Annotated in this window: 49 protein-coding genes (2 of these 49 only partly in view); 26 read left to right on the forward strand and 23 right to left on the reverse strand. The window is 70.2% G+C overall.

Annotated features, from left to right (window positions below; all coding sequences use genetic code 11):
• The 3 genes in view from zwf to tkt are tightly spaced (at most 19 nt apart) and all read right to left on the reverse strand, a layout consistent with a single transcriptional unit that may run on beyond the window.
• Positions 1-410, reverse strand: partial view of a glucose-6-phosphate dehydrogenase gene (gene zwf, locus ACFZDJ_RS24790; protein ID WP_391061528.1) — the 5' portion only. 1,306 nt of this gene lie to the left of the window's left edge; the window shows 410 of its 1,716 coding nt (coding positions 1-410); it begins with the start codon at positions 408-410; its stop codon lies beyond the left edge, outside the window.
• Positions 407-1,552 carry a transaldolase gene (tal, locus tag ACFZDJ_RS24795; RefSeq protein ID WP_391061531.1) on the reverse strand — a complete coding sequence of 382 codons (1,146 nt, stop codon included), beginning with the start codon at positions 1,550-1,552 and terminating at the stop codon, positions 407-409. The genes zwf and tal overlap by 4 nt, the downstream gene beginning before the upstream one ends.
• 19 nt (positions 1,553-1,571) lie before the next feature.
• A complete protein-coding gene (tkt, locus tag ACFZDJ_RS24800; RefSeq protein ID WP_390929408.1) occupies positions 1,572-3,647 on the reverse strand; it encodes a transketolase in 2,076 nt (691 codons plus the stop codon).
• Between the two features lie 146 nt (positions 3,648-3,793).
• Between tkt and ACFZDJ_RS24805 the strand changes: the two genes are divergently transcribed.
• Positions 3,794-4,705, forward strand: a complete 912-nt coding sequence (locus ACFZDJ_RS24805) for an AraC family transcriptional regulator (RefSeq protein ID WP_384914117.1) — start codon at positions 3,794-3,796, stop codon at positions 4,703-4,705.
• 124 nt (positions 4,706-4,829) lie between these two features.
• Here the strand turns inward: ACFZDJ_RS24805 and ACFZDJ_RS24810 are convergent, their stop codons facing one another.
• The 4 genes from ACFZDJ_RS24810 to ACFZDJ_RS24825 form a co-directional block, all read right to left on the reverse strand.
• On the reverse strand, positions 4,830-6,215 hold the full coding sequence (locus ACFZDJ_RS24810) for a glycoside hydrolase family 16 protein (RefSeq protein WP_168497913.1): 1,386 nt from the start codon (positions 6,213-6,215) through the stop codon (positions 4,830-4,832).
• A 169-nt stretch (positions 6,216-6,384) separates the two neighbouring features.
• Positions 6,385-7,680: an Ig-like domain-containing protein gene (locus ACFZDJ_RS24815; RefSeq protein ID WP_391061717.1), complete on the reverse strand. Its 1,296-nt coding sequence runs from the start codon at positions 7,678-7,680 to the stop codon at positions 6,385-6,387.
• Positions 7,681-8,026: 346 nt separating this feature from the next.
• Positions 8,027-8,794 carry an IclR family transcriptional regulator C-terminal domain-containing protein gene (locus ACFZDJ_RS24820; RefSeq protein WP_390929403.1) on the reverse strand — a complete coding sequence of 256 codons (768 nt, stop codon included), beginning with the start codon at positions 8,792-8,794 and terminating at the stop codon, positions 8,027-8,029.
• A complete protein-coding gene (locus ACFZDJ_RS24825; protein ID WP_390929401.1) occupies positions 8,791-9,219 on the reverse strand; it encodes a MarR family transcriptional regulator in 429 nt (142 codons plus the stop codon). Before ACFZDJ_RS24825 ends, ACFZDJ_RS24820 begins: the two co-directional genes overlap by 4 nt.
• 292 nt (positions 9,220-9,511) lie before the next feature.
• On the opposite strand from ACFZDJ_RS24825, the gene ACFZDJ_RS24830 reads away from it, so the two are divergent.
• The 4 genes from ACFZDJ_RS24830 to ACFZDJ_RS24845 are packed head-to-tail and all read left to right on the forward strand — an operon-like array spanning position 9,512 to position 13,290.
• Positions 9,512-10,429, forward strand: a complete 918-nt coding sequence (locus ACFZDJ_RS24830) for an SDR family NAD(P)-dependent oxidoreductase (protein WP_384914129.1) — start codon at positions 9,512-9,514, stop codon at positions 10,427-10,429.
• Positions 10,429-11,301: an amidohydrolase family protein gene (locus ACFZDJ_RS24835; RefSeq protein WP_101402029.1), complete on the forward strand. Its 873-nt coding sequence runs from the start codon at positions 10,429-10,431 to the stop codon at positions 11,299-11,301. Before ACFZDJ_RS24830 ends, ACFZDJ_RS24835 begins: the two co-directional genes overlap by 1 nt.
• A gap of 10 nt (positions 11,302-11,311) precedes the next feature.
• Entirely contained in the window at positions 11,312-12,820 is a 1,509-nt protein-coding gene (gene menE, locus ACFZDJ_RS24840; protein ID WP_390929396.1) for an o-succinylbenzoate--CoA ligase, read from the forward strand.
• A gap of 14 nt (positions 12,821-12,834) precedes the next feature.
• Complete coding sequence (locus tag ACFZDJ_RS24845; RefSeq protein WP_391061541.1) at positions 12,835-13,290, forward strand: MaoC/PaaZ C-terminal domain-containing protein; 456 nt, start codon at positions 12,835-12,837, stop codon at positions 13,288-13,290.
• A gap of 26 nt (positions 13,291-13,316) precedes the next feature.
• On the opposite strand, the gene ACFZDJ_RS24850 is transcribed toward ACFZDJ_RS24845, so the two are convergent.
• The 7 genes from ACFZDJ_RS24850 to ACFZDJ_RS24880 all read right to left on the reverse strand — a co-directional run bounded on the left by ACFZDJ_RS24850 (position 13,317) and on the right by ACFZDJ_RS24880 (position 24,255).
• Positions 13,317-14,987 (reverse strand): histidinol-phosphatase, encoded by a 1,671-nt coding sequence (locus ACFZDJ_RS24850; RefSeq protein WP_391061544.1) that lies wholly within the window; start codon positions 14,985-14,987, stop codon positions 13,317-13,319.
• Between the two features lie 60 nt (positions 14,988-15,047).
• Complete coding sequence (locus ACFZDJ_RS24855; protein WP_391061546.1) at positions 15,048-16,892, reverse strand: LamG-like jellyroll fold domain-containing protein; 1,845 nt, start codon at positions 16,890-16,892, stop codon at positions 15,048-15,050.
• A 110-nt stretch (positions 16,893-17,002) separates the two neighbouring features.
• On the reverse strand, positions 17,003-19,921 hold the full coding sequence (locus tag ACFZDJ_RS24860) for a glycoside hydrolase family 2 TIM barrel-domain containing protein (RefSeq protein ID WP_391061549.1): 2,919 nt from the start codon (positions 19,919-19,921) through the stop codon (positions 17,003-17,005).
• On the reverse strand, positions 19,921-20,805 hold the full coding sequence (locus ACFZDJ_RS24865) for a carbohydrate ABC transporter permease (protein WP_384914146.1): 885 nt from the start codon (positions 20,803-20,805) through the stop codon (positions 19,921-19,923). The genes ACFZDJ_RS24860 and ACFZDJ_RS24865 overlap by 1 nt, the downstream gene beginning before the upstream one ends.
• Before the next feature lie 12 nt (positions 20,806-20,817).
• Positions 20,818-21,780 carry a carbohydrate ABC transporter permease gene (locus ACFZDJ_RS24870; RefSeq protein ID WP_101402036.1) on the reverse strand — a complete coding sequence of 321 codons (963 nt, stop codon included), beginning with the start codon at positions 21,778-21,780 and terminating at the stop codon, positions 20,818-20,820.
• Positions 21,780-23,066, reverse strand: a complete 1,287-nt coding sequence (locus ACFZDJ_RS24875; RefSeq protein ID WP_391061552.1) for an extracellular solute-binding protein — start codon at positions 23,064-23,066, stop codon at positions 21,780-21,782. The genes ACFZDJ_RS24870 and ACFZDJ_RS24875 overlap by 1 nt, the downstream gene beginning before the upstream one ends.
• A gap of 151 nt (positions 23,067-23,217) precedes the next feature.
• A complete protein-coding gene (locus tag ACFZDJ_RS24880; RefSeq protein ID WP_390929385.1) occupies positions 23,218-24,255 on the reverse strand; it encodes a PfkB family carbohydrate kinase in 1,038 nt (345 codons plus the stop codon).
• A gap of 126 nt (positions 24,256-24,381) precedes the next feature.
• On the opposite strand from ACFZDJ_RS24880, the gene ACFZDJ_RS24885 reads away from it, so the two are divergent.
• The 3 genes from ACFZDJ_RS24885 to ACFZDJ_RS24895 are packed head-to-tail and all read left to right on the forward strand — an operon-like array spanning position 24,382 to position 29,575.
• Complete coding sequence (locus ACFZDJ_RS24885) at positions 24,382-25,149, forward strand: DeoR/GlpR family DNA-binding transcription regulator (protein WP_101402039.1); 768 nt, start codon at positions 24,382-24,384, stop codon at positions 25,147-25,149.
• Positions 25,146-26,483, forward strand: coding sequence for a 6-phospho-beta-glucosidase (locus ACFZDJ_RS24890; protein WP_390929383.1), 1,338 nt, complete (start codon positions 25,146-25,148; stop codon positions 26,481-26,483). Before ACFZDJ_RS24885 ends, ACFZDJ_RS24890 begins: the two co-directional genes overlap by 4 nt.
• Positions 26,484-26,527: 44 nt before the next feature.
• The gene (locus ACFZDJ_RS24895) at positions 26,528-29,575 is read left to right on the forward strand and encodes a glycoside hydrolase family 38 C-terminal domain-containing protein (RefSeq protein WP_391061555.1); all 3,048 of its coding nucleotides are present in this window, start codon (positions 26,528-26,530) and stop codon (positions 29,573-29,575) included.
• 368 nt (positions 29,576-29,943) lie between these two features.
• Here the strand turns inward: ACFZDJ_RS24895 and ACFZDJ_RS24900 are convergent, their stop codons facing one another.
• A complete protein-coding gene (locus ACFZDJ_RS24900) occupies positions 29,944-31,644 on the reverse strand; it encodes a carbohydrate binding domain-containing protein (RefSeq protein ID WP_391061557.1) in 1,701 nt (566 codons plus the stop codon).
• A 200-nt stretch (positions 31,645-31,844) separates the two neighbouring features.
• Positions 31,845-33,023, reverse strand: a complete 1,179-nt coding sequence (locus ACFZDJ_RS24905; RefSeq protein WP_384920181.1) for an ATP-grasp domain-containing protein — start codon at positions 33,021-33,023, stop codon at positions 31,845-31,847.
• 288 nt (positions 33,024-33,311) lie between these two features.
• On the opposite strand from ACFZDJ_RS24905, the gene ACFZDJ_RS24910 reads away from it, so the two are divergent.
• Both ACFZDJ_RS24910 and ACFZDJ_RS24915 read left to right on the forward strand, forming a co-directional pair.
• Positions 33,312-34,220: a metallophosphoesterase gene (locus ACFZDJ_RS24910; protein ID WP_391061562.1), complete on the forward strand. Its 909-nt coding sequence runs from the start codon at positions 33,312-33,314 to the stop codon at positions 34,218-34,220.
• Positions 34,168-34,863: a 4'-phosphopantetheinyl transferase superfamily protein gene (locus ACFZDJ_RS24915; protein WP_390929085.1), complete on the forward strand. Its 696-nt coding sequence runs from the start codon at positions 34,168-34,170 to the stop codon at positions 34,861-34,863. The genes ACFZDJ_RS24910 and ACFZDJ_RS24915 overlap by 53 nt, the downstream gene beginning before the upstream one ends.
• Here the strand turns inward: ACFZDJ_RS24915 and ACFZDJ_RS24920 are convergent.
• Entirely contained in the window at positions 34,860-35,102 is a 243-nt protein-coding gene (locus ACFZDJ_RS24920; protein ID WP_390929083.1) for a hypothetical protein, read from the reverse strand. The genes ACFZDJ_RS24915 and ACFZDJ_RS24920 overlap by 4 nt on opposite strands.
• Before the next feature lie 239 nt (positions 35,103-35,341).
• Here ACFZDJ_RS24920 and ACFZDJ_RS24925 point away from each other — a divergent pair, with 239 nt between their 5' ends.
• Positions 35,342-36,385, forward strand: a complete 1,044-nt coding sequence (locus ACFZDJ_RS24925) for an alpha/beta fold hydrolase (protein WP_391061565.1) — start codon at positions 35,342-35,344, stop codon at positions 36,383-36,385.
• 47 nt (positions 36,386-36,432) lie between these two features.
• Here the strand turns inward: ACFZDJ_RS24925 and ACFZDJ_RS24930 are convergent, their stop codons facing one another.
• The 4 genes from ACFZDJ_RS24930 to ACFZDJ_RS24945 are packed head-to-tail and all read right to left on the reverse strand — an operon-like array spanning position 36,433 to position 40,302.
• Positions 36,433-37,881, reverse strand: a complete 1,449-nt coding sequence (locus tag ACFZDJ_RS24930) for an FAD-dependent monooxygenase (protein ID WP_391061568.1) — start codon at positions 37,879-37,881, stop codon at positions 36,433-36,435.
• Positions 37,865-39,067, reverse strand: coding sequence for an MAB_1171c family putative transporter (locus ACFZDJ_RS24935; RefSeq protein WP_384920194.1), 1,203 nt, complete (start codon positions 39,065-39,067; stop codon positions 37,865-37,867). Before ACFZDJ_RS24935 ends, ACFZDJ_RS24930 begins: the two co-directional genes overlap by 17 nt.
• Positions 39,068-39,082: 15 nt before the next feature.
• Positions 39,083-39,613, reverse strand: a complete 531-nt coding sequence (locus ACFZDJ_RS24940) for a toxin-antitoxin system, toxin component (RefSeq protein WP_101403922.1) — start codon at positions 39,611-39,613, stop codon at positions 39,083-39,085.
• 32 nt (positions 39,614-39,645) lie between these two features.
• Positions 39,646-40,302 carry a helix-turn-helix transcriptional regulator gene (locus tag ACFZDJ_RS24945; protein WP_168513550.1) on the reverse strand — a complete coding sequence of 219 codons (657 nt, stop codon included), beginning with the start codon at positions 40,300-40,302 and terminating at the stop codon, positions 39,646-39,648.
• A 240-nt stretch (positions 40,303-40,542) separates the two neighbouring features.
• Between ACFZDJ_RS24945 and ACFZDJ_RS24950 the strand changes: the two genes are divergently transcribed.
• Positions 40,543-41,190, forward strand: coding sequence for a hypothetical protein (locus ACFZDJ_RS24950; RefSeq protein ID WP_391061571.1), 648 nt, complete (start codon positions 40,543-40,545; stop codon positions 41,188-41,190).
• Positions 41,191-41,221: 31 nt separating this feature from the next.
• On the opposite strand, the gene ACFZDJ_RS24955 is transcribed toward ACFZDJ_RS24950, so the two are convergent.
• Together ACFZDJ_RS24955 and ACFZDJ_RS24960 are read right to left on the reverse strand one after the other, a co-directional pair.
• Positions 41,222-42,001, reverse strand: coding sequence for a hypothetical protein (locus ACFZDJ_RS24955; protein ID WP_391061574.1), 780 nt, complete (start codon positions 41,999-42,001; stop codon positions 41,222-41,224).
• On the reverse strand, positions 41,958-42,794 hold the full coding sequence (locus ACFZDJ_RS24960; protein ID WP_390929071.1) for a GntR family transcriptional regulator: 837 nt from the start codon (positions 42,792-42,794) through the stop codon (positions 41,958-41,960). Before ACFZDJ_RS24960 ends, ACFZDJ_RS24955 begins: the two co-directional genes overlap by 44 nt.
• A gap of 104 nt (positions 42,795-42,898) precedes the next feature.
• Here ACFZDJ_RS24960 and ACFZDJ_RS24965 point away from each other — a divergent pair, with 104 nt between their 5' ends.
• The 14 genes from ACFZDJ_RS24965 to ACFZDJ_RS25030 form a co-directional block, all read left to right on the forward strand.
• Positions 42,899-43,936, forward strand: a complete 1,038-nt coding sequence (locus ACFZDJ_RS24965) for an ATP-binding cassette domain-containing protein (protein WP_391061577.1) — start codon at positions 42,899-42,901, stop codon at positions 43,934-43,936.
• Between the two features lie 29 nt (positions 43,937-43,965).
• Complete coding sequence (locus tag ACFZDJ_RS24970) at positions 43,966-45,186, forward strand: ABC transporter substrate-binding protein (protein WP_248297202.1); 1,221 nt, start codon at positions 43,966-43,968, stop codon at positions 45,184-45,186.
• A gap of 10 nt (positions 45,187-45,196) precedes the next feature.
• Positions 45,197-46,087 (forward strand): ABC transporter permease subunit, encoded by an 891-nt coding sequence (locus ACFZDJ_RS24975; RefSeq protein ID WP_391061580.1) that lies wholly within the window; start codon positions 45,197-45,199, stop codon positions 46,085-46,087.
• 10 nt (positions 46,088-46,097) lie between these two features.
• A complete protein-coding gene (locus tag ACFZDJ_RS24980) occupies positions 46,098-46,913 on the forward strand; it encodes an ABC transporter permease (protein ID WP_075030450.1) in 816 nt (271 codons plus the stop codon).
• A gap of 84 nt (positions 46,914-46,997) precedes the next feature.
• Positions 46,998-48,149, forward strand: coding sequence for an FAD-dependent oxidoreductase (locus ACFZDJ_RS24985; protein ID WP_391061583.1), 1,152 nt, complete (start codon positions 46,998-47,000; stop codon positions 48,147-48,149).
• The gene (locus ACFZDJ_RS24990) at positions 48,146-48,445 is read left to right on the forward strand and encodes a 2Fe-2S iron-sulfur cluster-binding protein (protein ID WP_391061586.1); all 300 of its coding nucleotides are present in this window, start codon (positions 48,146-48,148) and stop codon (positions 48,443-48,445) included. Before ACFZDJ_RS24985 ends, ACFZDJ_RS24990 begins: the two co-directional genes overlap by 4 nt.
• Positions 48,435-49,883, forward strand: a complete 1,449-nt coding sequence (locus ACFZDJ_RS24995; RefSeq protein ID WP_391061589.1) for an FAD-dependent oxidoreductase — start codon at positions 48,435-48,437, stop codon at positions 49,881-49,883. Before ACFZDJ_RS24990 ends, ACFZDJ_RS24995 begins: the two co-directional genes overlap by 11 nt.
• A 73-nt stretch (positions 49,884-49,956) precedes the next feature.
• Entirely contained in the window at positions 49,957-50,853 is an 897-nt protein-coding gene (locus ACFZDJ_RS25000; protein WP_212726336.1) for a dihydrodipicolinate synthase family protein, read from the forward strand.
• A gap of 57 nt (positions 50,854-50,910) precedes the next feature.
• On the forward strand, positions 50,911-51,912 hold the full coding sequence (locus ACFZDJ_RS25005; RefSeq protein ID WP_390929057.1) for a proline racemase family protein: 1,002 nt from the start codon (positions 50,911-50,913) through the stop codon (positions 51,910-51,912).
• Between the two features lie 58 nt (positions 51,913-51,970).
• On the forward strand, positions 51,971-52,663 hold the full coding sequence (locus tag ACFZDJ_RS25010) for an FCD domain-containing protein (protein ID WP_391061591.1): 693 nt from the start codon (positions 51,971-51,973) through the stop codon (positions 52,661-52,663).
• A gap of 63 nt (positions 52,664-52,726) precedes the next feature.
• Positions 52,727-53,725 carry a LacI family DNA-binding transcriptional regulator gene (locus ACFZDJ_RS25015; RefSeq protein ID WP_385367969.1) on the forward strand — a complete coding sequence of 333 codons (999 nt, stop codon included), beginning with the start codon at positions 52,727-52,729 and terminating at the stop codon, positions 53,723-53,725.
• 158 nt (positions 53,726-53,883) lie between these two features.
• Positions 53,884-55,233 (forward strand): extracellular solute-binding protein, encoded by a 1,350-nt coding sequence (locus ACFZDJ_RS25020; RefSeq protein WP_391061593.1) that lies wholly within the window; start codon positions 53,884-53,886, stop codon positions 55,231-55,233.
• Between the two features lie 8 nt (positions 55,234-55,241).
• Complete coding sequence (locus ACFZDJ_RS25025; protein ID WP_390929053.1) at positions 55,242-56,213, forward strand: ABC transporter permease subunit; 972 nt, start codon at positions 55,242-55,244, stop codon at positions 56,211-56,213.
• A protein-coding gene (locus ACFZDJ_RS25030) for a carbohydrate ABC transporter permease (RefSeq protein WP_054236069.1) crosses the window boundary here: on the forward strand, positions 56,210-56,792 show its 5' portion. The gene runs 299 nt beyond the window's last position; the window shows 583 of its 882 coding nt (coding positions 1-583); it begins with the start codon at positions 56,210-56,212; its stop codon lies beyond the right edge, outside the window. The genes ACFZDJ_RS25025 and ACFZDJ_RS25030 overlap by 4 nt, the downstream gene beginning before the upstream one ends.

A 56,792-nucleotide genomic window follows, 5' to 3' on the forward strand; every position in this document is an offset into this window, starting at 1 on the left:
ATCTGCGCGAAGTCCTCGTCCTCCCAGTCGCGGCGGGCGAAGCCGACGAGCGAGAAGCCCGGCGGCAGCAGCCCGCGGTTGGCGAGGTCGTAGACGGCCGGCATCAGCTTCTTGCGGGACAGGTCGCCGGTGACACCGAAGATGACGAGGCCCGAGGGACCCGCGATACGGGGGAGGCGGCGGTCACGGGGGTCACGGAGCGGGTTCTCCCATTCCGCCACCGGAACGGGGCCGTTGCTCTTGGCCTCGGCCTTCACATCGACAGCCTTCACATCGACAGCCTTCACATCGACCGGCTTCACACCGTCCGGCTTCACACCCACCGGTTCCACGGTCGTTTCACCAGATCCCTCCGGCGCGGTGGCCGCATCCTGCGGGGTACCGTCGGGAAGCGCTTCATGCTCCGTCATTCCCCCTCAACTCCCTTGCTGCTCAGCGAGGTCGCGACCGCGTCGAGCAGATCACCCCAGGCCGCCTCGAACTTCGAGACACCCTCGTCCTCCAGCAGGCTGACCACCTCGTCGTAGGAGATCCCGAGCCCTTCCACGGCGGCCAGGTCGGCGCGCGCCTGGGCGTAGCCGCCGGTCACCGCGTCGCCGTGGATGTCACCGTGGTCGGCCGTGGCGTTGAGCGTCGCCTCCGGCATGGTGTTGACCGTGCCCGGCGCGACCAGCTCGTCGACGTACAGCGTGTCCTTGTACGAGGGGTCCTTGACGCCCGTCGAGGCCCACAGCGGGCGCTGCTTGTTGGCGCCGGCCGGAGCGAGCGCGGTCCAGCGGGCGGAGGCGAACACCTCTTCGTACGCCTCGTAGGCGAGCCGCGCGTTGGCGAGCGCCGCCCTGCCCTTGAGAGCCAGGGCCTCGTCGGTCCCGACCTTCGTCAGCCGCTTGTCGATCTCGCTGTCGACGCGGGAGACGAAGAAGGAGGCGACGGAGTGGATGGTGGCGAGGTCGATGCCCGCCGCCTTGGCCTTCTCCAGGCCCGCCAGATAGGCGTCCATGACCTCGCGGTAGCGCTCCAGCGAGAAGATCAGCGTGACGTTGACGCTGATACCGAGGCCGATGACCTCGGTGATCGCCGGGAGACCGGCCTTCGTCGCCGGGATCTTGATCATCACGTTCGGGCGGTCGACGAGCCAGGCGAGCTGCTTGGCCTCGGCGACGGTCGCCCTGGTGTGGTGGGCGAGACGCGGGTCGACCTCGATGGAGACCCGGCCGTCACGGCCGGCGGTGGCGTCGTACACCGGGCGCAGGATGTCGGCGGCGGCGCGGACGTCGGCCGTGGTCATCATCCGCACGGCCTCGTCGACCGTCACGCCGCGCTCGGCCAGGTCGGCGAGCTGCTCCTCGTACCCCTCACCGGAGCCGATGGCGGCCTGGAAGATGGAGGGGTTGGTGGTGACGCCCACCACGTGCCTGGTCTCGACGAGTTCGGCGAGGTTGCCGGAGGCGATGCGCTTGCGGGAGAGGTCGTCCAGCCAGATGGAGACGCCTTCGTCGGAGAGGCGCTTCAGGGTTACCGCGGTCGCGGTTGCTTCGGTCACAGTGATCATCTTCCTTCGTGCGATCGGATCAACCGCGGGCGGCGGCGAGGGATTCCCGGCCGGCGGCGGCGACGTTCTCGGCGGTGAAACCGAACTCGGCGAACAGGGTCTTTGCGTCGGCGGAGGCACCGAAGTGCTCGAGGGAGACAATGCGTCCGTGGTCACCGACGTAGCGGTACCAGGTCAGGCCGATGCCCGCCTCGACCGCCACGCGGGCCTTCACGGACGGCGGAAGGACGCTCGCCCGGTACTCCGGGGACTGCTCCTCGAACCACTCCACGGACGGCATCGACACGACCCGGGTGCCGATCCCCTCGGCCTCCAGCAGCTCACGCGCCTCGACGGCGAGGTGTACCTCGGAGCCGGTGGCGATCAGGACCAGATCGGGCGTCTGGGTGGAGGAGTCACGCAGCACGTAACCACCCTTGGCGGCCTCGGAGTTGGCCTCGTAGGTGGGGACGCCCTGGCGGGTCAGGGCCAGGCCGTGCGGGGCGGGGTTGGTGGCGTGCCGCTTGAGGATCTCGGCCCAGGCGATCGCGGTCTCGTTGGCGTCGGCCGGGCGGACGATGTTCAGGCCCGGGATGGCGCGCAGCGAGGCCAGGTGTTCGACGGGCTGGTGGGTCGGGCCGTCCTCGCCCAGGCCGATGGAGTCGTGCGTCCACACGTAGGTGACGGGGAGCTGCATCAGCGCGGACAGACGTACGGCGTTGCGCATGTAGTCGGAGAAGACCAGGAAGGTGCCGCCGTAGATGCGGGTGTTGCCGTGCAGGGCGATGCCGTTCATCTCCGCGGCCATGGAGTGCTCGCGGATGCCGAAGTGGACGGTACGGCCGTACGGGTCGGCCTCGGGCAGCGGGTTGCCCTTCGGCAGGAAGGAGGACGTCTTGTCGATGGTGGTGTTGTTCGAGCCGGCCAGGTCGGCGGAGCCGCCCCACAGTTCGGGGATCACCGCGCCGAGCGCCTGAAGGACCTTGCCGGAGGCGGCGCGGGTGGCGACGGACGGGCCCGCCTCGAACGCCGGGAGCTTCTCCTGCCAGCCCTCGGGGAGCTGGCCGGCGACGATCCGGTCGAACAGCCTGGCCCGCTCGGGCTGCGCGGTGCGCCACTCGGCGATGTGCTTGTCCCAGGCGGCGTGCGCCTCCGCACCCCGGTCCAGGGCCTCGCGGGCGTGGGCGAGGACCTCGTCCGCGACCTCGAAGGACTTCTCCGCATCGAAGCCCAGCAGACGCTTGGTGGCGGCGACCTCGTCCGCGCCCAGCGCGGAGCCGTGCGAGGCCTCGGTGTTGCGGGCGTTGGGCGCGGGCCAGGCGATGATCGTGCGCATCGCGATGATCGAGGGCCGTCCGGTCTCCGCCTGCGCCGCCTTCAGTGCCGTGTACAGCGCGCGGACGTCGATGTCGCCGTCGGCCGAGGGCTCGATGCGCTGCACGTGCCAGCCGTAAGCCTCGTAGCGCCCCAGCACGTCCTCGGAGAACGCGGTGGCGGTGTCGCCCTCGATGGAGATGTGGTTGTCGTCGTAGACGAAGACCAGGTTGCCCAGCTTCTGGTGGCCCGCGAGCGAGGAGGCCTCGGCGGAGATGCCCTCCTCCAGGTCACCGTCCGAGACGATGCCCCAGATGGTGTGGTCGAAGGGCGACTCACCCTCCGGCGCCTCGGGGTCGAACAGACCACGCTCGTAGCGGGCGGCCATCGCCATGCCCACCGCGTTCGCGACACCCTGCCCCAGCGGACCGGTCGTCGTCTCCACACCCGCGGTGTGCCCGTACTCGGGGTGCCCCGGCGTCTTCGAACCGTGCGTGCGGAACGCCTTCAGATCGTCCAGGCCGAGCTCGTAGCCGGAGAGGAAGAGCTGCGTGTAAAGGGTCAGCGAGGTGTGACCGGGGGACAGGACGAACCGGTCGCGGCCGGTCCACTCCGGGTCGGCGGGGTCGTGTCGCATCACCTTCTGAAAGATCGTGTACGCGGCCGGGGCCAGGCTCATCGCGGTGCCCGGGTGGCCGTTGCCGACCTTCTGCACGGCGTCAGCGGCCAGGATACGGGCGGTGTCGACGGCCCGCCGGTCGAGCTCGGTCCATTCGAAGCCGTCGGGGCTCTGCGTACTCATCTTCAAGAAGTCCTCACTGGATCTGGAATCTCTGGTGGAACGCCTTCAAAACTAAAAGTCTGACTTTTGCCGGGAAAGGTGCCCGTGTGTCAGCCTTCGGTGAAAGTGGGACACGGAGTGCGGTAGCGAGTCGACGCGAGAGGGATATGGCAGACAGAACCACCCAAGGCGGTGCAGGGGGCGAAGGCGGGACCCAGGACGGGATCAGGACCTTCCCCTTCCCGGTCGATCTGAGCCTGTCCGGCGTCGGTATGCAGGTCGGCGCGATGGGGACCGGGCGCATCTGGCACGCGGACGCCCCGCTGGAACGCGTGCACCGGATCGACTTCCACGTCGTGATGCTCTTTCACGAGGGCCCGGTCAGACACATGATCGACTTCGCCGAGTACGAGGCGTCCGCGGGCGACATCCTGTGGATCCGCCCCGGTCAGGTGCACCGTTTCTCCCGCACCGACCGCTATCGCGGCACCGTCCTGATCATGCAGCCCGGCTTCCTGCCACGCGCGACCGTCGAGGCGACCGGTCTCTACCGCTACGACCAGCCGCCGCTGCTGCGCCCCGGCGCCGCCCAACTGGCCGCCCTGGAGCACTCGCTCACCCAACTGGAACGCGAGTACGTCGACACCACCACGCTGCCGCTCAGTCTGCACACCGCGGTGCTGCGGCACTCCCTCACCGCCTTCCTGCTGCGCCTCGCCCATCTCGCGGCCAGCTCCGCCGAAGCGGCCCGCGAGCAGACCGACACCACCTTCACGCGCTTCCGGGACGCGGTCGAGAAGGACTTCGCCACCAACCACAGCGTCAGCGCGTACGCCGACGCCCTCGGCTACTCCCGCCGCACCCTGGTCCGCGCGGTGCGCGCGGCCACCGGTGAGACCCCGAAGGGATTCATCGACAAGCGGGTGGTCCTGGAGGCCAAACGGCTGCTGGCCCACACCGAGATGCCCATCGGCCGCATCGGCGTCGCCGTGGGCTTCCCCGACTCGGCGAACTTCTCCAAGTTCTTCCACCAGCACACGGGGACGAGCCCGGTGGTGTTCCGGGCGGAGCTGCGCTGAGTCCGTCCCGACGAGAAGGGTCCGTGCCGAAGAGAAGACGAGAAGGGGTCCGTGCCGAAGAAAAGGGGCGGGCCCGCGGGCCCGCCCCTTCGCTCCTCGTACCGCTCGCCGGGGAACCTCCTCGTCAGTGGCCGAAGTCGAACCAGTTGACGTTCACGAAGTCGGCCGGCTGGCCGCTGGTGAAGGTCAGATAGACGTCATGGGTGCCGGTGACGCCGGTGATGTTGGCCGGGACCGTCCGCCAGCTCTGCCAGCCGCCGGTGTTGCCCACCGCGAAACTGCCGATGGGGGTGCTCGTACGGCTGTCGAGGCGCACCTCGACCAGACCGCTGACCCCGCTCGCCGCACCGCTCGCGACCCGCGCGTAGAACTGTGTGGCCGCCGTGGAGCCGAAGTTGACGCCCTTGTAGAGCGCCCAGTCACCGCTTGCGAGCGAGCCGATGTCTTGGCCGCCCCCGGTGTCCGTGGTGGTCTCGGTGCTGGTGCCCGACTGGCTGTCGTACGACTCGGCCTGGATGGCGCTGTAGGCGTCACGGTTGCCGGTCGGAGGCGGTGTGGTACCGCTCCCACTGGCCTGCAGCACCTGGACGTAGTCCACGACCAGCGGGTGGCCGGGCTCGGTGCCGCTGTCCGGACCGCCGCCGAACGCGTCGGGGAATCCGCCGCCCATCGCCACGTTCAGGATGACGAAATAGCCGTGGTTGGTGGCGTTCGCCCAGGTGGTCGCGTCGACCTGGTTCGCCTTGACCGTGTGGAAGTTGACGCCGTCGAGGTAGAAGCGGATCTCCTCGGGGCTCGTCGAGCGGTCCCACTCCATGGCGTAGGTGTGGAAGCCGGCCTGACAGGTGGTGCCGGCGCACGGGGTGTTGCCGCCGATGCCGCTGGTCTCGTTGCACGGGCCGCCCGGGTTGGTGCCGCAGTGCATGGTGGCCCACTCGGTGTTGAGGCCCTGGACGTTCTCCATGATGTCCAGCTCGCCGACGCTCGGCCAGTTCTGGTAGTTGCCGCGATACGGCGCGCCCAGCGTCCAGAAGGCGGGCCAGTAGCCCTTGGCGGCGGCGCCGGTCACGTTCGGCATCTGGAGGCGCGCCTCGACACGGAGTTTGCCGCCCGCGGGCGGCTGGAAATCGGTGCGGGTGGTCTCGATACGGCCCGAGGTCCAGTTGCCTGAGGCGTCCCGGCGCGGGGTGATCAAAAGGTTGCCGTTGCCGTCGAGTGCCACGTTGTTGGTGCTTGAGGTCATCGTCTCGACCTCGCCGGTGCCCCAGTTGGCGGCGCCGCCCGGATAGCTGGTGCCGGTGTCGTACTGCCAGTTGGAGGTGTTGACGCCGGAGCCGGCCGCCCCGTTGAAGTCGTCGACGAAGACCTGGGACCAGCCGGCCGGGGGAGTGGGTGCGGACGCGTTCGCGGGGAGGACCGCGGCCACGGCAAGGGACAGTGTGCCGACCGCTGCCAGGATGACGCGCCGCAGGGGGCCGCGTCTGACAGGTGTGCCGGAGGGTTCACTCATGAATGCCTCTTCGGTACGGAGTGGGGGTGCGCGGGTGCTGCTGAGAGCGCTCTCAAGCAAGGTGCGCGGCCAATGTGCTCTCTGTCACTCCGAGCGTCAAGAGGTAAAGCCGAGAAACTCCTTTCCCTGTACGGGAGTTCATGCAATGAAGAGTGGGATGCAGGGGCCCCTAGAGGGCGCTCCCCGTCTTCCAGTCCGACCAGGACAGGTTCCAGCCGTTGAGGCCGTTGGCCGCCTCGACGGTCTTCTCGCCCGAGTTCTTGACGACGACGACATCGCCGAGCATCGAACTGGCGTAGAACTTGTAGCCCGGCACGGAGCTGTCGTCCGCGCCCTTGGCGTCGTGCAGACCGACACATCCGTGGCTGGTGTTGGCGGAGCCGAACACCGAGGTCGAGGCCCAGTAGTTGCCGTGGATGAAGGTGCCGGAGGTGGTCAGGCGCTGGGCGTGCGGGACGTCCGAGATGTCGTACTCGTCGCCGAGCCCGACGGTCGAGGACTCCATCCGGGTCTGCTTGAACCGCTCGCTGATCACCATGATCCCGGACCAGGTGGTGTGGTCGGCGTCGCCGCCGCTCACCGGGTAGGTGGCGAGGGTGGAGTTGTCGCGCTCGACGGTCATGGTCTTCTTCGCCAGGTCGACCGTGCTGATCTGACGGCGGCCGATGTGGAAGGTGACGTCCTTGGACTGGGTGCCGTAGACGCCGGTCGTACCCTCGACGTCCTTCAGGCGCAGGCTCAGCGTGATCTTCGTGCCCGCGGCCCAGTACTCCTCGGGCCGGAAGTCGAGCCGTGTGTCGCTGAACCAGTGGCCGACCACCTCGACCGCGGGCTCCGCCGTCACCGTGATCGCCTTTTCCACGGCGGCCCGGTCCTTCACGGCCTCGGTGAAGTTGATCGACACGGGCATGCCGACGCCGGAGGTCGAATTCGCCTCGGGCGTGAAATAGCCCACGAACGTGTCCGAGGGCTGCTTCGTGACGAAGCTCGCGCTCTGCGCGGCGGCGCCCTTCGGTGTGGCCGTGACCGTGTATTTGGTGCCCGAGTAGGGGTTTTTCGTGGACGTCCATTTCGTACGGGCGTCATTGAAGGATCCGGCCAGGGTGGAGCCGTCGTTTCCGCTGACCTCGACGCTCGCGAGGGTGCCGTTGCTGACGGTGACCTCGACCGGGTCCGTGAAACCGGCCTTCTTCGTGCCGTCGGCCGGGGTGACGGTCACGGTCGGGGTCTTGACCTCGGCTTTTGTGCTCGCGCCGGCTGTCGCCCCCGCCTTCGCGTCCGTTCCCTCCGAGGCGTCCGCCGAGCCGCTGCAGCCCGCGAGGATGCCCGCGGTCGGCACGGCGCCGAGTGCGGCCAGCACCCCGCGCCGCGACCAGGCCTGCCGCTCGGACCGGTTCGCCGTCCGCCGCTCGGACCGGTTCGAATTCTTCGCGAAGCCCACGGCACGCCTTTCTTGGATGACCATCACGCCTGCTGGTGCATCCTGTGCCGCTTTCCTGGGGCGATTCTTTGAAACCTGGGTCTTCCGTCTGAGACTTGCGTGAGGAGGACCTGAGAATCGGCCTGAAGGAACGGCGTACGGCAATGCGGGCTCCGCGTCCGACGGGGTGCGGTCGGCGGCCGGCAGGGCCCCGGCACCACCGACGAGCCCGGTCGGCGCGGTACGGCGGGTGGAGCCGGACTCGCGGTCACGCGATACATGGGTCACGTCGGCCGAAGGTCGTCGTCGACTGGCTGCGGGGGAAGCCGGCCGGCGGCTGAACCTCCGCGGCGGACCCGTCGCCGCGGGGCGGGGCCGCGCCCCGGGAGCCTCAGGTGCCCGGCTCGGCCCGTGTCTGCGGCTGCCACCCCAGGGCGCGGGAGATCCCCCGCGCCGCCAGCCGTACCGCCGGAATCAACGCCGGTACCTGGGCTTCGTGTTCGGGGACCACGACGGAGACCGCCGCGACCACCGTGCCGCCCGCGCCGCGCACCGGAGCGGCGACCGACAGGGCGTCGTCGGTGACCTGACGACTGCTCACCGCCACGCCGGTGCGGCGGACTTCGGCGAGCGCGCGGCGCAGGCGGGCCCCGTCGGTGAGGGTGTGCGGGGTGAACGCGGCCAACGGCCCTGAACAGTACGCCTCTTGGGACGCGGAATCGCCGTGGGCCAGCAGCGCGAGGCCCACGCCCGTCGCGTGCAGGGGCCAGCGGGCGCCCACCTGGATGCGTACACCGACCGCGGAGCGTCCGGAGATCCACTCGATGTAGACGACCTCGGCGCCGTCGCGGACCGCCATCTGCACGTTCTCGTGCGTGGCCTCGTACAGGTCCTCCAGGTACGGCAGCGCGATCTGGCGGAGGGCCAGGCCACGGGGTGCGAGGGCCGCGATCTCCCAGAGGCGCAGGCCCACGTGGTAGACGCCGTCCGCGTCCCGCTCCAGCGCGCCCCAGTCGGTGAGGGCGCCCACCAGCCGGTGTGCGGTGGTGAGGGTGAGTCCGGCCCGGCGGCTGATGTCCGTCAGGGAGAGTGCCGGGTGCCGGTGGTCGAAGGCGGCGAGCACGGCGAGCAGACGGTCGGGCGCGGACAGTGTGGTCATGAGTCCAGTTCGGCTTCCGCGACCCGTTGCAGGAGCGTGTGCAGGGTGTCCCGCTCGGCGGGGGCGAGCGGCTGGAGCAGGTGGTTCGTGACGCGCAGGCCCGCCTCGTCCGTGTCGCGCAGGAACGCCCGGCCGTCGTCCGTGAGCACGACGATCCGGCTGCGGCGGTCGTCCGGCGACGGGCGGCGCTCGGCGAAACCGAGCTTCTCCAGGTCGTCGACGAGTCCGACGATCGCGCTCGGGTCGTAGCCGAGCCGCGAGCTCAGCTCCCGCTGGAGCGCGCCCTCGGAGGTGGCCAGGAAGCGCAGCAGCGCGTAGTGACGCAGCCGCAGCCCCGACTCCTGGAGGAAGGTGTTGAACAGCTGCCCGGAGCGAAGGCCCAGCCGGTACAGCAGATAGCCGGTGTCGGCGTGCAGTCCGCGCATCCACGGCTCCTGGGCGTCGATGGGGGCGGGGCCGGTGGCCGGGCTGGTGGCGTGCTGCTGGCCTGTGATGACGGGCTCCCTGGGCCGGGCCCCGGGCGGGGCGGTTCCTTCGTGCCGGGTACGGCATGCCGTACTGCGTACAGCATCGCGCCGTACTCCGCACAGCATGCCGCACGGATGAGTCGGCAACAACTATTGACGTCAACAATTATTGTCCTTAGCTTCGATCTCGTAGCCGCAGCTCGGCATCGCACGCCGCGCTTTGGACCCTCAGCGTCGAAGGGACCCCCTCGTGCCCAGCATCGATCTCACCGGCAAGGTGGCCGTCGTCACCGGCAGCGGCCGTGGCCTCGGCCTGGCCTACGCGCACGCCCTCGCGGCCGTCGGCGCCCGCGTGGTCGTCAACGACGTCGACGAGGCCGTGGCCGAGCAGGCCGTGAAGTCCATCACCGCCGCCGGCGGCAAGGCCGTGGCGGAGGTGGTCCCGGTCGGCACCACCGAGGCGGCCGACCGGCTCGTCGCCCGTGCGGTGGAGGAGTTCGGACGGCTCGACATCCTGGTCACCAACGCGGGCATCCTGCGTGACAAGGTGCTGTGGAAGATGACCGACGAGGACTTCGACGCGGTGATCACCACGCATCTGAAGGGCACCTTCACCTGTGCCCGCGCCGCCGCCGTGCGCATGCGCGAGCAGGGCGAGGGCGGCTCCCTGATCCTGGTCGGCTCGCCGGCCGGGCAGCGCGGGAACTTCGGCCAGACGAACTACGCCGCCGCGAAGGCGGGCATCGCCGCCATGGCCCGTACCTGGTCGATGGAGCTGGGCCGCGCGGGCATCACCGTCAACGCGATCGTGCCGGTCGCCGCCACCGCGATGACCGAGACCATCCCCGCGTTCGCCCCGTACGTCGAGGCCATGAGGAACGGCGAGCCGCTGCCCGACTTCCTCCGCAAGGGCGAGGGCTTCGGCACCCCCGAGGACTGCGCCGCCCTCGTCCCGTTCCTCGCCTCGGACGCCGCCCGCGGTGTCACCGGCCAGGCCATCGGCATCGGCGGTGACAAGGTGGCACTCTGGTCGCACCCGCAGGAGGTCAGGGCGGCGTACGCGGACGGCGGCTGGACCCCCGACACCCTGGCCGACGCCTGGGCCACGTCGGTCGGCGCCGAGCCGCAGACCGTCGGGATCCCCGCGCCGAAGCTTCCGGAGGCGTGATGGACCTGAACGAACTCGTCGCGATCGACGTCCACACCCACGCGGAGGTGTCCTCGAAGGGCCACGCCTCGCTCGACGACGATCTGCACGAAGCCTCCAGCGCCTACTTCAAGGTCGAGGGCAAGCGGAAGCCCACCCTGGAGGAGACGGCCGCCTACTACCGCGAGCGGAAGATGGCCGCCGTGATCTTCACGGTGGACGCCGAGTCCGCCACCGGCACCGCGCCCGTCCCGAACGAGGAGGTGGCCGAGGCCGCCGCCGCGAACCCGGACGTGCTGATCCCCTTCGCCTCCATCGACCCCTTCCGCGGCAGGGCGGGCGTCAAGCAGGCCCGCCGGCTGGTCGAGGAGTACGGGGTGAAGGGCTTCAAGTTCCACCCCAGCATCCAGGGCTTCTTCCCCAACGACAGGTCGGTGGCGTACGAGCTGTACGAGGTGATCGAGGAGACCGGCACCATCGCCCTCTTCCACACCGGGCAGACGGGGATCGGGGCCGGGGTTCCGGGCGGCGGCGGCATCCGGCTGAAGTACTCCAACCCCCTGCACGTGGACGACGTGGCAGCCGACTTCCCGCACCTCAAGATCATTCTGGCGCACCCCTCCTTCCCCTGGCAGGACGAGGCGCTGGCCGTCGCCACCCACAAGCCGGGTGTGCACATCGACCTGTCCGGCTGGTCGCCCAAGTACTTCCCGCCGCAACTCGTGCAGTACGCCAACACGCTGCTCAAGGACAAGGTGCTCTTCGGCTCCGACTACCCCGTCCTCACCCCCGACCGCTGGCTCGCCGACTTCGACAAGCTGACGATCAAGGACGAGGTCAAGCCGAAGATCCTCAAGGAGAACGCCGCCCGGCTGCTCGGGCTGACACCGTAAGGGGCCACAGATGCGCAATGAGGGACTGGGGTCGTGGCCCGCACGCCGGGCCCGCAAGACCCCGCACCGCACCGCCCTGATCCACGGCGACACCACCGTCAGTTATGCCGAGCTGTACGCCCGCACCACTCGTCTCGCCCACGCGCTGCGCGCGCGCGGCCTGCGCCGCGGCGACCGCATCGCCTATCTCGGCCCCAACCACCCCTCCTACCTCGAAACCCTCTTCGCGGCGGGCACGCTCGGCGCGGTCTTCGTGCCGCTCAACCCTCGCCTCGCCGGACCCGAGATCGCCTACCAGCTCAGCGACTCGGGCGCCAAGGTCCTCGTGTACGCGCCCTCGACGGCCGGACTCGTCGCGGGGCTGCCGGGCAACGCGCACGTTGGGACGTTCGTCGAAGTCGGCTCCCGGTACGAGGAGTTGATCGACCAAGCCGCCGAGGAACCGATCGACCAGCCCGTCACCGCCGACGACATGTGCATCATCATGTACACCTCGGGCACGACGGGCCGCCCCAAGGGCGCGATGCTCACCCACGGAAATCTGATCTGGAACGCGGTCAACGTCCTCGTCGACCACGACCTGACCGCCGACGAACGCGCCCTGGTCTCCGCCCCGTTGTTCCACACGGCCGGGCTGAACATGCTGACGCTGCCGGTGCTGCTCAAGGGCGGCACCTGTGTCCTGGTCGAGTCCTTCGACCCGGCGGCCACCCTCGACCTGATCGAACGGCGCCGGATCACCTTCATGTTCGGGGTGCCGACCATGTTCGACCAGGTGGCCCGGCATCCCCGGTGGGCCGACGCCGACCTGTCCTCGTTGCGCATCCTCACCTGCGGCGGCTCACCCGTACCGACCCGGCTCATCGCCGCCTACCAGGAGCGCGGGCTCACCTTCCTCCAGGGCTACGGCATGACCGAGGCCTCGCCCGGCACCCTCTTCCTGGACGCGGAACACGCGGTCGGCAAGGCGGGCTCGGCGGGCGTGCCGCACTTCTTCAGCGATGTGCGGGTCGTACGGCCCGACTTCACGCCGGTCGACATCGGGGAGACCGGCGAGGTGGTCGTCCGCGGGCCGCACGTCATGCCCGGCTACTGGGGGCTGCCCGACGAGACGGCCGCGGTGTTCGCCGACGGCTGGTTCCGCAGCGGGGACGCCGCTCGGGTCGACGAGGACGGCTATGTCTTCATCGTCGACCGCATCAAGGACATGATCATCTCAGGCGGCGAGAACATCTACCCCGCCGAGATCGAGGACCTGCTCCTCGGCCACCCCGGCATCGTCGAGTGTGCCGTCATCGGTGTCGCCGACGACAAGTGGGGCGAGGTGCCTCGCGCGGTCGTCGTCCCCCGCGAGGGCGTCGAGCTCGACCCGGACGAGGTGCTCGCCTCGCTCGCGGGACGCCTCGCCAAGTACAAGATCCCGAAGTCGGTGGTCGTCGTGGACGAACTCCCGCGCACCGCCTCCGGAAAGCTCCTCAAGGCCCGTGTCCGTACGCGATACGGCACCACCGACTCGTAAGCAGGGAAGTACACATGAGCATCACCGTGAACGGTCTCGACGAGCTCAAGAAGCTCGCCGGCGGCGACCTCGGCACCAGCGAGTGGATCGAGGTCACCCAGGAGCGGATCAACACCTTCGCCGACGCCACCGGCGACCACCAGTGGATCCACGTCGACCCGCAGCGGGCGGCCGAGGGCCCCTTCGGCGCGCCCATCGCGCACGGCTATCTGACCCTCTCCCTCTTCATCCCGCTCTTCACCGAGCTGCTGGAGGTCGAGGGTGTGTCGACGAAGGTCAACTACGGTCTGAACAAGGTGCGTTTCCCCGCCCCGGTGAAGGTCGGCTCGCGCATCCGGCTGGTCGCGAGGCTCGCCTCGGTCGAGGACGTGCCCGGCGGGGTGCAGATCGCCGTCGACGGGACGATAGAGATCGACGGCGGCGGGAAGCCCGCCGCCGTCCTCCAGAGCCTGTCGCGCTTCTACGCCTGACGGTCCACGTCGGACGGGTGTTCTCCCTACCGGCCGCCCACCACGTCGACGAACACGGGGTTCGCGTAGAACCAGGTGTCGACCCACGGGTCACCGTTTCCGGGCACGTGCGGAATCGGGCCGCGCGGGTCGATCGAGGCGCCCAGGTAGCCCGTACCGTTGCGGTTGCCGTCGCTGCCGCGCAGCCGTACGTAGAAGGACTCGTCACCGGCGACCAGCGGGATGCGCAGGGTGTACGTGCCCTTGCGTCCGCTCACGTCCACCGTGCGGACGACCTTGGTGTCGGGCGCGCGCCAGTCGTCGCGGTCGGCGGCCGGGCCGCGCACCGCGCCGCGGATCACGTCGACGTGCGCCAACTCCGGCAGGATTCCATGGGGGTTGGCGCGCGAGGCGGTCGTCACGGTGACCGACAGGGTGAGCTTCTCGCCCTTGCGGACGCGGATCCGGCCGCCCATGGTCACGCCCGCACCGTGGTCGCAGTCCCGCTTCACCCGGACGTCGAGCCCGTCGAGCAGGTGCCCGTGGTCGAGCCAGACGCGGCCCGCGCGCAGGCCCGCCATCACGGCGCGGTAGCCGTAGCGGGTCACGCCCACGTGGGTGCGGCTGAACTGGCCGGGCCAGAAGTCGCCGCCCGGCTGCTGGGAGTCGGTGTTGACCGGGTCGGGGATGTGCCCGGTGTTGTCGAAGTTCTGCCCGGGCGCCCAGTCGCCGTTCTTCCAGGTGTCGAAGACGACGCGGTGCACATCGGAGTTGGTGGTGATGGTGAACAGCCTGCCCTCGGCGAGCATCGCGTCCCACATGCCGCCGACGGTCGCCGTCATCCAGTCGAAGCCGCCGTACAGGACGTAGGCGTTCTCCGGGTAGCCCGCGAAGGAGTTCTCGGACGGCTTGTTGGTGTACTCGCCGCGCTGCTGGCCCGAGCCGACCCAGCCGGGGATGCCGCCGCCCTGGGCGCCGGGCGCGCCCTCCATGCCGATCATGATCTCGGGCGCCGCGTCCCGCCAGTTCCGTATCTCGTGCGGGGAGTCGATGCCCAGGCGCGTGGGGTGGTTGGCCAGGACGAGCACGTCGTCGACGTAACCGGTGCGGCGCTGCTCGGCGAGCCACTTGATGGCCTTGACCGCGTGGGCCTCGTTGCGGGCCGTGTCGGGGTTGGCCGGGGAGCCCGCCGTGTAGCCCAGCAGCTTGCCGTCGTAGGCGAGTTCGAACTGGGTGAGCAGGTCCACCTCGTGCCGGCCGGGCGCCGCGAAGACCGTGGCGTGCTCGGCGCCCGGTATGTACCACTCCAGACCCTGGAAGATCAGCTGACGCGGGTTCTCGGCGCGCGCCTTCAGGATCTCCTGGTGTTCCAGCTGGGCGCCGTAGTTGGCGTGCCCGAAGTTGGAGTGCTCGTTGAAGACCATCCAGTCCAGGCCGTACTTCGCGCTCGCCTGGGCCAGTTGGGAGAACGTGTACTTCGCGTCGTGGCTGTACACGGAGTGGATGTGGTGGTCGCCGACGAGATAGGCGAGGCGCGGGTCGTCGCCGCCGAGGCGCCGGGAGTCGGCCGTCGCGGGCGTGGCGAGCGAGCCGACCGCGAAGGCTGCCCCGAACAGGCCGGCGCTGCGCAGCAGCCCGCGCCGTGACACGCCCTGCGGGTCCAGCGCGGCGGGGGAGACGGATGGATCGGCCCAGGCGGGCAGTTGCTGCTCGGACATAACGGAAGTTCTCCCTCGAGGAGTCACAAGGTCTTCGGGGTCACCGGTGGCCGAGACGGCTCAGTGGTTCATGAACTGCGAGACGGACAGCGCCCGTTCGACGATCCGTACGTCGCCGAGCCGTCCGTACAGGATCTGGTCGATCCTGCCCGCGTACTCGTAACCGCCGAGCAGCCAGGGCAGCCCGAGCGAGGTGAGGCCGATGGCGACGGTGTGCGGGTTGCGGGCGACCGGGCAGCCCTGGACGTACATCGTGGTGTGTGAGCCGTCGTTGACGACGGCGACGTGCCACCACTGCTCGCGGGCCGTCTCGTCGCCCCAGTTGGTGACGATTACCGGCTGGTTGAGCGGCCGGACGGCCCACTGCGGGCCGGGCCCTTCGAACAGGGAGAGCGTGGCGAGCGGCTCGTCCGGGTCGTCGGCGGTCTTGCCCGCGCCTCTCCCCGTGCCGGTGCGGCTGATCAGCGAGGCCCACGCGTTGTGCGAGGGATCCCAGTCGGCGGGGACCTGGTAGAAGGCCTCGATGGTGTAGCCGCGATCGAAGGTCGCCGAGTTGAGGGGCGCGCCGCCGACCGTACGCAGATACGCGCCCTTCAGCGGGGGCTTGCCGCCCTGGAAGAAGAGGCTGCCGTGGCCGGGCTGGTCGGGGTGGTGGGCGGACGACCAGGTGAGTGCGCCGTCGCCGACCTTGACCACGGTCAGGTCGTTGCCGTGCCCGGACCGGTCACGGACTGTGCCCTCGGCCGCCGTACCGTCCGCGTGTCCGTCGAAGCGCCAGTACGCGACCGTGCCCCGGACCAGCATCTCGGACACCGGCCGTGACGAGCGGGCGGGCACCGGCGCGAAGCCCGAGAAGCGCTTCTCGAAGTCGAGGGCGACCGAGAACCGGTCGGCGTCGCCGCTGAGTTCGATCTCCTGCCGCTCCAGCTCGTTGAGGCCCTTGGCCGCCCGGCCCAGGATCCACGGCGAGATGGTCTCGACGTCGATGGTGTTGCGGTCGAGGTCGAAGCGGTAGAGGCGGATCATCGCCGCACCGCCGTAGTAACGGTTCTGATAGTTCGTCAGGTGGAGGTGGACGTCGTTGCCGGCCGCGTTGGTGCGGGTGGCGCGGGCGGCGGGCCAGTAGTGCCCGTTCAGGGTCAGGAAGATCTGGTCGTGGTCGTGGATCAGCTGGTCCCAGAGCTGCTGCCCGTACGAGGACAGGGTGTCGTCGTCCACGACCAGCTCGTGCGTCGTGAGGATGACGGGCGTCTTCGGGTGCTGGGCCATGACGTCCTTCGCCCATGCGTAGCCCTTCGCCGACAGCCGCCAGTCCAGCGCGAGGACGAGCCACTCCATGCCCGCCGCCCGGAACAGGTGGAAGGTGTTGTAGCCGTCCGGTGAGGCGCCGCCGAAGGTGCGCTTGCCCTGGAAGCGCTGCGGGCCGAAGACGTCCAGGTACGGGCTCGCGCCCCGCTGGTCGGTCATGGACGACTTGATGTCGTGGTTGCCTGCGAGCACGCTGTAGCCGACGCCGCGCCGGTCGAGCAGCTCGAAGGCCTCGCCCGCGGCGGCGAATTCGGGCTGCGCCCCGTTCTCGGTGAGGTCGCCCAGGTGCGAGAGGAAGACGATGTTCTCGTCCTTGCCGTGCTCCAGGAGATAGCGCAGCGAGGCCTCGATCGGCGCGGGGTTGATGCTCGGCCCGTCGAAGAGGTACTGCGTGTCGGGCATGACGGCGAGCGTGAAGCGGCGGCTGTCGGCGTCGGGCCGCCAGTTCGCCTCACGGGTCGCCGCCTGTGCCGTCACCGCGGGCAGGGCCACCGAGGTGGTGGCCGCCGCGCCGATCAGGGCCGTGGCCCGCAGGAAGTTGCGTCTGCCGGCGCCGGCCTGCCCGGCTTCCGTCGCCTGGTCATGCGAAGTACACACGTCTGCTCCATGAAGGTGCGAAAAGGTCGGTGAGGAGTTCGAGTCAGGTCGACCGTCGAGTCGGGTCGAGCGGGTCGAGCCGGTGGGACGGGCGGCGCGCCGCGCGCGGGTCAGAGCACGCGCAGCGTCCAGGACCAGCGGTGGGTGCCGGCCGGGACGAGATAGCCGGCCGAGGTGTCGGACCCGCACGAGGCCGTGCCCACCCCCCGGTGCGCGGCGTCGAGATGCACCACGCAGCCGGGCCGCGGCACCAGCTCGTCGTGATGGGTGGCGGCCGCCAGGTCCGCCGCCCGGTAGCGGGTCACGGTCACCTGGCGCGGTGCGTCGAGCGCGACCGCGAAGCCCGTGGCGTCGGGCGCCGAGAGCGTGAAGCGGCGTACACCGTGCCGCCCGCCGCTCTCCTGCGGACGCAGATAGGGGGTGAACAACTCGTCCACGGGGAGGGAGTGGTGGCCCACCGGCGCGCCTGCGCTCCGGTCCGGGTAGGACTCCCAGGGGCCCTGCCCGTACCACTCCAGGACATCGAGCCCGGCGACCGTCTCGAAGACCGAGCCCACCCGCGGTACGTCGTCGAGCGCGGCCGGCAGCTGCGCCCTCTCCTCGATCCGCACCCCGCCCTCGACACGGGTGAACACCTGCTCGTGACGAACAGCGCCCGCCAGGGTCGCGTACTCGGCGACCACCGTGACGCTTCCGCTCTCGCTGCGTACATCGACGAGCTTGCGCTCCAGCGCGTCGAGCCCCCAGGCCCGCCAGCGCACCGCCATGCCGCCGAGCTCGTCGTTGTCGGTGGGTGTCCGCCACAGCGACAGCACAGGGGCCGCGGTGAGCAGCGGATGGACGAGCAGCCCGTCCTCGTCGACCTCGACGGGGGAGTCCGTCAGCGCGACCGGATCCACGGGGGTGGCCGCCCTGAGCCGTACCTGCGGCACACACACCTCCGTGCCGCGCGGTGCCCACGCCTCCTCGTCCGCGGTGGTCACCCGCAGCGTCAGCCAGGCCTCGCCGCCGTCCTCCGGCAACGTGAACGGCATCGGCACGGCCACCGATGCGCCCGCCCGTACGTCGGGCAGCTCGGCCGGAGCCGTCAGCGTGCCGCCCTGGGCGAGCGACAGCTCCCACTCGGCGGTCAGCCACTCAAGGCCCCGGAAGTGCTGGTGGTTGGTGAGCCGCAGCTCGCCCCCGATGTACGCGAGGCGCACCGGCGCCGCGATCTCCCGGTGCTCGTACATCACCGGCTTGGGCGTGCGGTCGGGGAAGACGACCCCGTCGGCGATGAAGGCGCCGTCGTGGATCGTCTCGCCGAAGTCGCCGCCGTAGGCCCAGCGGTGGCCCGGCGCGGCGACACCGTTGTCATACAGCCCGGCGCCACCGCGCCCGGCCGGTCTTCCGTCGTTCACGCGTTGAAGAATGCCGTGGTCCCAGAACTCCCAGATGAAACCGCCCTGAAGCCCTGGGGTTGACTCGATGGCGGCCCAGTGGTCGGCCAGCGTGCCGTTGCTGTTGCCCATGGCGTGCGAGTACTCGCACTGGATGAGCGGCTTGGTCTGCTCCCCGGAGAGGGCGTGCGCGACACAGTCCTCAATCGGCGCGTACATGGGACAGGCGATGTCGGAGGCGACCTTCGGATCGGCCCAGCCGAGCTTGGCCGCGCCCTCGTACTGAAGGGGTCGGCTCGGGTCGTGGCGGCGCACCCAGCCCGCGGCGGCGTCGTGGCCCGCGCCGTAGTCGGACTCGTTGCCCAGCGACCAGATGATCACCGAGGGGTGGTTCTTGTCGCGCAGGACCATACGGGAGACGCGGTCCACGAAGGCGCCGAGGTAGCGGGGGTCGTCGGCGATCTCGTGCGCGTGGTCGTGCGCCTCGATGTTCGCCTCGTCCACGACGTAGAAGCCCAGCTCGTCCGCGAGGTCGAGCAGGGAGGGGTCATTGGGGTAGTGGGCGGCACGGATCGCGTTGAAACCGAAGCGCTTCAGCGTCACCAGATCCGCGCGCATGTCGTCGTACGACACCGTCCGGCCCGTCAGCGGGTGGAAGTCGTGCCGGTTGACGCCCCGGAGGTAGACCCGCTCGCCGTTGAGCAGCAGGTCCCGGCCGCGGATCTCGACCTCGCGGAAGCCCACGCGGTGGTGCGAGGTGTCGGCGACCGAGCCGTCGGCGCGGTGCAGTCGTACGGTCAGGTCGTACAGCTCGGGCGTCTCCGCGGTCCAGGCGCGGACGCCCTCGACGACCGTGGTGAGCCGGGCCTCGCCGAGAAAGTCGGAGACCCGGCCGTCCTCCTCCTTGAAGCGCTCGTACTCGGCGTCCTGGGTGAGCAGGTGGCCGTCCAGCTCCCCGGTGACGTACCAGCCCTCCGGCAGCGCGCCCCCAGCGTCCCGCACCTGGCAGTCGACCCGCAGCCCGCCGTCGCACCGGGCCCGTACGGTCACGTCGGCCAGCCGCAGCGGATCGGTCGCGTACAGCAGCACCGAGCGGGTGATCCCGGCGTGCCACCACTGGTCCTGGTCCTCGAGGTGCGAGGCGTCCGACCATTTGACGACGGTGAGCCGGAGCGAGGCGCGCTCTGCGGGCCGTACGACGTCGGAGAGGTCGAACTCGGCCGCGAGGTGCGAGTCCTTGGACACGCCGACCGGCCGCCCGTCCACATGGACCAGCAGCACGCTCTCGGCGGCGCCGACCTGGAGCACGATCCGGCGGCCGGCCCACTCGGCGGGGACGTCCACCTCACGCTCGTACACGCCCGTCGGATTCGCGTCCGGCGAGGTGGGCGGGAACTCGCCCCAGGGCATCATGAAGTTGGTGTACTGCGGCAGATCGTCGGTGTCCTGGGTGGTCCAGGAGCCGGGCACCTGGAGCGAGGACCAGGCGAGACCGGGGGCCGAGGTGGGCGTGGGCAGCAGCTGGAAGCGCCAGGAGCCGTCCAGCGAGAGGGCACCGGCCCGGCGGTCGACGGCGTTCATGGGCAACCGCCCCCAGGAGGTCACCTCAGGTGACTCCCAGGGGCGGAGCGCGAGCAGCGGGTCCGTCATCAGCGGATGGCCCCCTTGCCGAGATCCGCGATGATCTGCTTGGCGCCGATCGCGAAGACGATCAGCAGCGGGATGAGGGCGAGGAGCGCGCCGGTCATGACCATTCCGTAGTCGGTGGTGCCGTGGACACCGTTCAGCTGGGAGAGCGCGACCTGGAGGGTCACGTTGTCCGGGTTGGTGAGGGCGATCAGCGGCCAGGCGTAGTCGTTCCACTGGCCCATGAAGGTGAAGATGCCGAGGAAGGCGAGGCCCGGCCGGACCACCGGGAGCGCCACGTGCCAGTACTGGCGCAGGAAGCCCGCCCCGTCCAGCTTCGAGGCGTCGATCAGCTCGTCGTGGATCGCGCTCTTCATGTACTGGCGCATCCAGAAGATGCCGAACGCGTTGGCCGCCGCCGGGACGATCAGCGCGGTCATCGAGCCGATCCAGCCCAGCTTCGCCATGATCACGAACTGCGGGATCGCCTGGAGCTGCGCCGGGACCATGAAGATCACCATCATCAGCGCGAACAGCACCCGGCGGCCCGGGAACTGGAACTTGGCGAACACGAACGCGGCCAGCGAGTCGAAGAACAGGACCAGGACGGTCACCGAGCACGCGACCAGCAGCGAGTTGAACATCGACCCGAAGAAGTCGACGTTGTCGAAGAGGTTGCGGACGTTCTCGAGGAAGTGCGAGCCGGGCAGCAGCTTCGGCGGGTAGGAGAAGATCTCCGTCGACGAGTGCGTCGACATGATCACGGCCCAGTAGAACGGGAAGACCGAGAGCAGCAGACCGATGATCAGGGAGAGGTGGAGGCCTATGCCCCGGCGCTGTGACCCCTTGATGGTCGACCTGCGCCCCGCCCCCTTCGTGGAGGCCGATGAACCCTTGAGGATTGCCATGGTGGGGCCTCCCTAGTCTTCGCCCCGGCGCTGCACCAGGCGCCAGTTGATGATCGAGAAGATGATGACGACGAGGAAGATGCCCCAGGCCACGGCGGCGCCGTAACCGAAGTCGTTGTTGTCGAAGGTCTGCTGGAAGAAGTAGAGGACCATGGTCTGGCCGGAGTGGCCGGGACCGCCCGCGAACGACGAGTTGTTGTCCGTGGTCTGCAGCAGCACCTGCGGTTCGGAGAACGTCTGCAGGCCCGTGACCGTCGAGATGATGAGCACGAACAGCAGTACCGGACGCATCAGCGGCAGCGTGATCCGGAAGAAGGTCTGGATGGGCCCGGCGCCGTCCATCCGCGCCGCCTCGTACAGCTCGCCCGGGATCGTCTGGAGCCCCGCGAGGAAGATGATCGCGTTGTAGCCGGTCCACTGCCAGGTCATCAGCGTGGCGATGGCGACCTTGATGCCCCACGGTGTGTTCAACCAGGCCACCTGGTCCAGGCCGATCGCCTGCAAGAACGCGTTGACCAGGCCGAAGTTGGTGGAGAAGACCGAGCCGAAGATGATCGCGACCGCGACGATCGAGGTGACGTTCGGCAGGAAGTAGGCGAAGCGGTAGAGGTTCTTGAAGCGGACGGCCGAGTTGAGCATCACGGCCGTGACCATCGCCAGGAAGATCATCGGGAAGGTGGCCAGCGCCCAGATGATGATCGTGTTCCCGATCGAGGTCCAGAACTGGGTGTCCGACAGCAGATAGCGGTACTGCGAGAGCCCCGCGAACTCCATCGAGCCGAGGCCGTCCCAGCGGTGGAACGACAGATAGAGGGAGAAGCCGACCGGTATCAGACCGAAGGCGAGGAACAGCAGATAGAAGGGGGAGATCGCGGCGTACAGCCGCCAGTAGCTGAGGATGCCCTTCTTGGGGTGGGTGACGGGGGTCTCGGCGAGGGCCGCGCGGGGCGTGTCGACCACGGGTGCGGTAGCCATCAGTAACTCACCCCCAGGTGGTCCGCGATGCGCCGGCACTTGCTCATGGCGTCCCTCCAGGCCTTGTCCGGGTCCTTGCCGAGGACGGAGAAGTTCCGCAGCTCGTCGTTGATCGGAGTGCTCAGCGCGATGTCGTACGGGCTGTTGAAGGCGACCGGGATGTTCTGCGCCGCCGGACCGAAGACGTCCATGGTGACCTGGTCGCCGAAGAAGGCGTCGGGTTCGCGCAGCTTCTTCATCGCGTACGACGCCGGGGTCGAGGGGAAAAGCACCGAGTCGACGAAGCCCTGGGCCTGGTTGCTCGCGTCGAGCATCCAGGTGATCATCTCGAAGGCCTTCTCGGGCTCCCGGCACGCCTTGGTGATCGCGAGGAACGAGCCGCCGATGTTCGAGGGACCGCCCGGACACGCGGCCACCCGCCATTTGCCCTTGGTCTTCGGCACGTTGAGCTTGATGTCGCCGGCCGCCCAGGAGGCGTTCAGCTGGCTGGGGAGCAGACCCCGCTCGGTGGCCGAGGTGTTGTCGGCCGTACCGTTGATGATCTTCGAGACCAGTCCGCGACGGGTGGCCTCGACGGAACGGTCCCAGGCGGTGCGTACATGCTCCTGGTCGCCGATGAAGTGCCGGTCCTTGTCGACGAACCGCTTGGTCGTCTGGTTGACCGAGATGCCGAAGACGCTGAGGGCGTCGGTCAGGATGAACGTGCCGGGGAGGCGCTTCTTCAGCTGCTCGCCGGCCGCGAAGAACTCGTCCCAGGTGGCCAGTTCCCTGGAGACGTCCTTGGGCTCGTACGGCAGTCCGGCCTTCTGGAAGACGGCGGGCTGGTAGTAGTGCGCGACCGGACCGCAGTCGATCGGGAAGCCCACCATCGAACCGTCCGGAGCGATGCCCTGGTCCCACTTCCAGGGCAGGTACTGGTCCTTGAGCTTCTCGGCGCCGAGCGTGCGCAGGTCCACGAACTGGTCGGAGTTGGGCAGATACGAGGCCATGTCCTCGCCCTTGAGCCCGGCGATGTCCGGGATGTGGGCCCGTCCGGTCATCGTGGTCATCAGCTTCGAGCGGTAGTAGCCGCCGATCTGGATGGCCTGCAGGTTCACCGCGCTGTCGTAGCGGGTCTTGGCATCCTGGACGACCTTCGGGCTCAGCCCGCCGCTCCAGTACCACAGGACCATGTTGCGCCCGGTCGAGCCGGTCGGAACGCCGCAGCCGGTTGCCAGGCCGCCCAGCGCCGTGGCGGCCGTACCGGCCAGGCCGGCGCGCAGCAGGCCCCTTCGTGAGAGCCGCACAGCTCCCACCGCCTTTCGGTTCTTTTCGGTCTTCGCGTACGTGGGGTGTTACGTGGGGTCTTGCAAGGGGTCGTGCGAGGGGTGTTTCGAGTTGCGATGCGTGGGGTCGTGCGTGTCATGCGGGGGGTCTTGCGGGGTGTTGCGCGTGGGGTCATCGGGGTGCGCCCGGCCGACGTGTGGCGTCGGGCGGGGTCACGGGGGCGGGGCGGACGGGCGGGCCCGGGTCCGCCGGGAGGCGGTCGGCCAGGAAGCCGTACGCACGCCGCAGTTCACGGTCTTCGAGCGACTGCCACCAGCGGTGGACGCCGTACCAGCCGGGTGCGGCGAGCGCACCGCCGTGCCGCTGTACGGACAGACCCGCGGCCAGTACCGCGAAGCGCAGCCGTTCCTCCAGCGGCCAGCCGCCGAGCGAGGCGGCGACGAAGCTCGCGCCGAAGACGTCTCCGGCACCCGTCGCGTCCAGGACGTCGACGGGGAGGGCGGGCACCTCCGCGTACTCGCCCGTCGTCTGGTCCACCGCGACCGCGCCGTCGCCGCCCCGGGTGACCACGGCGACCGGCACCAGCTCGGTCAGTGTGCCCAGAGCCGCGACCGCGCTCTCGGTGCGCGTGTATGCCGTCGCCTCCGTCTCGTTCGGGAGGAAGGCGTGGCACAGGGAGAGCTGGTCGAGGAGGTCGCGGGACCACTGTTGTGTGGGGTCCCAGCCGACGTCCGCGTAGATCTGCGTGCCGGCCGCGGCGGCCTTGGCGAGCCAGGCGCGCGGCTCGGCCTCGATGTGCACAAGGGCGGTGCGCGCCTCGGGCGGGTCGCCCATCAGCTCGTCCTGCGAGTACGGCGGTTCCTGGCCGTGGGTGACCAGGGCCCGGTCGTTGCCGTGGGCCAGCGAGACGGTGACGGGAGTGTGCCAGCCGTCCGCGGTGCGGGACAGGGAGAGGTCGATGCCCTCCTGGTCGGCGAGGACCTCACGGCAGTACGCACCGTAATAGTCGTCGCCGAAGACCGTGGCCAGGGAGGTGCGCAGACCGAAGCGCGAGGCCGCGACCGCCAGGTTGGCGATGCCGCCGGGGCTCACGCCCATGCCCTCGGTCCAGATCTCCTCGCCGGCCGTCGGCGGCTTCCCCAGTCCGGTGAGGACGAGGTCGTAGAAGAGCAGCCCGGTCAGCAGCACATCGGGCCGTTCGTCACCCACGAGCGCATCCTCTCGTCAAAACTCTGCAAGCGGTGCACAGGATCGTGCGCGCCTCTGGCCAATTTGGCAAGAGTCGAGCAGAACTGAGCATGGAAATGATTGGGAATGACGAGTACTGTTCACAGGGTGCTGGCAGAGCGACGACATCAACTCATCCTGCGGGCCCTGCGCTCCGGCGGGCCCGCAGCCGTGACCGATCTCTCCGAACAGCTGGGCGTGAGCCCCGCCACGGTCCGCCGTGACCTGCTGAAACTGGAGGAGGAAGGCCTGCTCACGCGGGTGCACGGCGGGGCGGTCGTGGAGGAGGGCGACCAGCCCTTCGCCGAGGTCGCCGAGGTCCGTGTGGCCGAGAAGGACGTCATCGCGGCGCGCGCCGCCTCGATGGTCCAGGACGGCCAGTCCGTCCTGCTGGACATCGGCACCACCGCCTACCGGCTGGCCCGGCAGTTGCACGGCCGCCGGATCACCGTGATCACCAGCAACCTGGTGGTCTACGAGGAGCTGGTGGACGACGAGGACATAGAGCTGGTGCTGCTCGGCGGAATGGTCCGCCGTGAGTACCGCTCCCTGGTCGGCTTCCTCACCGAGGACAACCTGCGACAACTGCACGCCGACTGGCTGTTCCTCGGTACCAGCGGGGTACGGCCCGGCGGGCAGGTGATGGACACCACCGTCGTCGAGGTACCGGTCAAGCGGGCCATGATCGAGGCGGGCGACAAGGTCGTCCTGCTCGCCGACCGCGCGAAGTTCCCGGGTACGGGGATGGCGCGGGTCTGCGGCCCCGAGGAGCTGGACGTGGTGGTGACGAACGACCCGCTGGACCCGGCGACGCGATCGTCGCTGGAAGAAGCGGGCGTGCAAGTGGTCGTGACAGGAAAGGCGGAAACGGCGTGAAGCTGACGATTCTGGGTGGCGGCGGATTCCGGGTGCCGCTCGTGTACGGGGCACTCCTCGGGGACCGCGCCGAGGGCCGCGTCACCCATGTCGTGCTGCATGACGTGGACGCCGGGCGGCTCACGGCCGTCGCCCGGGTGCTGGCCGAGCAGGCGAAGGACCTGCCGGACGCCCCCGAGGTGTCCTTCACCACCGACCTCGACGACGCCCTGCGCGGCGCCGACTTCATCTTCTCCGCGATCCGCGTCGGCGGACTGGAGGGACGTGCCGACGACGAACGGGTGGCACTCGCGGAGGGCGTCCTCGGCCAGGAGACGGTCGGCGCCGGCGGCATCGCGTACGGCCTGCGCACGGTCCCCGTCGCCGTCGACATCGCCCGGCGGGTGGCCCGGCTCGCCCCTGACGCCTGGGTCATCAACTTCACCAACCCGGCCGGACTGGTCACCGAGGCCATGTCCCGCCACCTCGGCGACCGCGTCATCGGCATCTGCGACTCGCCGGTCGGCCTCGGCCGCCGCATCGCCACCGTCCTGGGTGCCAACCCCCGCGAGGCCTGGATCGACTATGTCGGCCTCAACCACCTCGGCTGGGTGCGCGGGCTGCGCGTCGCGGGCCGCGACGAACTGCCGCGGCTGCTCGCCGACCCCGAGCTGCTCGGCTCCTTCGAGGAGGGCAAGCTCTTCGGCGTGGAGTGGCTGCAGTCCCTGGGCGCCGTCCCGAACGAATACCTGCACTACTACTACTTCAACCGGGAGGCCGTCCGGGCCTACCAGCAGGCGGAGAAGACCCGCGGCGCGTTCCTGCGCGACCAGCAGGAACAGTTCTACGCCGAGATGAAGCGCCCGGACGCCGCCGCGCTGAGTGCCTGGGACCGTACGCGGGCCGAGCGCGAGGCCACCTACATGGCGGAGAACCGGGACGCGGCGGGCGCGGGCGAACGCGACGCCGACGACCTCTCCGGCGGCTACGAGAAGGTGGCGCTCGCCCTGATGCGGGCCATCGCCCGCGACGAGCGCACCACGCTCATCCTCAACGTCCGCAACCGCGGCACGCTGGGCGTCCTCGACACGGAGGCCGTCATCGAGGTGCCCTGCCTCGTCGACGCCAACGGCGCCCACCCGGTCGCCGTCGACCCGCTGCCCGACCACGCCAGCGGACTGGTCTGCGCGGTCAAGGCGGTGGAGCGCGAGGTCCTGTCCGCGGCCGAGTCCGGCTCGCGCGCGACCGCCGTGAAGGCCTTCGCCCTGCACCCGCTCGTCGACTCCGTGAACGTGGCCCGTCGTCTGGTCGAGGGGTACACCTCGGTCCACCCAGGCCTGGCGTACCTTAAGTAAGCGCTTTCCCCCTTTCTTGGCTTCTTGGCTCCTGGAGACCTCACATGCACGACGAACGCCGCCGGATCGAGGAGCGCGTCGCACGCGTCCACGACCAGCGCATCAAGCCCGCGATCTACGCCGCCACGGTGCCCTTCGAGGTCGAGGCCTGGCAGGCGCCCGGCGAGCCGGTCCCCTTCGAGGAGGCCGCCGCGGCGCCGTACAAGCCCTTCGCGATGGACACCCCCTGGGGTCCGCCGTGGGGCACCACCTGGTTCCGGATGCGCGGGTCGGTCCCCGCGGCCTGGGCGGGCAAGCGCGTTGAGGCCGTCTTCGACCTCGGCTTCGTGGGCGACTGGCCCGGCAACCAGGCCGAGGCGCTCGTCCACCTCCCGGACGGGGTCCCGCTGAAGGCGGTCAACCCGCAGAACCAGTACGTGCCGATCGCCCACCCGGCCACGGGCGGCGAGGAGATCCACTACCTGGTCGAGGCGGCCTCCAACCCCGACATCCTGGCGAACGACTTCGCCGGCCCGACCCCGCTCGGCGACCGCCTCACGGCCGGTGACAAGCCGCTCTACACCTTCAAGCGCGCCGACATCGCCGTCCTCGACGAGAACGTCTGGCACCTCGACCTCGACGTCCAGGTGCTGCGCGAACTGATGCTGGAGCTGGGCGAGCTCGACCCGCGCCGCCACGAGATCATGATCGCGCTGGACCAGGCGATGGACGCACTCGACCTGGACGACATCTCCGGGACGGCCGCCGCCGCCCGCGCGGTGCTGGCCCCCACCCTGGCCAAGCCCGCGCACGCCAGCGCCCACACCCTCTCCGCCGCCGGTCACGCGCACATCGACTCCGCCTGGCTGTGGCCGATCCGCGAGACCAAGCGCAAGACCTCCCGCACCTTCTCGAACGTCACCGCGCTCGCCGAGGAGTACGAGGAACTGGTCTTCGCCTGCTCGCAGGCCCAGCAGTACGAGTGGGTGCGCGACAACTACCCGCACGTGTGGGCGCGCATCAAGAAGGCCGTCGCCGACGGGAACTGGGCGCCGGTCGGCGGCATGTGGGTGGAGGCCGACGGCAACCTGCCCGGCGGCGAGGCGCTGGCCCGCCAGCTCATCCACGGCAAGCGGTTCTTCATCGAGCACTTCGGCATCGAGACCAAGGGCGTCTGGCTGCCGGACTCCTTCGGCTACAACGCGGCCTACCCGCAGCTCGCCAAGCTCGCCGGCAACGACTGGTTCCTGACCCAGAAGCTCTCCTGGAACCAGACCAACAAGCTGCCCCACCACAGCTTCTGGTGGGAGGGCCTCGACGGCACCCGCATCTTCACGCACTTCCCGCCCGTCGACACCTACAACGTCGAGTTCTCCGGCAAGGAGATGGCGCACGCCGTCCGCAACTACCAGGACAAGGGCCGCGGTACGACGTCCCTGGCCCCCTTCGGCCACGGCGACGGCGGTGGCGGACCCACCCGCGAGATGATGGAGCGCGCCCGGCGGCTGGCGAGCCTGGAGGGCTCGGCGAAGGTCCGTGTCGAGCACCCGGACGCCTTCTTCGCCACGGCCCGAGAGGAGATCCCCAGGGACCAGGTCTGGTCCGGTGAGCTGTACCTGGAGCTGCACCGCGCCACCTACACCTCGCAGGCCCGCACCAAGCAGGGCAACCGGCGCAGCGAACACCGCATGCGCGAGGCCGAGTTGTGGGCGACCACCGCAGCGCTGAACGCGCCGGGCTACTCCTACCCGTACGAGAAGTTCGACCGGCTCTGGAAGACGGTCCTGCTCCACCAGTTCCACGACATCCTGCCCGGCTCGTCCATCGCCTGGGTGCACCGGGAGGCCGAGGCGGAGTACGCGCGGGTGGCGAAGGAGGTCGAGGCGATCACGGCCGAGGCCGTGGCCGCGCTGGGCACGGGCGAGACCCGGGTGTTCAACACCAGCCCGGTCGACCGCGCCGAAGTGGTCCGCACCTCCGTCGGCATCCCGATGTACGCCGAAGTGCCCGCGAACGGCAGCGCGTTGCTCGACGCGGGTGAGCCCCCGCGGCCGGTGACCGTCGAAGGCCGCGTCCTCGACAACGGACTGGTCCGCGTCGAGCTGGCCGAGGACGGCACGCTGGCCTCCGTACGCGACCTGACGGCCGGCCGTGAGGTCCTCGCCGACAAGGGCAACCTGCTCCGTCTGCACAGCGACCTCCCGAACTACTGGGACGCCTGGGACATCGACAAGCACTACAAGAACCGCTACACGGACCTGCTCGACGCCGAGTCCGTCACGGTCGTCGAGGACGGCCCGCTGCTCGGCGCGCTGAAGGTGGAGCGCGCCTTCGGTAAGGGCTCCCGGATCGTGCAGACGATCACCGTGCGGGCCGGCAGCCGCCGGATCGACGTCGAGACCGAGATCGACTGGCACGAGGCGGAGAAGATCCTCAAGGCGGCCTTCCCGGTGGACATCCGGGCCCCGCACTCCTCCGCGGAGATCCAGTTCGGCCATGTCCAGCGGCCCACCCACACCAACACCAGCTGGGAGTCCGCCCGCTTCGAGGTCTACGGTCACCGCTGGGTGCACATCGCCGAGCCCGGCTACGGCGTCGCGGTCATCAACGACTCGACGTACGGCCACGACGTCTCCCGTACGGTCCGCGAGGACGGCGGTACGACGACGACCGTGCGTCTGTCCCTGGTGCGCGCCCCGCGGGTGCCGGACCCCGAGGCCGACCAGGGCAAGCACCGCTTCACGTACGCGCTGCTGCCGGGGGCGAGCATCGAGGACGCGATCGCGGAGGGCTACGCGCTCAACCTGCCGCTGCGGGTGGCGGATTCGGCCGGTCCCGCCGAGCCCGTCGTCTCCGTGGACGGGGAGGGCGTGACCATCGAGGCGGTCAAGCTCGCCGACGACGCCTCGGGCGATGTCGTTGTACGCCTCTACGAGTCCCGCGGCGGTCGCGGCGCCGGCACCCTGCGCACCGGCTTCCCGCTCGCGGGGGCCCAGGTGACCGACCTCCTGGAGCGCCCGCTGACGACCGTGGACACGGACGGGAACGCGGTGCCTGTCGCGCTGCGTCCCTTCGAGGTGCAGACGCTGAGGCTGGCCGTGGCGAAGGCGTGAACCCTGTTCCCATGAAGCATTAGGAAACGGTAAAATGCCTGGTCACGGCGGGTTTCGCGCCCGCCGTGACCGCGGCGCTCCTTCTGTGCGACACCTGGAGTTCGCCCTTCCCCCCTTGTGACGCGGGGACCAGCGAGACGACGGGCGGCCGTACGTCGCCCCGCCCGCCCCGCGGCTGGTGGACTCGCCCGTCTTCGTGCTCTCGTCCGTGCGCTCCGGTTCGACCCCGCTGCGGGGTCCGGCTCAACCGGCACAGCCGGATCCGCGCGCCGCACGAGATGCGTCTGCGCACCGTCCACGTCCACTTGTCCCGGGAGGCGTGGGGGTACCCGACCGTCTGACGGCCGGATACCCCCACGCCGGGAGCGTCAGCCGGTGAACCCGGCCGTGATGGAGGTGAACTGCCAGTTGTTCTGGCTGATGCCGGAGCAGTTGCTCACCACACCCCCGCCGGGGCAGGGCCGGTCACGGTTGACCGCCCAGTAGGCGAGACGGGCGATGTGGTGGGAGTTCGACCAGTCGCGGATCTGGGTCCAGATCGCCGGGGTGGTGTTCTCCTGCTGGTCGGACAGACCGTTCATGCCGGAGATGCCGATGTGGGAGTAGGCCGTGGCGTCGTCCCAGCCGAAGGTGGACTTCAGCTTGGCCTTCAGCCCCTCGGCGGCATTGACGGTGTTGCCGTACATGTCGGAGCCGCCGCTGAAGTCGAACGGCATGATCGTGAAGACGTCGATGCCCGCGTTCAGCGACTGCGCCTGCTCGATGAGCCGGTTGCCGTAGTAGGTCGGGCCGGTCGTCGAGGTGCCGAAGGTGACGATCGTCCTGAGGCCCGGGTTGTTGGCCTTGACGGTCTTCAGCGCGGTCAGGATCTTGGCCTGGACGGCCTCGTTCTCGAACTCGTCCGTGTTCTCGATGTCCATGTCGATCGCCTTGAGGCCGTAGGCGTCGATGACCTTCTGCAGCGCACCGGCGAGCGCGCTCGCCGAGGAGCAGTTGGCCCCGAGCTTGCTGCCCTGCCAGCCGCCGAACGACGGGACGACGTCACCGCCGGCGGAGCGGATCTGGTTGATGACGGTCTGGTCGGTGCCACCGGTCAGCGCCCTGCTGCCGTCCCAGGCGGGGTTGCAGCCGCCCGAGTCCAGCATGAACGCCATCGTGAACCACTTGACGCCGGTCGAGCTCATCACCGAGGTCGCGCTCGGCGGGTCGCCCCAGCCGAGGTAGAGGTACGGTGCCGCCTGCTTGAAGCCGGTGCCGCCACCACCGCCCGCGTCCGTGGTCACGGACACGGAGTTGGAGGCCCCGGAGGTGTTCCCGGCCGCGTCCCGCGCCTTCACCGTGAACGTGTAGGCGGTGCTCGACGCGAGACCGCTGACCGTCGCGCTCGTCCCCGACACGCTCAGCACCTGGTTCGAGCCGCTGTAGATGTCGTACGCGGTGACGCCCACGTTGTCGCTCGACGCGCCCCACGACAGGGACACGCTGGAGGAGGTCTTGCCGGTGGAGGTCAGGTTCGTCGGCGCGGTCGGCGCCTGGGTGTCGGAGCCGCCTCCGCCGCCGCCCGGACCGTCCAGGCTGATGTCGTCGGCGTAGTAGGTGCCCTGCGCGTACCAGCCGTGGACGTAGATCTTGGCGCTGGTCTGCGAGGCGCCGGTCGTGAAGGAGACGCTGAGCTGGCTGTACGCCGACGGGGACGTCGTCCACGTCGAGGCACCGCCGTCCACGCCCAGATAGACGTAACTGCCGCGCACCCAGCCCGAGAGGCTGTACGTGGTGTTCGGCTGGACCGAGACGGTCTGGCTGCACTGGGCGTTGTCACTCGAACTCACCGCCCCCGCAAGGGCCTTGGAGCCGCCGTGCACGGGGCTGGAGACGACCGAGCCGAGGTTCCCGGTGCACGACCAGGGGGAGAGGCTGCCCGACTCGAAGCCGGGGTTGGACAGGATGTTGGCCGCCTGGGCCGTGGTGGGCAGCGCGACCGCCCCGGCCAGCGCCAGGGCGGCGGTGCCGAGCAGTGCGAGGACGCGATGTCTGGAACGCCTGAGGTCTGTTCTGAGGTTGATGCGCACGCGATCTCCCTTGAGGCATGGGGGTGTTCGGGAGTGCTTCGGGAGTGCTGAGAGGTGCGCAACCAAGTTGGTATGGACCAATCCCGCTGTCAAGGCGTTGCGCGGAATTGGTCCAGACCGGTGGGCGGGTGGTGAGGGTAAGAGGTGAAGGGTGAGAGGTGAAGAGTGAGAGGCGAGGAGTGGAGGCCGGGGCGTAGGGCTCAGGCGGGCGCGATGGCGGCCGTGGTCGCGTTGGAGGCCTTGGACGCATGGGTGGGCGCGGGCTCCGGCGCCGGAGCGCCCTGAGCCGCGGGGGCCGGGGCGGGCACGGCGGGCAGGGCGGACACGGGCGCGTCGGTGCGCTGATGCGGCAACGAGACCGGACGCACCGGACGGGGGCCCGCGAGCACGGTGTAGTCCTGCCCGAGCAGCGGCGGCACCATCTCGCCCGTCTCCTCGCCGAGCGCCAACTGCACCGCCGCCCAGGGGGCGTTGATGCCGCACTGCGAGAGCTGGTGCAGACCGCCCGCCGGGCGGGTGTTGACGTCCATGAGGACCGGGTCGTCACCGAGCATGCGGAATTGAATGTTCGTCAGATAGTGCAGTCCGAACGCCTCCGCGAGCAGCCGCGCGGGCTCGATGAACGAAGGGTGCAGCGTGAAACCGCGACGCCGTCCGTTCTTGGTGCGGCCCACCGCCATACGGACCCGGCCGTCCGGCGCCGTGAGGCAGTCGACGGACACCTCCGGTTGCCCCAGAAGCGGCATGACCAGCCAGTCGACGGGCTCGTCCGCCGACCGCAGTGCCTCCACGACCAGGTCGAGCGGCACGTACGGGCTCGGAAATCCATTGAGGTGAGCGAGCGAGAAGGGGGTGCGCGTGATGACGCGGAAGCCCACTCCGCCCGCCCCCGCCGCCGGCTTGAAGCAGGCCTTGTGACCCTCGGCCTCCAGCGTCTCGACCGCGGCGACGAGCTCCTCCTCGGTGCGCACCCGCCACCACGGCGGCACCGGCACGCCCACCGCCTGCACCGCCTGGTACGCGGTGGCCTTGTCCAGGAAGACGGCCACGGCCTCAGAAGGCGGCGCCAGCAGGGCCGTACCGAGCGCCGCGAACTCGGCGCGGTGCGCCACGATCGCCGCCTGCTGCAGGACCGGCACGAACACGTCGATCGAGTGGCGCGCGCACTGGTCGAGGGCGTACTCGACGTAGGCGGCGGGGGAGAGGCCTTCCGGCTCCATGGCGGCGGTGTCGGCGGCGGCCAGCACGGGGGAGTCGGGATCGCCGTGGGTGGCATGGATCTCGACCGGGCGGAGCTGCGGATTACTTCGCAGCTGGTCCATGAAGAACACGTTCTCCGCGTACGTGCGGTTGAGCCAGACGCGTACGCGAGAACCCATGCAGGCCGCCTTTCAGGGTTCCGGGCACGGCGGAGCAGGCCGTGCCCGGCCAAGGGAGAGGGAGGAACAGCAAACCGCCATACGCCGAGAAGGGTTCGTGGCGGTTGTGTTGGGGCGATCATAAGGGGCGCGAGCCCGGTGTGACGCTACGGGCGTGTTACGGATTTCCCGAGACCCCGGAATCCGGCCCGACGCGCCGGGGCGCGAGGCCCGGCGCGCGGGCCGTCCTTGTCCCGCGGGGACGAATGTGTTCTTGTGTTTCCAGTCCTTTTCTCGGAGGTGGCAAGGGTGCGGTCGACGGCCGGCGGACACGGAAACCTGCTGGCCATCAGCGACCTGCACATCGGGTACGAGGAGAACCGCGCCTTGGTCGAGAAGATGCGCCCGCACACCGACGACGACTGGCTCCTGGTGGCCGGTGACGTCTCGGAGACCGTGGCCGACATCCACTGGGCCCTCGAAACCCTCAGCGGACGCTTCCGCAAGGTCGTCTGGGCGCCCGGCAACCACGAGCTGTGGACCCATCCCAAGGACACCGTGCAACTGCGCGGTGTCGCCCGCTACGAGCATCTCGTCGCCATGTGCCGGGAGTTGGGCGTCACGACCCCCGAGGACCCCTACCCCGTCTGGGACGGGCCGGGCGGCCCCGCGGTCGTCGCACCGCTCTTCCTGCTCTACGACTACTCGTTCCTGCCGCCGGGCTGCGCGACCAAGGACGAGGGCATGGCGTACGCCGAGGGGACCGGGGTGATCTGCACCGACGAGCACGTCCTGCACCCCGACCCCTACCCGAGCCGCGAGGCCTGGTGCCGGGCCCGGGTCGCCGAGACCGAGCGCAGGCTCGCCGAGCTGCCCGCGGACCTGCCCACCGTCCTGGTCAACCACTACCCGCTGGACCGCCACCCGACCGACGTCCTGCGCTATCCCGAGTTCGCCATGTGGTGCGGCACCCGGCTGACCGCCGACTGGCACCGCCGCTTCCGCGCCCAGGTCATGGTCTACGGTCATCTGCACATCCCGCGGACCACCCACCACGAGGGCGTCCGTTTCGAAGAGGTCTCGGTGGGATACCCCCGGGAGTGGCGGCCCCGTCCCGGCCCGCCGGACACCCTGCGTCACATTCTGCCGATGGAGGTCGGAACCGGTGATCGAGGAGCTGCTCCCGGAATCGGTCGTGACCGTGGAGACACACGGTGACGACCAGGACGGGGACGCGCCGCTGTACCCCGGGGAGCAGCAGCTCGTGGCGCGGTCCGTGGAGAAGCGGCGCCGTGAGTTCGCCGCCGTGCGCGCCTGCGCCCGGCGGGCCATGGAGAAGCTCGGCGTGCCCGCGCAGGCCGTCCTGCGCGGCGAGCGCGGGGCGCCCGTCTGGCCCGACGGGCTGATCGGCAGCATGACGCACTGCGAGGGCTACTGCGCCGCCTCCCTCGTCCGCGCCACCGACCTGGCCTCCCTGGGCATCGACGCCGAACCCCACGAGGAACTCCCCGACGACGTCATCGCCTCCGTGGCCCTGTCCACGGAGAACGACCGGCTGCGCGAGCTGGCGCGGCGGGACGCCTCCGTGCACTGGGACCGGCTGCTGTTCAGCGCCAAGGAGTCCGTCTACAAGGCGTGGTACCCCCTCACCGGAAAGTGGCTGGACTTCTTCGAAGCGGACATCGAACTCTTCGCGGACGACGGCCCCGCACGCTCCGGCGGCCTGCGCGCCGAACTCCTCGTGCCGGGACCGCTGGTGGACGGGCGACGCATACAGTCCTTCGAAGGACGCTGGACCGTGCGACGGGGCCTGCTGGCCACGGCCGTCACCGTCCCGCACACCGGGGCCGACGCGGCCTAGGCCAGGCGGCCTCCGGGCTCCGGGCACCAGCTGTGCAGCAGCCGGAAGAACTCCTCCTCGTTGCCCGCGAGCCCGGCCGCCGCCAGCGCCTGCTCCGCCTCGGCGAGCGCGGCGGGCGGCACCACGGGTGGTCGTTGCCCGTCCGGCGGACCGTCGAACGCCGCTCGTACGGTCTGAAGGAGACGCAGATAGGCCTGCACGGCGGCGCGTTCGTGGTCGGTCAGTACGGCGGTCGGCATCGGACGGCTCTCCCCGGGTCGGCTGGTCGAAGCGGTACATGGCGGTACGTGCCTCCAGCTTGCCAACCGCCACTGACAATGCCGTTTCGATGCGTGGAGGTTCGCCCGCTTAGCGGAGGCGAAACCTCACGGAAATCCCTTGTGGGACAGGGGCCCTAGGGTGGTGAGAAGAGCCGGGAAGCGCCTTCTCGGCGGCGGGGAAGCCGCTTTCACGGCGGCCCGGAACAGGAGGTGAGCCCGTGGTCGACGTACCGCCTCGGCGTCCGCGGCGCAACCCGCGGCTGCGCTCGGTGGGCGGCGCGGAGCTGCGTCTGCAGCACCGTGTCGTGCACGGCTACCGTCGTGCCTACCGCGTGGCAGGTGAGGGCCCCGCGCTCGTCCTGATCCACGGCATCGGCGACTCCTCGGCGACCTGGGCCGATCTGATCCCCGACCTCGCCCGCTCGCACACGGTGATCGCGCCGGACCTGCTCGGCCACGGCTCCTCCGACAAGCCGCGCGCCGACTACTCGGTGGCCGCGTACGCCAACGGGGTCCGCGATCTGCTCACCACGCTCGACATCGAGTCCGCCACCCTGGTCGGGCACTCGCTCGGCGGCGGCGTCGCGATGCAGTTCGCCTACCAGTTCCCGGAGCGCACCGAACGGCTGATCCTGGTCAGCGCGGGCGGCGTCGGCGGCGAGGTCAACCCCGTACTGCGGGCCGTCTCGCTGCCGGGCGCCCACCTCATGCTCTCCACGCTGCGGCTGCCCGGCATGCGGCTCCACGTCGGGCTGTTCCTGCGTCTGATGAGGCTCCTGGACACCGATCTGGGCCAGGATGCCCCGGAGTTGCTCAACCTCGTCGACGCGCTGCCCGACGCGACCTCCCGCAGCGCGTTCATCCGCACCCTGCGGGCGGTCGTCGACTGGCGCGGGCAGGCGGTGACCATGCTCGACCGCTGCTATCTGACCGAGGGAATGCCCACGATGCTGCTCTGGGGCGACCGGGACAGCGTGGTGCCGGTGCGCCACGCGTACGGCGCGCACCAGGCCATGCCGGGCAGCCGGCTGGAGATCTTCGAGGGCGCGGGCCACTTCCCCTTCCACAGTGACCCGGGCCGTTTCCTCGACCTCGTCGAGGAGTTCACCAGCACCACCAGCCCGGCCGACTGGAGCCGCGAGCACTGGCGCGAACTGCTGCGCGCGGGCCGCCCCGGCACGACGGCCGGCCGGCCCGACACCGCCCACAGCCGGGCGGTGGAGCGCGACCTGCGTGAGGCGAGCGAACGCAGCGCGACCTGACACCCGCCGCCGACGGTGCCCGGCGCCGCCGGATGCCCGCCCTCCGCTCAGCCGACCGCCGGCGTTCCCGACGGCTCCGGGGCGCTCAGTACCGCTTCCCGTTCCTCGGCCGTGAGGGGCGGGGCGCTCAGGGGAGGGCGGCGCGGGCCGCGCAGTACGGCGAAGACGACCTCCGGTCTGACCAGCGCGGACAGGGGCGCGGAGAGGGTGAACACGGCCAGGAACGCCTGGGCGACCAGGGGGCGTCCCGCCGCCGTCCGCAGGAGCCGTTCGACATAGCGCCCCAGCAACTTCCGCGTGGCCCCGGGCTGCTCGCCGATCGCGCCCGGGTAGCGGATGTCCGTGCCCGTGGCCAGCTCCCAGGCGATCGTCACCGGAAGCGCCACCGCTCGCTGTACCCGCCGCGCGAGCCCCGGCGCCGCGATCCCGTGCTCGGCGAGCTGCCCGCGCAGCGCCAGCGCCCCCTGCGCGGCCACCGCCATGCCGTGCCCGTAGACCGGGTTGTAGGTGGCGACGGCGTCGCCGAGCGCGACGAACCCCTCCGGCCAGCCCTTGACCTTTTCGAAGAAGCGCCGCCGGTTGATCGTGCTGCGGCTGATGGTGACGTCCGTCAGCGGCTGCGCGTGCGCGATCAGCTCGCCCACCACGGGGTGGCGCAGACCGCGAGCGAACGGCTCGAACTCCTCGGCGGAGTCGGTCGGCTGTCCGTCGCGGGTGCCCGACAGCGTCACCAGCCAGCGCCCGCCCTCGACGGGCACGATCGTCGCGGACCGGCCGGGCACGGGCTGCGCCGGGTCGGGCTGTACACCGACCACGGGGTAGTCCTCGGTGCCCGCCGGTGCCCGGAAGATCCGGCTGGCGTAGGTGAGTCCGGAGTCGACCTCGCCCAGCGGCGCAGGTGCGACGCCCAGCGCGTCGAGCCAGAGGGTGGAGCGCGAGCCGCGCCCCGAGGCGTCCACCACCAGGTCGGCAGGCAGCACCCGTTGCTCACCGTCGCGGGTCCGCACGCGCACGCCCGTCACCCGGGAGGCGTCGCCCTCCAGACCGAGCAGCTCCGTGCCGTCCACGACGGTCACCCGGTCCTTCCTGGCGACCTGGTCGCGCAGGACCGAGTCGAGCAGATCACGGCTGCACGAGATCATGAACTCCATCTCGGGCCAGCGTCGCAGCCAGCCCTGCGCCGTCAGTGAGACGAATCCGGTGGGCAGCGGGATCCGGCGGGCGCCCGCGGCGAGCCAGGCGGCGGTCACCCCCGGCAGCAGCTCCTCCATCGCACGGGCGCCGCCGGACAACAGCAGATGGGCGTGCCGGGCCTGCGGGAGGCCCTTGCGCGGCGCGGGCCCGTCCGGCAGGACGTCGCGCTCGACGACGGTGACCTCGGCGTACGGGTCCAGGGCGGCGGCGGCCAGCAGACCGGCCGTCCCCGCGCCGATGACGACGGCCCGACGAGGGGCCGTAGCTCTGTCGTCTGCTGCCGCGCTAGCGGGATTGCTCATGAAAGTCGCTCTCTGACCTGGTCGCGGCCCGTCCTTTGACGGCCGCGACGACGGGTGACTGACGCAGGGCCATCGACATCCGTACGAGGTCGCGTGGACCCTCGGCGGAAGCGGCGGGGGTGGCCTCCGCCGCGCTGATGACCCTGCCCTGCGGGTCGGCCGCCCTGGCCCGCACCGCCGCCGTCACCATCGCCGCGTCGGCCTCGGCCTGAGCCTGGTCGGGCTCGGAGCCCGCCGTCACGGCCGCGTCGTAGGCGAGGGAGCGTACCTCGGAGTCGAAGTAGGGGTACAGGCTGAGCATGCCGTCGTGGATGTCGGACTCCCGCTGGGTGACCTGGAGTTCGGCGGAGGACCACCAGGAGATCCGCACCGCGTGGTCCGCGTGCGCCGAAACCGTCCTCAGCTCGCGCCACAGCGGCCCGAGCCGGCGGTACGTCGACCAGGTGGTCCAGCTGTCCCCGATGCGCTGGCAGGCCAGCGGGAGCAGGAAGCCGACCGCGCTGACCTGGGCTCCGACGGAGGCCAGTACAGGGGCCACGTCGGTGCTCAGACCGTCCAGGTTCGCGCCGTTCCAGCGGGCCACCACGGCGATGAACTTGGTGGCCGCGTAGGGGACGTTGAAGAGGAAGCCGACCGCGATCGTCAGCAGCCCGGCGCGCAGCCAGCCGTCCACCTGAAGGGCCCAGCGCCAGCACATGACGTTCATCGCGACGCCCGCGACGGTCAGCGCCACGAGGTAGAGGATGATCATCTCGCGGATGAACGGGGTGTTCGCGTAGTAGGTGTCGAGGTCCCGCAGGCGCTCCTCGGGGCAGTTTCCGAGCAGGTAGAGCACGACCAGCGCCACGCTGACGACGCCGTACCCGGTGATCCAGCGGCGGGAGAGCCGGCGGGTGACCTCGGGGGGTCCGCCGCGCCAGTGGATGATCAGCACCAGACAGGACGCGCTGAAGACGCTCAGCAGGCAGTAGACCAGGGGCGCCGAGACGTTGGGGATACCGGTGAGGTCATTGACCTCGGCGATGGTCGGCGGAGCCGCGAAGAGGAACACCAGGCAGGCCAGCGCCAGCAGGATGCCCACCGACCGCAGCAGCGGGTCGCGCCAGCCGCGGATCAGGGTGGGCGCCTTGACGGCGAGGGCGACACCCATGGCGACGGCCGGGACGTAGTAGCTGGATCCGTCCATGTCCGGGAAGGCGCCTCAGCCCTGCGGTCCGCGGTACCCCAGGGACGCCTCGATGCGGCCGGCCAGACCGTCCCGGCTCACCGGCCCTCGCAGGGGCGAACCGGCCAGCCAGGTACGGCACTTGCTGGCGAGCAGCAGACCGAAGCTCTCGGCCTCCTTCTCGTCCGCGAGGTCGAAGCGGGTCCGCGCGGCGACCCTCAGGACGGTCGCCTGCAGATCGGCGGTGTCGCTGAGTAAGCGGGCCGCGACGGCGGCGCCCTCGACGTGGTGACTGCAGTGCCCGGCCTTCATGTGCCACAGCTCGTGGCCGAGGATCACCAACTGGTGGTCGGGGGCGGTGCGTTCCTCGATGACGACGAGGTCCTGGTCGGCCATGTCGAGCCACAGTCCGCTGGCCGTGCCGGGTGGGAACGCGGCCGTACGGAACTGGACGGGACGGCCGCGGCGTCTGCTCATGGCGTCGCACAGGGCGGCGTACAGGTCGGCGGGTTCCGCCGGTGCCGGGAGCGAGAGCTCCGCGACCAACTCGCCGCACAGGCGGCGCATGTCCCTTCCGATGCCCACAGTTCTCCCCCGGATCACGACTCGGGCCGCTTGACGCTCTCCAAGAGCATGTCCAGCCACTCGGCGACCTTGTCGCGGTGCTGGTCGGTGGGCAACTGCGCGGCCCGCCAGGCGATTCCGCGGACACCGTGGTCCTGGAGCAGCCGCTCCAGCGGGTCGTCGGCGGCCGCGGCCGCCTCGCGCTCACGGTCGGCGAGCTGTTGCAGCAACTCCTGCTCCGAGCGCTGCAGGGCACCCACGAGCGCCTCGGAGTCCTCGGCCGTCAGGAACCCCGCGTGCACCCGGAAGAAGCGCTGGATGGCGTCGCAGTGCTCCATGGTGGGGCGCCGGTCGCCGTTGATGAGGGCGCCCGCCTGTTGACGCGACATTCCGGCGCCGTCGGCGATCTCCTGTTGGGTGTATTTGCGCCCATTGGGCTTGAGCCGGGTGCGGCGCAACAGGTCCAGGCGCTGGAGGAAGCGGGCCTGCAGATCGGGTTCCCCGGCGGGGCGACCGCTCAGCAGGGCCCGCGCCACGGGTTGGGGGACGCCGGACTCGGCCGACAGGCGCTGGACGTCGAAAACCTCGGAGTGCTGCACATCGAGCCGGTCGGCGAGTGCGGTGACCCGGGCCACGACGGCCGGCAGCAGAACCGTCGCCGTGGCGCCCGGAACTTCGAAGCCATCCGTCACCGACTGATCTCCTACGTCTCTCTCAGTCTCGCTCAGGTCTGTCAGGTCCCTCTCGCAAGGGTCAGGGACCAACGGGAGACTAGCCGCTCGCTCGAACTCACATCCAGCGGTCGCCACAACTGTGGCGCGAATCAGCCGTCAACAAGCGCCAAATGCCACGATAGTTGACATGGATGAGCTCCGGGCAGCAGGATCGGGGCGCCGCGTGAAGGCCGCAGAGGCAAGAGGGGTGACCTCCCGATGGCGTACCAGGCAGGATGGCAGCGGTCCAAGCCGCGACCTGTCCCCGAGAGTCTCGAGGCTCAGGCGTATCTCCAGGACTACGCCACTCTTCTGGAGGCCGTCGCCTTCCCGTCCGTCGTCTTCGACCACCGCTGGGACGTCGTGTTGGCCAACGCCGCGTTCGAGACACTTTTCGGCGGCGTAGGCCCCCATCCGACCGCCATGCCGGGTGACAACTTCCTCCGGTTCGTCCTCTTTCACCCGGACGCGGCCACGGTCCTCGGTGAGCACGAGTCGAGCTGGTGCCTGCCGCTGCTGGCCCAGTTCGCCGCGGCGGTGGAGCGCCACGGTCAGGACCGCGGACTCCAGTCGATCCGCCGGGACATCGCCCAGGACCCGATCATGGAGGCCGCCTACCGGCAGGGCCTGCCGCACTGGATCCGCGCCGTCGGCCCGGACGCCGTCGAGCACGACGGCGCCGTACGGCCGCTGGTGCACCCCGATCCCCGCTGGGGCCGCATGGACTGCCGGATCGTCGGCGAGACCCCCAAGGCCCTTCAGAACATGGGATATACGCGGATGACCCTGGTCCTGCGCGAGGCGCGGCACATCACGGCCGGACCGCGCAGGACACGCAACGGCGCGGCGGAGCTGCGCGTGGTGTGAGCCCGCTCGGCGGTCCAGGGTATGGGCCCGCTCAGGAGTCCAGTACAACGAGCACAAGGGGCACCCCGTCGCACGGGATCAGCCGCATCCCGTCGTGGCGCGCGGTCCGCGCCCCTGCCAGTACGGCCCCGAAGTCCGGGCCCTTGGTGAGCGATCCGGCCAGATGCGCCGGATCGGCGGACGCGGCCACCCGCCCGCGCCCGTTCACCAAGTGGGCGGCCCCGGGCAGCTGTTGGAGCAGCGGCACGACCGCCGCCTCGAAGTGCCGCAGATACACGTCGGCCGCGGCGACCCCCACGAACCGGCCCTCCACCTGCACGGGTGCGGACAGCGTCAGGCTGTACTCGTCGGAGCAGAGGTAGTCCACATAGGGGCCGGCCACCGCCCGCTGCCCGGTGTCACGGGGGAGGGTGAACCAGTCCCAGTGCGTGTAGTCGGAGTATGCGGAGTGCGCGGGGTCGAGGTCGAGCAGCAGCGGCCGTACGTCTCCGTCGGAGCCGGTCTGCCACCACTCCAGCCACGCCGGTACGTCACTCAGCAGTCCCGGCGCGGCGACGAATCCGACGCCCGACACCAACTCCTGGCGGGCGAGTCGGAGATGAAGCCCCGGGCGCAGCGCGGCCAGGTCGACGGTCGCGGGGCGACGGCCCAGCGCGGCGACCCCGGTGAGCCGGGCCGTGGTGTCGGCGCGGGTCTCGGCCACCGCCTCGAACACGGCCTCAAGGGTGGAGCGGACCTGGGCGGCGACGGCCGCCTCCGGTGTCGCGTCAAGCGTCGCCGTGGCGCCGGCCGGACCGGGGCTCCTGCTCATGGACGCCCTCCAGCGGACGGGGACCGGACGCGGCGCGCGGCATCGCGAGGCGGAGGGCGATGAGCCGTGCCGTCGAGGCCTGGACGCACCGCTCGGCCAGCGCTCTGGCCGATGCGTGGGCTCCATCTTGCACGGCCGAGATTACGGAGCGGTGACGGTCTGCGACTTCTTCACGATATGCGTCGTCCCCGAGCACGAGACACAACAGTGCCCCCACCTCCGTCTGGAGCGCGACCTGTTCGCGGGTCAGCCGGGCGGACTGGGCCGCCGCGGCGAGCTCGACATGAAACCGGCCGTAGACCCGGCTGCGCGCCGCGGCGTCCTCGGCGGACGCCAACTCATCCAGTGTGCGCCGCAGTTGCTGTAGGTCGCCCGGCTCCGTGCGCTCCGCGGCCAGCTGGGCGGCCGCGCCCGACAGGGCGGCCCAGTGGTCGCCCAGATCGCGCAGCTCCTCCGTGCTCCAGCCGGCCAGCCGCGCCCTGAGCCGCTCCTCGCCGGGCTCCTCGGGGAGGGAGACGAAGCTGCCGCCGCCGCGCCCCCTGCGGGTGGTGACCAGCCCCTGCTGGCGCAGCGCCATCAGAGCCTCACGCAGGGTGACCGTGGACACGCCGAGCTGACCGGCCAGCTCCATCTCGCCGGGCAGCTGCTCCCCGTCGGCGAGCAGGCCGAGCTCGATGGCGTCGCTGAGCCTGCGGATGACCGTGTCCACCCGGGCGCGGTTGTCCACGGGGGTGAAAACGGCTCTGCGGGCACCCTCGGCGTTGTTGTTCACGTACTGCTTCACGGCCACCACCTTGTGCGTTGACTCAACCTTTACTCTAAGGGGGTCTTGAGCTTTGAACTATGACTTCATATCTTTCCGGTCAACGCGCCAGTGCACCAGAAAGGTTCCCGCCCATGGAGGCAACAGCGATCCGGCTCCAGGGCCTGCGGAAGGCGTTCGGTGAGACGACCGCCGTGGCCGGAGTGGACCTGGACATCGCCGACGGTGAGTTCTTCTCGATGCTCGGCCCGTCCGGCTCGGGCAAGACGACCGTCCTGCGGATGATCGCCGGCTTCGAGAGCCCGACCGCGGGCCGGATCGAGCTGGCGGGCCAGGAGGTCACCGGGCTGGCCCCCTTCGAGCGGGACGTGCACACCGTCTTCCAGGACTACGCGCTGTTCCCGCACATGACCGTCGAGCAGAACGTCGCGTACGGCCTCAAGGTCCGCAAGGTGCCCAAGGCCAAGCGGCTCCAGCAGGCCCGCGAAGCGCTCGCGGACGTACGCCTCGAAGGCTTCGGGGCCCGCCGCCCCTCCCAGCTCTCCGGCGGTCAGCGTCAGCGCGTCGCACTCGCCCGCGCCCTCGTCGGGCGCCCCCGGGTGCTGCTGCTCGACGAACCGCTCGGCGCCCTCGACCTCAAGCTGCGCGAGCAGATGCAGGTCGAACTCAAGGCGATCCAGCGCGAGGTCGGCATCACCTTCGTCTTCGTCACCCACGACCAGGAGGAGGCCCTGACGATGAGCGATCGCATCGCCGTCTTCAACCAGGGCCGCATCGAACAGGTCGGCACCCCGGCCGAGATCTACGAACGCCCCGCCACCCCCTTCGTCGCGGGCTTCGTCGGCACCTCCAACCTGCTCGAAGGCGACTGTGCGCAGCAGGTGGTGGGAGCCTCGGGCACGTACAGCATCAGGCCCGAGAAGATCCGGGTCCTCAAGGAGTCCGCCGAGGCCGACGAGCCGGAGCACTCCACCGCCACGGGCACCGTCGTCGAGGTCGTCTATCTGGGCGACGCCACCCGTTTCCTGGTGGACCTCGACGCGGGCGGTCGGCTGACCGCGCTCCAACAGAACCTGGAGACCTCCTCCGAGGACGTCGCCGCCTATCGCGGCACACGGGTCCGGCTCCAGTGGCACCACCGTCACACCTTCAAGGTCCCCGCCCCCCGCTGACGACCCCCACGCTCAGTCCCCCATCACGTATGGAGTACGTCGTGCGCCCCAACCGAACCCTGCGAACCTCTCTTTTCTCGTTCACCGCCGTCGCGGTGCTCCTCGCCGCGACCGCCTGCGGGTCGTCCGACTCGGGCGCCTCCTCGGCCACCGGCCTCAACCCCCCCGACCTCAAGGCACAGTCGAAGCTGGGCAAGACCGAGGGCCAGGTCAACCTGGTCGCCTGGGCCGGGTATGTCGAGGACGGCTCCAACGACCCCAAGGTCGACTGGGTGAGCGACTTCGAGAAGCAGACCGGCTGTCAGGTCAACTCCAAGGTCGCCGCCAGCTCCGACGAGATGGTCAAGCTGATGAAGACCGGCCAGTACGACGCCGTCTCCGCGTCCGGTGACGCGTCCCTGCGCCTCATAGCCTCCGGCGACGCGGCCCCCGTCAACACCAGCCTCGTGCCGAACTACAAGGACGTCTTCAGCGGCCTGAAGAACGGGGCCTGGAACTCCGTCGACGGCAAGATGTACGGCATCCCGCACGGCCGCGGCGCCAACCTGCTGATGTACAACACGCAGAAGGTCACGCCCGCCCCCACCTCCTGGTCCGCGGTCTTCGAGGACGCCTCGAAGCACAAGGGGCACGTGACGGCGTACGACTCGCCGATCTACATCGCCGACGCGGCGCTGTATCTGAAGGCGACCAAGCCGGAGTTGAAGATCAAGGACCCCTACGCGCTGGACCAGAAGCAGTTCGACGCGGCCGTCGCGCTGCTGAAGAAGCAGAGCGCGAACGTGGGGGAGTACTGGAGCGACTACCTCAAGGAGATCTCCGCCTTCAAGAGTGGTGACTCCGTGGTCGGCACCACCTGGCAGGTCATCGCCAACCTCGCGCAGGACGAGGGCGCCAAGGTGAAGGCCTTCGTGCCCAAGGAAGGCTCCACGGGCTGGTCGGACACCTGGATGATCTCCGCCAAGGCCAAGCACCCCAACTGCGCCTACAAATGGATGGACTGGATCATCTCGCCGAAGGTGAACGCGCAGGTCGCCGAGTACTTCGGTGAGGCCCCGGCCAACTCCAAGGCGTGCACCGAGACCAGCGACAAGTCCTTCTGCGACACCTTCCACGCGGCCGACGAGAGCTACTGGAAGAACATCGCCTTCTGGAACACGCCCATCGAGCAGTGCCTGGACGGCCGCACCGACGTGAAGTGCGTGCCGTACGCGAAGTGGGTCCAGGCCTGGACCGAGATCAAGGGCTGAGAGACAACCGATGACCTCCACCGCGCAGGCCGCCGGACGGTCCCCCGTCCGGCGGCTCGCCGGGACCCTGCACCGCCGGCCGCGGCTCAGGCTGTCCCTGCTGCTCACCGCACCGCTGCTGTGGCTGGCCGTGCTCTACCTCGGCTCGCTGGCCGTGCTGTTCATCTCGGCGTTCTGGACGACCAACTCCTTCACCTCCGAGGTCGTGAAGGTCTGGTCGACCGACAACTTCCACGCCCTGTTCACGACGCCTGTCTTCCGGCAGGTGATCCTGCGCAGCATCGGTGTGGCGCTCGCCGTCACCGCTCTGTCCGCGGTGATCGCCTTCCCGGTCGCCTTCTACACGGCCCGCATCGCCAAGCCCAAGTGGCGGCCGTTGCTCGTGGTCGCCATTCTCACGCCGCTGTGGGCGAGTTACCTCGTCAAGGTGTACGCCTGGCGGCTGATCCTCTCTCAAGGCGGCTTTGCCGACTGGATGTTGAAGCCCTTCGGGCTCGGCGGACCCGGGTTCGGACTGGTCGCGGCGATCATCGCGCTGACCTACCTCTGGCTGCCGTACATGATCCTGCCGATCCACACGGCACTGGAGCAGCTGCCCGCCAACCTGCTCGACGCGTCGGCGGACTTGGGCGCCCGCGCCGGACGCACCTTCCGCTCGGTCGTGGTCCCGATGGTGCTGCCGTCCGTGGCGGCCGGCTCGGTCTTCACCTTCTCGCTCAGCCTCGGGGACTACATCGCCGTGCAGATCGTCGGCGGCAAGACCCAGCTGATCGGCAACCTCGTCTACTCCAACATCGAACTGAACCTGCCCATGGCCGCCGCGCTCGGCACGGTCCCCGTCGTCGTCATCGTGCTCTACCTGCTCGCGATGCGCCGCACGGGCGCCTTGAGCAGTCTCTGAGGAGCCCGCCGTGCAACTCTCCCGTTCCGCGCGCATCGCGCTCCGCGTCGCCGCTGGGGTCGGCTTCGCGTTCATCTACGTACCGCTCGCGCTGGTCCTGGTCAACTCCTTCAACCCGGACCGCAGCGCGAGCTGGCCGCCGTCCGGACTCACCTTCCGCTGGTGGTCGGTCGCCTGGGAGAACGAGGGTGCCCGCGCGGCGCTCTGGGTCTCGGTGAAGGCGGGCCTGGGCGCCACGGCCATCGCCCTGGTGCTGGGCACGCTGATCGCCTTCGCCGTGGCCCGGCACCGGTTCTTCGGCCGTGACGCCATCTCGTTCGTGGTCGTCCTGCCGATCGCGCTGCCCGGCATCGTCACCGGCATCGCGCTCAACTCGGCGTTCAGTACGGTACTTGAGCCACTCGGCGTCGGTCTCGGCCTGTTCACCGTGATCGTCGGCCACGCCACCTTCTGCATCGTGGTCGTCTTCAACAACGTCGTCGCGAGGCTTCGGCGTACCTCGGGCTCGTACGAGGAAGCGGCGATGGATCTGGGCGCGGACACCTTCCGGGCCTTCATCGACGTCACCTTCCCGCTGGTGCGCTCGGCCCTGCTGGCGGGCGGACTGCTCGCCTTCGCGCTCTCCTTCGACGAGATCGTGGTGACGACCTTCACGGCCGGGCCCGGCATCGAGACCCTGCCGATCTGGATCTTCAACAACATGACGCGGCCCCAGCAGGCACCGGTCGTCAACGTCGTGGCGGCGGTGCTCGTCCTGCTCTCCGTGCTCCCGATCTACGCGGCCCAGCGGCTGTCCGCCGACACGGCGTCCGGGAGCCGGGTGTGAACGGGAGCAGGATGTGGTGCGGGCTCGCTGCCCGGTTGCTCGGATGTACTTCCTGACAAGAGAAGTGTGTGACATGGTACTGATGTGAGCGTGCGGCTGACCTGTGATGTCGTGATCGTCGGAGCCGGAATGGTCGGCGCGGCCTGCGCGCTGTACACCGCCCGGGCGGGCCTCGACGTCACTGTGGTGGACCGCGGCCCGGTGGCCGGCGGGACCACCGGCGCGGGTGAGGGCAATCTGCTCGTCTCCGACAAGGAACCCGGGCCCGAACTCGACCTCGCCCTGCTGTCGGGGCGCCTGTGGGCCGACCTCGCGGAGGAACTGGGCGCGGCCGTCGAGTACGAGGCCAAAGGGGGCGTCGTCGTGGCCGCCACGCCCGAGGGGCTCACCGCGTTGGAGACCTTCGCGGCGGGACAACGAGCCGCCGGGGTCGAGGCGGTGCCGGTCGCCGCCGACCAACTCCACACCCTGGAACCCCACTTGGCACCCGGCCTCACGGGCGCCGTGCACTACCCCCAGGACAGCCAGGTGATGCCGGCACTCGCCGCGGCGCACCTGGTGCGGGCCTCGGGGGCGCGGCTCCTGACAGGGCGGACCGTGACCGAGGTGCTGCGCACGGCGGACGGGACGGTACGCGGCGTGCGGACCGACCGTGGTGACCTCCACGCCCCGGTGGTCGTCAACGCCGCCGGCACCTGGGGCGCCGACGTGGCCGCCCTCGCGGGCGTCTTCCTGCCCGTTCTGCCCCGACGCGGCTTCGTGCTGGTGACCGAACCACTGCCGCGCCGGGTGCGGCACAAGGTGTACGCCGCGGACTACGTCGCCGACGTGGCCAGCGACTCGGCCGCGCTGGGGACCGCACCCGTCGTGGAGGGCACCGCGGCAGGGCCGATCCTGATCGGCGCGAGTCGTGAACGGGTCGGCTTCGACCGGTCGTTCTCACTGCCGGCCGTACGGGCGCTGGCGGCCGGGGCGACCCGGCTGTTCCCGTTCCTGGCCGACGTACGGGCCCTGCGGACGTACCTGGGTTTCCGCCCGTACATGCCCGACCACCTGCCGGCGATCGGCCCCGATCCACGGGTGCCCGGGCTCTTCCACGCCTGTGGACACGAGGGCGCGGGAATCGGCCTCGCCACCGGCACCGGGCGGCTGATCGCACAGGTCGTCGCGGGCAGGACACCCGACCTGGACCTCACGCCGTTCCGGCCCGACCGCTTCCCGAAGGAGGCCGGGTGAATACCCTGGAGCTGGTAGGGGCCGAGCCGAGCCCCGCGTTCACCGTCACCCTGGACGGCCGCGAGATCACGGCCCTGCCCGGACAGACCGTCGCCGCAGCACTGTGGGCGGCGGGCGTCACCTCCTGGCGCGCCACCCGCGGCGCGGGCCGCCCGCGCGGCGTCTTCTGCGGCATCGGCGTCTGCTTCGACTGCCTGGTGACCGTCAACGACCGCCCCAACCAGCGGTCCTGCCTGGTGCCGGTCCGAGCGGGCGACGCGATCCGTACGCAGGAGGGGACGGGCCATGGCGACTGAGCGACCGCACCTCGCGGTGATCGGCGCGGGGCCGGCCGGGCTGGCCGCGTCCCTGGCCGCCGCGGCGCACGGTGTCCGGGTCACGCTGATCGACTCGGCGGCCGGAGCGGGCGGCCAGTTCTACCGGCGGCCCCCGGCGGGGCTCGGGGCCCGGCGCCCGCAGGCGCTGCACCATCAGTGGCGGACCTGGCGGCGCCTTGAGGACGCACTGACCGCGCGGGTCGAGGCGGGCACGATCAGGCATCTGGCGGACCATCACGTGTGGTGCGTCGTACCCGCCGTACCCGAAGCGCCGCCGGACACCGCGCCGCCCCCGGCCGGACCTGGCTCCGTCGGCTTTGTCGTGCACGCGCTGCTCGGCCCCTTCCAGGAGGAGCCCGTCACCGTCCGCGCCGACGCCGTGCTTCTCGCCACCGGCGGGTACGAGAAGGTGTTGCCGTTCCCGGGCTGGACCCTTCCCGGAGTCGTCACCGCCGGTGGCGCGCAGGCCATGCTGAAGGGCGGGCTCGTCGTCCCCGGGCAGCGGGCGGTCGTTGCGGGGACCGGGCCCCTGCTGCTGCCCGTGGCGACCGGGCTCGCCGCGGCGGGGGTCGAGGTCGCCGCCCTCGTCGAGTCCGCCGACCCGAAGGCGTTGCTGCGGCGTCCCGTGACACTGGCAGCACAGCCGGGGAAGGTCGCCGAGGGGGTACGGTACGGCGCCCAACTCCTGCGACACCATGTCAAGTTGCTCCCACGGCACACCGTCGTCGCGGCACACGGCGAGGAGCGGCTCGACGCCGTGACCGTCGCCGCGCTCGACACACACGGACGGGTCAGGCCCGGCACCGAACGGCGCGTCCCGTGCGACACGCTCGCCGTCGGCCACGGCATGCTGGCGCACATCGACCTCGCCGAGTCGCTCGGCTGCCGTATCGACGGCCTGAACGTCGCGGTGGACGAGGAGCAGCGCACCGATGTCCCCGGCGTATGGGCCGCGGGCGAGACCACCGGCATCGGTGGCGCGGCGCTGTCGCTCGCCGAGGGACACATCGCGGGACGCTCGGCCGCGGCCCGGCTGGCGGGGACGCGGCCCGACCCCCGCGCGTGGGCACGCGCCGCCAGGTCCCGCAGGAGAGCGCGGGAGTTCTTCGCCGTACTCGACACCGTCTACGCCCCGCCCGCGCACTGGACGGAGCAGGTCACCGACGACACCGTCGTCTGCCGCTGCGAGGAGGTCACCGCCGGTGCGGTCAGGAACGCCGTCGACGAGCTCGGCGCGGGCGACGTAAGGACCGTGAAGCTGCTCACCCGCGCGGGGATGGGCTGGTGTCAGGGCCGGATGTGCGAGCCCGCCGTCGCCGGTCTCGCCGGATGCGAACAGACGCCCGCGCGGCGGTTGCTGGCACGCCCCGTACCGCTCGGGGTGCTGGCGAGGGCCGGAGATCCCGAGGTCGACTGACCACCTTCGTGCCGCACCGCCCCACCGCGACCGAACATCAGTAAAATGTCACACACCATGGAGGGAACCGCTCATGACCGCCACCGAGAACCGTCCCTGGCGCGGCGTCCTCGTCGCCACCGCGCTCCCGCTGAACGACGACCTCTCCGTCGACTACGACCGCTACGCGCAGCACTGCGCCTGGCTCGTCGAGAACGGCTGTGACGGGGTCGTACCGAACGGCTCGCTGGGCGAGTACCAGGTGCTCACGCCCGAGGAGCGCGCGAAGGTCGTCGAGACGGCGGTGTCGGCGATCGGCGGCTCCCGCGTGATGCCCGGCGTCGCCGCCTACGGCTCCGCCGAGGCCCGCCGCTGGGCCGAGCAGGCCCGCGACGCCGGCTGCCGGTCCGTGATGCTGCTGCCGCCGAACGCCTACCGCGCCGACGAGCGTTCCGTCCTGGCCCACTACGAGGCGGTCGCCGAGGCGGGCGTCCCGGTCGTCGCGTACAACAACCCCATCGACACCAAGGTCGACCTGGTGCCCGAGCTGCTCGCGAAGCTGCACGCGGAGGGCTACATCCACGGCGTCAAGGAGTTCTCCGGCGATGTCCGCCGCGCCTACCGGATCGCCGAACTCGCCCCCGAACTCGACCTGTTGATCGGCGCCGACGACGTCCTGCTGGAGCTCGCCGTCGCGGGCGCCAAGGGCTGGGTGGCCGGCTACCCGAACGCGCTGCCCGCCGCGAGCGTCGAGCTGTACCACGCCGCCGTCGAGGGCGACCTCGACACGGCACGGCTGCTCTACCGCCAATTGCACCCACTGCTGCGCTGGGACTCCCAGGTCGAGTTCGTCCAGGCCATCAAACTTTCCATGGACATCGTGGGCCGGCACGGCGGGCGGGTGCGTCCACCGCGCGTCCCGCTGCGGCCCGAGCAGGAGGCCGCGGTCCGCGCCGCCACCGAGAAGGCCCTCGCCGCCGGTCTCGCCTGAGCGCCGCTCCTCGATCAAGCCAAGTTCCCCGCGAACAGCAGGAGTTACGGAGATCCCATGCGCAGCAAACTCGTCCTGCACGCCGTCGACTCGCACACCGAGGGCATGCCCACCCGGGTGATCACCGGCGGCATCGGGACCATCCCCGGCGCGACCATGAACGAGCGGCGGCTGTATTTCCGCGAGCACCGCGACGACATCAAGCAACTCCTGATGAACGAGCCGCGCGGCCACTCCGCGATGAGCGGCGCCATCCTCCAGCCGCCCACCCGCCCGGACTGCGACTACGGCGTCCTCTACATCGAGGTGTCGGGCTATCTCCCGATGTGCGGGCACGGCACCATCGGCGTGGCGACGGTCCTGGTGGAGACCGGCATGGTCGAGGTCGTCGAGCCGGTCACCACGATCCGGCTCGACACCCCGGCGGGCCTCGTCGTCGCCGAGGTCGCGGTCGAGGACGGCGCCGCCCGCGCGGTCACGCTCAAGAACGTGCCGTCCTTCTCGGCGGGCCTCGACCGCAAGGCCACCCTGCCCGACGGCCGGACGGTGACGTACGACCTCGCGTACGGCGGCAACTTCTACGCCATCCTGCCCCTGGAGCAGCTCGGCCTGCCCTTCGACCGGTCGCGAAAGGAGGAGATCCTCGCCGCCGGACTGTCGCTGATGGAGGTCGTCAACGCCGAGGACGAGCCGGTCCATCCCGAGGACCCGTCCATCCGCGGCTGCCACCACGTCCACCTGTACGCGCCCGGCGCCACCGCCCGCCACTCGCGCCACGCCATGGCGATCCACCCCGGCTGGTTCGACCGCTCGCCCTGCGGTACGGGCACCAGCGCGCGCATGGCGCAACTGCACGCCCGGGGTGAACTCCCCCTGCACACGGACTTCGTGAACGAGTCCTTCATCGGGACGCAGTTCACGGGACGACTGCTCGGCACGACCGAGGTCGCCGGAATCCCCGCCGTACTGCCCAGCTTCACCGGTCGCGCCTGGATCACCGGCACGGCCCAGTACCTCCTGGACCCGACCGACCCGTTCCCGGCGGGTTTCGTGCTCTAGAGATACTGATGTCACGTGACATTGCACAAACCCGCCATGCCGTACGAGGAGTCGACCCATGCCCGCCACGCGCAGTAGCGCACCCTCCGCCGCTCCCGCCGCCCTGCCCGTCCTCGGCGGCAAGAAGAGCAGCTACCGCGAGCGCGTCGCCGACGCCCTGCGGGCCGCGCTGATCGCGGGTGAACTGCGGGCCGGCGAGGTGTACTCCGCGCCGACGCTCGCCGCCCGCTTCGGCGTCTCGGCGACACCGGTGCGCGAGGCCATGCTCGACCTCGCCAAGGAGGGCCTCGTCGACACGGTGCCCAACAAGGGCTTCCGGGTCACCGCGGTCTCGGAGAAGCAGCTCGACGAGTACACCCACATCCGCTCGCTGATCGAGATCCCCACCACGGTGCAGTTGGCCACCACCGCGGACCCGGTCTCCCTGGAGGCGCTGCGTCCCGCCGCCCGGGAGATCGTGACCGCGGCGGCGGCCGGTGACCTCATCGCCTACGTCGAGGCGGACATCCGCTTCCACCTCGGTCTGCTCGCCCTCGCGGGCAACTCCCACCTGGTCGAGGTCGTCGGCGACCTCCGCAAGCGCTCGCGCCTGTACGGCCTCAACGCCCTGGTCGAGGCGGGCCGCCTCCAGGACTCCGCCGAGGAGCACCTCGAACTCCTCGACGCCCTGGTGGACCGCGACCCCGAGGCCGTACGCCGGGTCATGACCCGGCACCTGGGCCATGTCCGTGGCCTGTGGGCGGCCCGCTAGGTTCGGCCGGGTCAAGTGAGTGTTACGCAAGCGACTTGCATTTCTTGCGCTATTCTTGCGCGCATGACGCGACGACTTGCTCAGGTGGCGAAGAAGGTCGGGGTCAGCGAGGCCACGGTCAGCCGGGTGCTCAACGGGAAGCCCGGCGTCTCCGACTCCACCCGGCAGGCGGTGCTCTCGGCGCTGGACGTGCTCGGCTACGAGCGGCCCACCCAGCTGCGCGGAGAACGCGCGCGGCTCGTGGGGCTCGTCCTGCCCGAGCTGCAGAACCCGATCTTCCCGGCGTTCGCCGAAGTGATCGGCGGCGCGCTCGCCCAGCTCGGGCTGACGCCGGTGCTCTGCACCCAGACGAAGGGCGGCGTCTCCGAGGCGGACTACGTGGACCTGCTGCTCCAGCAACAGGTCTCCGGTGTGGTGTTCGCGGGCGGACTGTACGCGCAGGCCGACGCCCCGCACGAGCACTACCGGCAGCTCGCGGACCGCAACATCCCGGTGGTGCTGGTGAACGCGGCCATCGAGCACCTCGGCTTCCCGTGCGTCTCCTGCGACGACGCCGTGGCGGTCGAGCAGGCCTGGCGCCACCTCGTCTCGCTCGGTCACGAGCGCATCGGTCTGGTCCTCGGGCCCGCCGACCACATGCCCTCGGCGCGGAAGCTGGCGGCGGCCCGCGCACTCGCCCCCGAGCTGCCCGACGCGCACATCGCGCGGGCCATGTTCTCGATCGAGGGCGGCCACGCGGCGGCCGCCCGGCTCATCGACCGCGGGGTCACCGGCTTCATCTGCGCCAGCGACCCGCTCGCCCTCGGTGTCGTGCGCGCCGCCCGCCGCAAGGGACTCGGCGTGCCCTCGCAGGTGTCCGTCGTCGGCTACGACGACTCCGCGCTGATGAACTGCACCGAGCCGCCCCTGACCACCGTCCGCCAGCCCATCGAGTCGATGGGCCGGGCGGCCGTCGAGCTGCTGAACGCCCAGATCGGCGGGAGCAGCGTCACCGCCGAAGAGCTCCTGTTCGAACCGGAGTTGGTGGTCCGGGGGTCCACCGCGCAAGCGCCCCGCCGCTGAGATCCACTCTCCTGTCAAATAATTCCAGATTCTGCGCGACATCTTGCGGACCCTTGTCGGCGGTGCTTGAGTGTGCGGCGCCAGCACACGGCGGTGCGCCAGATCAAGGTGGCGCGCCCCCGTGGGCCTTCCTCGCTCCTGCCCAAAGGGGTCCACCGATGAGAACTACCGGGTTCCGCCGTACCTTCGTCGTGCTCACGGCGTCCGCCCTCGCGCTCACCGCCACCGCCTGCGGTGGCAGCGACGACGGCTCCGCGGGTGGCAAGACCCGCATCACGGTCAACTGCATGCCTCCGAAGAGCGCCAAGGTCGACCGCTCGTTCTTCGAGGCCGACATCAAGGCGTTCGAGAAGCAGAACCCGGACATCGACGTCGTCGCGCACGACGCGTTCCCCTGCCAGGACCCCAAGACGTTCGACGCCAAGCTCGCCGGCGGCCAGATGGAGGACGTCTTCTACACGTACTTCACCGATTCCAAGCACGTCGTCGACATCAACCAGGCCGCCGACATCACGTCGTACGTCAAGGACCTCAAGAGCTACGGCACCATCCAGCAGCAACTGCGCGACATCTACACCGTCGACGGCAAGATCTACGGAGTGCCGCGCACTGGCTACTCGATGGGACTCATCTACAACCGCAAGCTCTTCCAGAAGGCCGGTCTCGACCCCGACAAGCCCCCGGCGACCTGGGAAGAAGTGCGCGCGGACGCCAAGAAGATAGCCGCGCTCGGCGGCGGCACCGTCGGCTACGCCGACTACAGCGCCCAGAACCAGGGCGGCTGGCACTTCACCGCCGAGATGTACTCGCAGGGCGGCGACGTCGTGGCGCCGGACGGCAAGAAGGCCAGCGTCGACACCCCGGAGGGCAAGGCCGTCCTGCAGAACCTGCACGACATGCGCTGGAGCGACAACTCCATGGGCAGCAAGCAGCTCCTCGTCATCAACGACGTCCAGCAGCTGATGGGCTCCGGCAAGCTCGGCATGTACCTCTCCGCGCCCGACAACATCCCGATCCTCGTCAAGGAGAAGGGAGGCAACTACAAGGACCTCGCCCTCGCGCCCATGCCCGGCGGCAAGGGCACGCTCATCGGCGGCGACGGCTACATGTTCAACAAGAAGGACAGCCCGGAGCAGATCAAGGCCGGCCTGAAGTGGCTCGACCACATGTTCCTCACCCCCGGCAAGGGCTTCCTCGGCGACTACGCCCGCGCCAAGCAGAACAACGCCCCCGTCGGCCTCCCCGAGCCCCGCCTCTTCACCGGCGCCGCCGACGCCAAGGACCAGCAGGTCAAGAAGGCCAACGCCAATGTGCCCGTGGAGAACTACCAGGCCTTCCTGGACGGCAACCAGAGCCTGCAGATGAAGATCGAGCCGCCCCAGGCCCAGCAGATCTACTCGGTCCTCGACGGAGCCGTCTCCGCGGTCCTCACCAAGAAGGACGCGAACATCGACCAGCTCCTCAAGGACGCCTCCGGGAAGATCGACTCCATCCTGGCCCGGGGCTGACCACGCGTATGAAGACCGCATCGAAGCCCGTGGTGCTTCCTCCGGCCGCCGTCGGCGCGCCGGAGGTACCGCGGTCGGCCGGGCGCCGGGCGGGAGGCCCGTGGCGCCGGCGCCTGGCCGACCAGTCCCGCGCGTACGCCTTCCTCGTCGGCGGCCTGCTCTGCTTCGCGCTGTTCTCCTGGTACCCGGCGATCCGCGCGGTCGTGATCGCCTTCCAGAAGTACACGCCGGGCTCACCGCCCCAGTGGGTCGGCACCGCCAACTTCACCCGTGTCTTCCACGACCCGGAGTTCACCGCGGCGTGGCGCAACACGTTCACCTTCACGCTCCTCGCCCTGCTCATCGGCTTCGCCGTCCCGTTCGTGATGGCCCTGGTCCTCAACGAACTCCGGCACGCGAAGGCCTTCTTCAGGGTCGTGGTGTACCTGCCGGTGATGATCCCGCCGGTGGTCAGCGCACTGCTGTGGAAGTGGTTCTACGATCCCGGAGCGGGCCTCGCCAACGAGGCGCTGCGCTTTCTGCACCTGCCCACCTCGAACTGGTCCAACGGCGCCGACACCGCGCTTCTCTCCCTGGTCATCGTGGCCACCTGGGCCAACATGGGCGGCACGGTCCTGATCTATCTGGCCGCGCTCCAGGGCATCCCGGGGGAGCTGTACGAGGCGGCGGAACTGGACGGCGCGAACATCCTCCAGCGCATCCGGCACGTGACGATCCCACAGACCCGGTTCATCGTCCTCATGCTGATGCTGCTTCAGATCATCGCCACGATGCAGGTCTTCACCGAGCCGTTCGTCATCACCGGCGGCGGCCCCGAGAACGCCACGGTCACCGTCCTCTACCTCATCTACAAGTACGCGTTCCTCTACAACGACTTCGGCGGCGCGTGCGCGCTGAGCGTCATGCTCCTCGTGCTGCTCGGCCTCTTCTCCGCGGTCTATCTGCGGCTGACCCGCTCGTCGGGGGAGGAGTACTCATGAGCAGCGGCACCCGCACCCTGGTCTCCCCGCTCACCCTCGCCCGCCCCCGCGGCAAGGCCCTCTACTGGACCGTCTTCACAGCCGTCGTCCTGCTCTTCGCGCTCGCCTTCCTCTTCCCGGTCTACTGGATGGTCACCGGCGCGATGAAGTCCCCGGACGAGGTGACGCGGACCCCGCCGACCCTCGTGCCCCAGGCGTGGCATCTCAGCGGCTACACCGACGCCTGGGACCTGATGGACCTGCCCACCCACCTATGGAACACGGTGGTGCAGGCCGCCGGCGCCTGGCTGCTCCAACTCGTGTTCTGCACGGCCGCCGCGTACGCCCTCTCCAAGCTGAAGCCGGCCTTCGGCAAGGTGATCCTCGGCGGCATCCTCGCCACCCTGATGGTCCCGGCGCAGGCGCTGGTCGTGCCGAAGTACCTGACCGTCGCCGACCTCCCGCTGATCCACACCAGCCTGCTCAACGACCCGCTCGGCATCTGGCTGCCCGCCGTGGCCAACGCCTTCAACCTCTATCTCCTCAAGCGCTTCTTCGACCAGATCCCGCGCGATGTCCTGGAGGCCGCCGAGATCGACG

Origin of the sequence: Streptomyces sp. NPDC007896 (assembly GCF_042959425.1) — a bacterium.
Taxonomy (GTDB): Bacteria; Actinomycetota; Actinomycetes; order Streptomycetales; family Streptomycetaceae; genus Streptomyces.

What these genes read in the sequence shown, in the direction of transcription:
- ACFZDJ_RS25000 (WP_212726336.1), top strand. Translation starts at nt 49,957, where the DNA reads ATGACCGCCACCGAGAACCGTCCCTGGCGCGGCGTCCTCGTCGCCACC.
- tal (WP_391061531.1), bottom strand. Translation starts at nt 1,552, where the DNA reads ATGATCACTGTGACCGAAGCAACCGCGACCGCGGTAACCCTGAAGCGC.
- ACFZDJ_RS24860 (WP_391061549.1), bottom strand. Translation starts at nt 19,921, where the DNA reads ATGACGGACCCGCTGCTCGCGCTCCGCCCCTGGGAGTCACCTGAGGTG.
- ACFZDJ_RS24825 (WP_390929401.1), bottom strand. Translation starts at nt 9,219, where the DNA reads ATGCGCGGACTGCACGCCGACACCGGCTATCTGCTGTACCGGCTGGGC.
- ACFZDJ_RS24970 (WP_248297202.1), top strand. Translation starts at nt 43,966, where the DNA reads ATGGAGTACGTCGTGCGCCCCAACCGAACCCTGCGAACCTCTCTTTTC.
- ACFZDJ_RS24865 (WP_384914146.1), bottom strand. Translation starts at nt 20,805, where the DNA reads ATGGCAATCCTCAAGGGTTCATCGGCCTCCACGAAGGGGGCGGGGCGC.
- ACFZDJ_RS25005 (WP_390929057.1), top strand. Translation starts at nt 50,911, where the DNA reads ATGCGCAGCAAACTCGTCCTGCACGCCGTCGACTCGCACACCGAGGGC.
- menE (WP_390929396.1), top strand. Translation starts at nt 11,312, where the DNA reads ATGCGCAATGAGGGACTGGGGTCGTGGCCCGCACGCCGGGCCCGCAAG.
- ACFZDJ_RS25015 (WP_385367969.1), top strand. Translation starts at nt 52,727, where the DNA reads ATGACGCGACGACTTGCTCAGGTGGCGAAGAAGGTCGGGGTCAGCGAG.
- ACFZDJ_RS24920 (WP_390929083.1), bottom strand. Translation starts at nt 35,102, where the DNA reads ATGCCGACCGCCGTACTGACCGACCACGAACGCGCCGCCGTGCAGGCC.
- ACFZDJ_RS24820 (WP_390929403.1), bottom strand. Translation starts at nt 8,794, where the DNA reads ATGACCACACTGTCCGCGCCCGACCGTCTGCTCGCCGTGCTCGCCGCC.
- ACFZDJ_RS24905 (WP_384920181.1), bottom strand. Translation starts at nt 33,023, where the DNA reads ATGGGTTCTCGCGTACGCGTCTGGCTCAACCGCACGTACGCGGAGAAC.
- ACFZDJ_RS24845 (WP_391061541.1), top strand. Translation starts at nt 12,835, where the DNA reads ATGAGCATCACCGTGAACGGTCTCGACGAGCTCAAGAAGCTCGCCGGC.
- ACFZDJ_RS25025 (WP_390929053.1), top strand. Translation starts at nt 55,242, where the DNA reads ATGAAGACCGCATCGAAGCCCGTGGTGCTTCCTCCGGCCGCCGTCGGC.
- ACFZDJ_RS24870 (WP_101402036.1), bottom strand. Translation starts at nt 21,780, where the DNA reads ATGGCTACCGCACCCGTGGTCGACACGCCCCGCGCGGCCCTCGCCGAG.
- tkt (WP_390929408.1), bottom strand. Translation starts at nt 3,647, where the DNA reads ATGAGTACGCAGAGCCCCGACGGCTTCGAATGGACCGAGCTCGACCGG.
- ACFZDJ_RS25020 (WP_391061593.1), top strand. Translation starts at nt 53,884, where the DNA reads ATGAGAACTACCGGGTTCCGCCGTACCTTCGTCGTGCTCACGGCGTCC.
- ACFZDJ_RS24975 (WP_391061580.1), top strand. Translation starts at nt 45,197, where the DNA reads ATGACCTCCACCGCGCAGGCCGCCGGACGGTCCCCCGTCCGGCGGCTC.
- ACFZDJ_RS24895 (WP_391061555.1), top strand. Translation starts at nt 26,528, where the DNA reads ATGCACGACGAACGCCGCCGGATCGAGGAGCGCGTCGCACGCGTCCAC.
- ACFZDJ_RS24930 (WP_391061568.1), bottom strand. Translation starts at nt 37,881, where the DNA reads ATGAGCAATCCCGCTAGCGCGGCAGCAGACGACAGAGCTACGGCCCCT.
- ACFZDJ_RS24815 (WP_391061717.1), bottom strand. Translation starts at nt 7,680, where the DNA reads ATGGTCATCCAAGAAAGGCGTGCCGTGGGCTTCGCGAAGAATTCGAAC.
- ACFZDJ_RS24950 (WP_391061571.1), top strand. Translation starts at nt 40,543, where the DNA reads ATGGCGTACCAGGCAGGATGGCAGCGGTCCAAGCCGCGACCTGTCCCC.
- ACFZDJ_RS24955 (WP_391061574.1), bottom strand. Translation starts at nt 42,001, where the DNA reads ATGAGCAGGAGCCCCGGTCCGGCCGGCGCCACGGCGACGCTTGACGCG.
- ACFZDJ_RS24965 (WP_391061577.1), top strand. Translation starts at nt 42,899, where the DNA reads ATGGAGGCAACAGCGATCCGGCTCCAGGGCCTGCGGAAGGCGTTCGGT.
- ACFZDJ_RS24805 (WP_384914117.1), top strand. Translation starts at nt 3,794, where the DNA reads ATGGCAGACAGAACCACCCAAGGCGGTGCAGGGGGCGAAGGCGGGACC.
- ACFZDJ_RS25010 (WP_391061591.1), top strand. Translation starts at nt 51,971, where the DNA reads ATGCCCGCCACGCGCAGTAGCGCACCCTCCGCCGCTCCCGCCGCCCTG.
- ACFZDJ_RS24835 (WP_101402029.1), top strand. Translation starts at nt 10,429, where the DNA reads ATGGACCTGAACGAACTCGTCGCGATCGACGTCCACACCCACGCGGAG.
- ACFZDJ_RS24995 (WP_391061589.1), top strand. Translation starts at nt 48,435, where the DNA reads ATGGCGACTGAGCGACCGCACCTCGCGGTGATCGGCGCGGGGCCGGCC.
- ACFZDJ_RS24940 (WP_101403922.1), bottom strand. Translation starts at nt 39,613, where the DNA reads ATGCGCCGCCTGTGCGGCGAGTTGGTCGCGGAGCTCTCGCTCCCGGCA.
- ACFZDJ_RS24810 (WP_168497913.1), bottom strand. Translation starts at nt 6,215, where the DNA reads ATGAGTGAACCCTCCGGCACACCTGTCAGACGCGGCCCCCTGCGGCGC.
- ACFZDJ_RS24850 (WP_391061544.1), bottom strand. Translation starts at nt 14,987, where the DNA reads ATGTCCGAGCAGCAACTGCCCGCCTGGGCCGATCCATCCGTCTCCCCC.
- ACFZDJ_RS24935 (WP_384920194.1), bottom strand. Translation starts at nt 39,067, where the DNA reads ATGGACGGATCCAGCTACTACGTCCCGGCCGTCGCCATGGGTGTCGCC.